The sequence below is a fragment of the Streptomyces sp. NPDC089799 genome (assembly GCF_040684755.1).
In the GTDB taxonomy this organism is placed as follows: Bacteria; Actinomycetota; Actinomycetes; order Streptomycetales; family Streptomycetaceae; genus Streptomyces.
In genome coordinates this window covers 1-53,490 of sequence record NZ_JBFBGR010000004.1, presented here as the reverse complement: position 1 = coordinate 53,490, position 53,490 = coordinate 1, and the positions used below count along the sequence as shown (strand labels likewise).

Annotated in this window: 66 protein-coding genes (1 of these 66 only partly in view); 9 read left to right on the top strand and 57 right to left on the bottom strand. The window is 70.4% G+C overall.

The features are described from left to right. The 3 genes from guaB to AB0O36_RS04880 all read right to left on the bottom strand — a co-directional run. Positions 1 to 426: the beginning of an IMP dehydrogenase gene (gene guaB / locus AB0O36_RS04890; RefSeq protein WP_365104110.1), read on the bottom strand. 1,086 nt of this gene lie to the left of the window's left edge; 426 of the gene's 1,512 nt are visible here — the first part of the coding sequence; the start codon lies at positions 424 to 426; its stop codon lies beyond the left edge, outside the window. A 126-nt stretch (positions 427 to 552) separates the two neighbouring features. After that, positions 553 to 1,182, bottom strand: coding sequence for a sigma-70 family RNA polymerase sigma factor (locus AB0O36_RS04885; RefSeq protein ID WP_365104107.1), 630 nt, complete (start codon positions 1,180 to 1,182; stop codon positions 553 to 555). A gap of 375 nt (positions 1,183 to 1,557) precedes the next feature. Beyond that, a complete protein-coding gene (locus AB0O36_RS04880; RefSeq protein ID WP_003948568.1) occupies positions 1,558 to 2,169 on the bottom strand; it encodes a response regulator transcription factor in 612 nt (203 codons plus the stop codon). Between the two features lie 379 nt (positions 2,170 to 2,548). On the opposite strand from AB0O36_RS04880, the gene AB0O36_RS04875 reads away from it, so the two are divergent. Then, positions 2,549 to 2,875, top strand: a complete 327-nt coding sequence (locus tag AB0O36_RS04875; protein WP_365104104.1) for a WhiB family transcriptional regulator — start codon at positions 2,549 to 2,551, stop codon at positions 2,873 to 2,875. 190 nt (positions 2,876 to 3,065) lie between these two features. On the opposite strand, the gene AB0O36_RS04870 is transcribed toward AB0O36_RS04875, so the two are convergent. Then, positions 3,066 to 3,965 (bottom strand): LysR family transcriptional regulator, encoded by a 900-nt coding sequence (locus AB0O36_RS04870; RefSeq protein WP_365104101.1) that lies wholly within the window; start codon positions 3,963 to 3,965, stop codon positions 3,066 to 3,068. An 89-nt stretch (positions 3,966 to 4,054) separates the two neighbouring features. Between AB0O36_RS04870 and AB0O36_RS04865 the strand changes: the two genes are divergently transcribed. The 3 genes from AB0O36_RS04865 (at position 4,055) to AB0O36_RS04855 (ending at position 6,350) form a co-directional block, all read left to right on the top strand. Beyond that, positions 4,055 to 4,741: an MOSC domain-containing protein gene (locus AB0O36_RS04865; protein ID WP_365104098.1), complete on the top strand. Its 687-nt coding sequence runs from the start codon at positions 4,055 to 4,057 to the stop codon at positions 4,739 to 4,741. Between the two features lie 25 nt (positions 4,742 to 4,766). Continuing rightward, positions 4,767 to 5,540, top strand: coding sequence for an SDR family oxidoreductase (locus AB0O36_RS04860; RefSeq protein WP_365104095.1), 774 nt, complete (start codon positions 4,767 to 4,769; stop codon positions 5,538 to 5,540). A gap of 99 nt (positions 5,541 to 5,639) precedes the next feature. Beyond that, positions 5,640 to 6,350 carry an ester cyclase gene (locus AB0O36_RS04855; RefSeq protein WP_365104092.1) on the top strand — a complete coding sequence of 237 codons (711 nt, stop codon included), beginning with the start codon at positions 5,640 to 5,642 and terminating at the stop codon, positions 6,348 to 6,350. A 143-nt stretch (positions 6,351 to 6,493) separates the two neighbouring features. Here the strand turns inward: AB0O36_RS04855 and groL are convergent, their stop codons facing one another. Both groL and groES read right to left on the bottom strand, forming a co-directional pair. Further along, positions 6,494 to 8,125, bottom strand: coding sequence for a chaperonin GroEL (gene groL, locus AB0O36_RS04850; protein WP_365104089.1), 1,632 nt, complete (start codon positions 8,123 to 8,125; stop codon positions 6,494 to 6,496). A gap of 116 nt (positions 8,126 to 8,241) precedes the next feature. Next, complete coding sequence (gene groES, locus AB0O36_RS04845) at positions 8,242 to 8,550, bottom strand: co-chaperone GroES (RefSeq protein WP_007265952.1); 309 nt, start codon at positions 8,548 to 8,550, stop codon at positions 8,242 to 8,244. Between the two features lie 371 nt (positions 8,551 to 8,921). On the opposite strand from groES, the gene AB0O36_RS04840 reads away from it, so the two are divergent. After that, complete coding sequence (locus tag AB0O36_RS04840; RefSeq protein WP_365104086.1) at positions 8,922 to 10,319, top strand: FtsW/RodA/SpoVE family cell cycle protein; 1,398 nt, start codon at positions 8,922 to 8,924, stop codon at positions 10,317 to 10,319. Here AB0O36_RS04840 and AB0O36_RS04835 read toward each other — a convergent pair. Together AB0O36_RS04835 and AB0O36_RS04830 are read right to left on the bottom strand one after the other, a co-directional pair. Beyond that, positions 10,316 to 11,179, bottom strand: coding sequence for a polysaccharide deacetylase family protein (locus AB0O36_RS04835; RefSeq protein ID WP_365104653.1), 864 nt, complete (start codon positions 11,177 to 11,179; stop codon positions 10,316 to 10,318). The genes AB0O36_RS04840 and AB0O36_RS04835 overlap by 4 nt on opposite strands. Before the next feature lie 192 nt (positions 11,180 to 11,371). After that, positions 11,372 to 12,310 carry a polysaccharide deacetylase family protein gene (locus tag AB0O36_RS04830; RefSeq protein WP_365104083.1) on the bottom strand — a complete coding sequence of 313 codons (939 nt, stop codon included), beginning with the start codon at positions 12,308 to 12,310 and terminating at the stop codon, positions 11,372 to 11,374. Positions 12,311 to 12,401: 91 nt separating this feature from the next. Here AB0O36_RS04830 and AB0O36_RS04825 point away from each other — a divergent pair, with 91 nt between their 5' ends. Then, positions 12,402 to 13,721 (top strand): class I SAM-dependent methyltransferase, encoded by a 1,320-nt coding sequence (locus AB0O36_RS04825; RefSeq protein WP_365104081.1) that lies wholly within the window; start codon positions 12,402 to 12,404, stop codon positions 13,719 to 13,721. Positions 13,722 to 14,444: 723 nt separating this feature from the next. Here the strand turns inward: AB0O36_RS04825 and AB0O36_RS04820 are convergent. Genes AB0O36_RS04820 through tsaB form a run of 4 tightly spaced genes read right to left on the bottom strand, consistent with a single transcriptional unit; the run spans position 14,445 to position 17,051 of the window. Continuing rightward, complete coding sequence (locus AB0O36_RS04820; RefSeq protein ID WP_365104651.1) at positions 14,445 to 14,684, bottom strand: hypothetical protein; 240 nt, start codon at positions 14,682 to 14,684, stop codon at positions 14,445 to 14,447. A 17-nt stretch (positions 14,685 to 14,701) separates the two neighbouring features. After that, on the bottom strand, positions 14,702 to 15,847 hold the full coding sequence (gene tsaD, locus AB0O36_RS04815; RefSeq protein ID WP_365104078.1) for a tRNA (adenosine(37)-N6)-threonylcarbamoyltransferase complex transferase subunit TsaD: 1,146 nt from the start codon (positions 15,845 to 15,847) through the stop codon (positions 14,702 to 14,704). A gap of 5 nt (positions 15,848 to 15,852) precedes the next feature. Next, on the bottom strand, positions 15,853 to 16,356 hold the full coding sequence (gene rimI, locus AB0O36_RS04810) for a ribosomal protein S18-alanine N-acetyltransferase (protein ID WP_365104075.1): 504 nt from the start codon (positions 16,354 to 16,356) through the stop codon (positions 15,853 to 15,855). A 23-nt stretch (positions 16,357 to 16,379) separates the two neighbouring features. Then, on the bottom strand, positions 16,380 to 17,051 hold the full coding sequence (gene tsaB / locus AB0O36_RS04805; protein WP_365104073.1) for a tRNA (adenosine(37)-N6)-threonylcarbamoyltransferase complex dimerization subunit type 1 TsaB: 672 nt from the start codon (positions 17,049 to 17,051) through the stop codon (positions 16,380 to 16,382). A gap of 217 nt (positions 17,052 to 17,268) precedes the next feature. On the opposite strand from tsaB, the gene AB0O36_RS04800 reads away from it, so the two are divergent. Further along, positions 17,269 to 17,853, top strand: coding sequence for a hypothetical protein (locus AB0O36_RS04800; protein ID WP_365104071.1), 585 nt, complete (start codon positions 17,269 to 17,271; stop codon positions 17,851 to 17,853). Between the two features lie 322 nt (positions 17,854 to 18,175). Here the strand turns inward: AB0O36_RS04800 and AB0O36_RS04795 are convergent, their stop codons facing one another. From AB0O36_RS04795 to AB0O36_RS04755, 9 genes are all read right to left on the bottom strand, one after another. Continuing rightward, a complete protein-coding gene (locus AB0O36_RS04795; RefSeq protein ID WP_365104068.1) occupies positions 18,176 to 18,385 on the bottom strand; it encodes a hypothetical protein in 210 nt (69 codons plus the stop codon). A gap of 259 nt (positions 18,386 to 18,644) precedes the next feature. Then, positions 18,645 to 19,169: a tRNA (adenosine(37)-N6)-threonylcarbamoyltransferase complex ATPase subunit type 1 TsaE gene (gene tsaE, locus AB0O36_RS04790; protein WP_365104065.1), complete on the bottom strand. Its 525-nt coding sequence runs from the start codon at positions 19,167 to 19,169 to the stop codon at positions 18,645 to 18,647. Continuing rightward, the gene (locus AB0O36_RS04785; RefSeq protein ID WP_365104650.1) at positions 19,141 to 20,250 is read right to left on the bottom strand and encodes an alpha/beta hydrolase; all 1,110 of its coding nucleotides are present in this window, start codon (positions 20,248 to 20,250) and stop codon (positions 19,141 to 19,143) included. The genes tsaE and AB0O36_RS04785 overlap by 29 nt, the downstream gene beginning before the upstream one ends. Before the next feature lie 118 nt (positions 20,251 to 20,368). Beyond that, positions 20,369 to 21,511, bottom strand: a complete 1,143-nt coding sequence (gene alr / locus AB0O36_RS04780; RefSeq protein WP_365104063.1) for an alanine racemase — start codon at positions 21,509 to 21,511, stop codon at positions 20,369 to 20,371. Between the two features lie 115 nt (positions 21,512 to 21,626). Further along, positions 21,627 to 23,078, bottom strand: coding sequence for an NAD(P)H-hydrate dehydratase (locus AB0O36_RS04775; RefSeq protein ID WP_365104060.1), 1,452 nt, complete (start codon positions 23,076 to 23,078; stop codon positions 21,627 to 21,629). Positions 23,079 to 23,082: 4 nt separating this feature from the next. Beyond that, positions 23,083 to 23,454 carry a holo-ACP synthase gene (locus tag AB0O36_RS04770; protein ID WP_365104647.1) on the bottom strand — a complete coding sequence of 124 codons (372 nt, stop codon included), beginning with the start codon at positions 23,452 to 23,454 and terminating at the stop codon, positions 23,083 to 23,085. A gap of 63 nt (positions 23,455 to 23,517) precedes the next feature. Beyond that, entirely contained in the window at positions 23,518 to 25,365 is a 1,848-nt protein-coding gene (gene glmS, locus AB0O36_RS04765; RefSeq protein WP_365104057.1) for a glutamine--fructose-6-phosphate transaminase (isomerizing), read from the bottom strand. A gap of 104 nt (positions 25,366 to 25,469) precedes the next feature. Continuing rightward, positions 25,470 to 25,613 carry a hypothetical protein gene (locus AB0O36_RS04760; RefSeq protein WP_365104055.1) on the bottom strand — a complete coding sequence of 48 codons (144 nt, stop codon included), beginning with the start codon at positions 25,611 to 25,613 and terminating at the stop codon, positions 25,470 to 25,472. Next, entirely contained in the window at positions 25,613 to 26,392 is a 780-nt protein-coding gene (locus AB0O36_RS04755) for a hypothetical protein (protein ID WP_365104052.1), read from the bottom strand. The genes AB0O36_RS04760 and AB0O36_RS04755 overlap by 1 nt, the downstream gene beginning before the upstream one ends. A 285-nt stretch (positions 26,393 to 26,677) precedes the next feature. On the opposite strand from AB0O36_RS04755, the gene coaA reads away from it, so the two are divergent. Further along, positions 26,678 to 27,685 (top strand): type I pantothenate kinase, encoded by a 1,008-nt coding sequence (gene coaA / locus AB0O36_RS04750; protein ID WP_365104050.1) that lies wholly within the window; start codon positions 26,678 to 26,680, stop codon positions 27,683 to 27,685. Positions 27,686 to 27,709: 24 nt separating this feature from the next. Next, positions 27,710 to 28,660 carry a DUF389 domain-containing protein gene (locus AB0O36_RS04745; protein WP_365104047.1) on the top strand — a complete coding sequence of 317 codons (951 nt, stop codon included), beginning with the start codon at positions 27,710 to 27,712 and terminating at the stop codon, positions 28,658 to 28,660. Positions 28,661 to 28,701: 41 nt separating this feature from the next. On the opposite strand, the gene glmM is transcribed toward AB0O36_RS04745, so the two are convergent. From glmM to rpsJ, 36 genes are all read right to left on the bottom strand, one after another. Then, positions 28,702 to 30,060, bottom strand: a complete 1,359-nt coding sequence (gene glmM / locus AB0O36_RS04740) for a phosphoglucosamine mutase (protein ID WP_365104044.1) — start codon at positions 30,058 to 30,060, stop codon at positions 28,702 to 28,704. Between the two features lie 141 nt (positions 30,061 to 30,201). Next, entirely contained in the window at positions 30,202 to 30,711 is a 510-nt protein-coding gene (gene rpsI, locus AB0O36_RS04735) for a 30S ribosomal protein S9 (RefSeq protein WP_365104041.1), read from the bottom strand. A gap of 42 nt (positions 30,712 to 30,753) precedes the next feature. Beyond that, entirely contained in the window at positions 30,754 to 31,197 is a 444-nt protein-coding gene (gene rplM, locus AB0O36_RS04730) for a 50S ribosomal protein L13 (RefSeq protein ID WP_365104038.1), read from the bottom strand. 204 nt (positions 31,198 to 31,401) lie between these two features. Next, positions 31,402 to 32,676, bottom strand: a complete 1,275-nt coding sequence (locus AB0O36_RS04725; protein WP_365104035.1) for a glycosyltransferase family 87 protein — start codon at positions 32,674 to 32,676, stop codon at positions 31,402 to 31,404. 23 nt (positions 32,677 to 32,699) lie between these two features. Continuing rightward, positions 32,700 to 34,319 (bottom strand): ATP-binding cassette domain-containing protein, encoded by a 1,620-nt coding sequence (locus tag AB0O36_RS04720; RefSeq protein WP_365104033.1) that lies wholly within the window; start codon positions 34,317 to 34,319, stop codon positions 32,700 to 32,702. A gap of 174 nt (positions 34,320 to 34,493) precedes the next feature. After that, positions 34,494 to 35,357: a tRNA pseudouridine(38-40) synthase TruA gene (truA, locus tag AB0O36_RS04715; protein ID WP_365104031.1), complete on the bottom strand. Its 864-nt coding sequence runs from the start codon at positions 35,355 to 35,357 to the stop codon at positions 34,494 to 34,496. 112 nt (positions 35,358 to 35,469) lie between these two features. Next, positions 35,470 to 35,949, bottom strand: coding sequence for a 50S ribosomal protein L17 (gene rplQ, locus AB0O36_RS04710; protein ID WP_365104028.1), 480 nt, complete (start codon positions 35,947 to 35,949; stop codon positions 35,470 to 35,472). Positions 35,950 to 36,059: 110 nt separating this feature from the next. Further along, positions 36,060 to 37,082, bottom strand: a complete 1,023-nt coding sequence (locus AB0O36_RS04705) for a DNA-directed RNA polymerase subunit alpha (protein WP_008739666.1) — start codon at positions 37,080 to 37,082, stop codon at positions 36,060 to 36,062. A 160-nt stretch (positions 37,083 to 37,242) separates the two neighbouring features. Further along, positions 37,243 to 37,647 (bottom strand): 30S ribosomal protein S11, encoded by a 405-nt coding sequence (gene rpsK / locus AB0O36_RS04700; RefSeq protein WP_003956432.1) that lies wholly within the window; start codon positions 37,645 to 37,647, stop codon positions 37,243 to 37,245. Between the two features lie 54 nt (positions 37,648 to 37,701). Then, positions 37,702 to 38,082 (bottom strand): 30S ribosomal protein S13, encoded by a 381-nt coding sequence (rpsM, locus tag AB0O36_RS04695; protein ID WP_079429308.1) that lies wholly within the window; start codon positions 38,080 to 38,082, stop codon positions 37,702 to 37,704. 188 nt (positions 38,083 to 38,270) lie between these two features. Then, positions 38,271 to 38,384, bottom strand: coding sequence for a 50S ribosomal protein L36 (rpmJ, locus tag AB0O36_RS04690; protein ID WP_003956441.1), 114 nt, complete (start codon positions 38,382 to 38,384; stop codon positions 38,271 to 38,273). Between the two features lie 64 nt (positions 38,385 to 38,448). Then, positions 38,449 to 38,670, bottom strand: a complete 222-nt coding sequence (gene infA / locus AB0O36_RS04685) for a translation initiation factor IF-1 (protein ID WP_003956442.1) — start codon at positions 38,668 to 38,670, stop codon at positions 38,449 to 38,451. Between the two features lie 200 nt (positions 38,671 to 38,870). After that, positions 38,871 to 39,722, bottom strand: a complete 852-nt coding sequence (gene map, locus AB0O36_RS04680) for a type I methionyl aminopeptidase (RefSeq protein WP_365104025.1) — start codon at positions 39,720 to 39,722, stop codon at positions 38,871 to 38,873. A gap of 94 nt (positions 39,723 to 39,816) precedes the next feature. Continuing rightward, the gene (locus tag AB0O36_RS04675) at positions 39,817 to 40,464 is read right to left on the bottom strand and encodes an adenylate kinase (protein WP_365104022.1); all 648 of its coding nucleotides are present in this window, start codon (positions 40,462 to 40,464) and stop codon (positions 39,817 to 39,819) included. Further along, the gene (secY, locus tag AB0O36_RS04670; RefSeq protein WP_365104019.1) at positions 40,464 to 41,783 is read right to left on the bottom strand and encodes a preprotein translocase subunit SecY; all 1,320 of its coding nucleotides are present in this window, start codon (positions 41,781 to 41,783) and stop codon (positions 40,464 to 40,466) included. The genes AB0O36_RS04675 and secY overlap by 1 nt, the downstream gene beginning before the upstream one ends. Positions 41,784 to 41,973: 190 nt before the next feature. Beyond that, positions 41,974 to 42,429, bottom strand: coding sequence for a 50S ribosomal protein L15 (gene rplO, locus AB0O36_RS04665; protein ID WP_365104016.1), 456 nt, complete (start codon positions 42,427 to 42,429; stop codon positions 41,974 to 41,976). Between the two features lie 2 nt (positions 42,430 to 42,431). Continuing rightward, positions 42,432 to 42,614 (bottom strand): 50S ribosomal protein L30, encoded by a 183-nt coding sequence (gene rpmD / locus AB0O36_RS04660; protein ID WP_005313525.1) that lies wholly within the window; start codon positions 42,612 to 42,614, stop codon positions 42,432 to 42,434. Beyond that, positions 42,614 to 43,219 carry a 30S ribosomal protein S5 gene (rpsE, locus tag AB0O36_RS04655; protein WP_030201551.1) on the bottom strand — a complete coding sequence of 202 codons (606 nt, stop codon included), beginning with the start codon at positions 43,217 to 43,219 and terminating at the stop codon, positions 42,614 to 42,616. The genes rpmD and rpsE overlap by 1 nt, the downstream gene beginning before the upstream one ends. 45 nt (positions 43,220 to 43,264) lie before the next feature. Then, a complete protein-coding gene (gene rplR, locus AB0O36_RS04650) occupies positions 43,265 to 43,648 on the bottom strand; it encodes a 50S ribosomal protein L18 (RefSeq protein WP_352193890.1) in 384 nt (127 codons plus the stop codon). A gap of 4 nt (positions 43,649 to 43,652) precedes the next feature. Continuing rightward, positions 43,653 to 44,192 carry a 50S ribosomal protein L6 gene (rplF, locus tag AB0O36_RS04645; RefSeq protein ID WP_365104012.1) on the bottom strand — a complete coding sequence of 180 codons (540 nt, stop codon included), beginning with the start codon at positions 44,190 to 44,192 and terminating at the stop codon, positions 43,653 to 43,655. A 20-nt stretch (positions 44,193 to 44,212) separates the two neighbouring features. After that, positions 44,213 to 44,611 carry a 30S ribosomal protein S8 gene (gene rpsH / locus AB0O36_RS04640; protein WP_365104010.1) on the bottom strand — a complete coding sequence of 133 codons (399 nt, stop codon included), beginning with the start codon at positions 44,609 to 44,611 and terminating at the stop codon, positions 44,213 to 44,215. 220 nt (positions 44,612 to 44,831) lie between these two features. Next, entirely contained in the window at positions 44,832 to 45,017 is a 186-nt protein-coding gene (locus tag AB0O36_RS04635) for a type Z 30S ribosomal protein S14 (protein WP_003956452.1), read from the bottom strand. A 5-nt stretch (positions 45,018 to 45,022) separates the two neighbouring features. Beyond that, on the bottom strand, positions 45,023 to 45,574 hold the full coding sequence (gene rplE, locus AB0O36_RS04630) for a 50S ribosomal protein L5 (RefSeq protein ID WP_351878340.1): 552 nt from the start codon (positions 45,572 to 45,574) through the stop codon (positions 45,023 to 45,025). After that, positions 45,574 to 45,885: a 50S ribosomal protein L24 gene (rplX, locus tag AB0O36_RS04625; RefSeq protein ID WP_365104007.1), complete on the bottom strand. Its 312-nt coding sequence runs from the start codon at positions 45,883 to 45,885 to the stop codon at positions 45,574 to 45,576. Before rplX ends, rplE begins: the two co-directional genes overlap by 1 nt. Before the next feature lie 2 nt (positions 45,886 to 45,887). Next, positions 45,888 to 46,256 (bottom strand): 50S ribosomal protein L14, encoded by a 369-nt coding sequence (gene rplN / locus AB0O36_RS04620; RefSeq protein ID WP_003956455.1) that lies wholly within the window; start codon positions 46,254 to 46,256, stop codon positions 45,888 to 45,890. Positions 46,257 to 46,352: 96 nt separating this feature from the next. Next, a complete protein-coding gene (rpsQ, locus tag AB0O36_RS04615) occupies positions 46,353 to 46,634 on the bottom strand; it encodes a 30S ribosomal protein S17 (protein ID WP_365104004.1) in 282 nt (93 codons plus the stop codon). Further along, positions 46,634 to 46,858 (bottom strand): 50S ribosomal protein L29, encoded by a 225-nt coding sequence (gene rpmC, locus AB0O36_RS04610; protein WP_030201568.1) that lies wholly within the window; start codon positions 46,856 to 46,858, stop codon positions 46,634 to 46,636. Before rpmC ends, rpsQ begins: the two co-directional genes overlap by 1 nt. Next, the gene (gene rplP, locus AB0O36_RS04605; RefSeq protein ID WP_352193895.1) at positions 46,858 to 47,277 is read right to left on the bottom strand and encodes a 50S ribosomal protein L16; all 420 of its coding nucleotides are present in this window, start codon (positions 47,275 to 47,277) and stop codon (positions 46,858 to 46,860) included. Before rplP ends, rpmC begins: the two co-directional genes overlap by 1 nt. Before the next feature lie 5 nt (positions 47,278 to 47,282). Beyond that, entirely contained in the window at positions 47,283 to 48,116 is an 834-nt protein-coding gene (gene rpsC, locus AB0O36_RS04600; protein ID WP_352193896.1) for a 30S ribosomal protein S3, read from the bottom strand. Next, on the bottom strand, positions 48,116 to 48,463 hold the full coding sequence (gene rplV, locus AB0O36_RS04595; RefSeq protein WP_030201575.1) for a 50S ribosomal protein L22: 348 nt from the start codon (positions 48,461 to 48,463) through the stop codon (positions 48,116 to 48,118). Before rplV ends, rpsC begins: the two co-directional genes overlap by 1 nt. Positions 48,464 to 48,506: 43 nt before the next feature. Next, positions 48,507 to 48,788: a 30S ribosomal protein S19 gene (gene rpsS, locus AB0O36_RS04590; protein ID WP_179173310.1), complete on the bottom strand. Its 282-nt coding sequence runs from the start codon at positions 48,786 to 48,788 to the stop codon at positions 48,507 to 48,509. A gap of 12 nt (positions 48,789 to 48,800) precedes the next feature. Continuing rightward, complete coding sequence (gene rplB, locus AB0O36_RS04585; protein WP_365103998.1) at positions 48,801 to 49,637, bottom strand: 50S ribosomal protein L2; 837 nt, start codon at positions 49,635 to 49,637, stop codon at positions 48,801 to 48,803. Positions 49,638 to 49,676: 39 nt separating this feature from the next. Further along, positions 49,677 to 49,997 (bottom strand): 50S ribosomal protein L23, encoded by a 321-nt coding sequence (gene rplW, locus AB0O36_RS04580; protein WP_365103995.1) that lies wholly within the window; start codon positions 49,995 to 49,997, stop codon positions 49,677 to 49,679. Beyond that, positions 49,997 to 50,647, bottom strand: coding sequence for a 50S ribosomal protein L4 (rplD, locus tag AB0O36_RS04575; RefSeq protein WP_365103993.1), 651 nt, complete (start codon positions 50,645 to 50,647; stop codon positions 49,997 to 49,999). The genes rplW and rplD overlap by 1 nt, the downstream gene beginning before the upstream one ends. Before the next feature lie 5 nt (positions 50,648 to 50,652). Next, a complete protein-coding gene (gene rplC / locus AB0O36_RS04570) occupies positions 50,653 to 51,297 on the bottom strand; it encodes a 50S ribosomal protein L3 (RefSeq protein WP_365103990.1) in 645 nt (214 codons plus the stop codon). 14 nt (positions 51,298 to 51,311) lie between these two features. Continuing rightward, positions 51,312 to 51,620, bottom strand: a complete 309-nt coding sequence (gene rpsJ, locus AB0O36_RS04565; protein WP_003948644.1) for a 30S ribosomal protein S10 — start codon at positions 51,618 to 51,620, stop codon at positions 51,312 to 51,314. Positions 51,621 to 53,490: the final 1,870 nt, after the last annotated feature.

Here is a 53,490-nt window from a genome sequence, read left to right as displayed (position 1 = left end):
GCCGAGCAGCTTGCCGCCCTGGTCGGTGACCGGGACGCCGGAGATGCGGAACTTCGCGCACAGCTCGTCGGCCTCGCGCAGCGTGGCGTCGGGGTGGACCGTGATCGGGTCGCTGACCATGCCGGACTCGGACCGCTTGACCAGGTCGACCTGGTTGGCCTGGTCGGCGATGGAGAGGTTGCGGTGCAGGACGCCGACGCCGCCCTGGCGGGCCATGGCGATGGCCATCCGCGCCTCGGTGACCTTGTCCATCGCGGCGGAGAGCAGGGGGATGTTCACCCGGACGTTGCGGGAGATCAGGGAGGAAGTGTCGATCTCGTCCGGCGCCATGTCCGACGCGCCGGGGAGAAGGAGCACGTCGTCGTACGTCAGCCCCAGCGTCGCGAATTTTGCGGGCACTCCATCGACGTCGCCGTTGACAGTCATGACACCTTCCCAGATGGTCTTGCTCTGCGCGGATGTCCATGCTAACGGGATCGCAAGGCGTCTCATTCCACGATGAAGATCCATCGCAGTTTTCGTCACTTCATACGAGAATACGGAGGCGCGCGCTCACTGCTCGGCGAGGGCCCGCAGCCGGCTGAGCGCCCGGTGCTGGGCCACCCGAACCGCCCCCGGGGACATGCCGAGCATCTGCCCGGTCTCCTCCGCGGTCAGGCCGACCGCCACCCTCAGCACCAGCAGCTCGCGCTGGTTCTCGGGCAGATTGGCCAGCAGCTTCTTCGCCCATTCGGCGTCGCTGCTCAGCAGCGCCCGCTCCTCGGGGCCCAGCGAGTCGTCCGGCCGCTCGGGCATCTCGTCGGACGGCACGGCCGTACTGCCCGGGTGCCGCATGGCGGCCCGCTGCAGGTCGGCGACCTTGTGCGCGGCGATGGCGAAGACGAACGCCTCGAAGGGGCGGCCGGTGTCGCGGTACCGGGGAAGGGCCATCAGGACGGCCACGCAGACTTCCTGCGCGAGGTCCTCGACGAAGTGGCGGGCGTCGCCGGGCAGCCGGGAGAGCCGGGTGCGGCAGTAGCGCAGGGCCAGCGGGTGCACATGGGCGAGGAGGTCGTGGGTGGCCTGCTCGTCACCTTCGACCGCGCGCCGTACGAGCGCACCCACGGCACCGACGCCGCCGCCCTTGGCGGTGCCGGTGGGGCCCGTGGCCGCAGGGGACCCCGGGGCTTCGTCTTCGCGCATCAATCCATGGTGCCTCGGCGCCGGGGCATTCGCGGCACCGCGGCCCGTTTCGTGCATCGAAGCGTTATGAGCGGGAGCGCCTGAACTCATCGCTTGCGCACTCCCCTCCCGCTCGGCCGAACAGTCCCCGGGGACCCGAGGACTCCACATCTCCAAGAATGCGGCACACCTCAAGCATGCGGTATCGCGTCCGAAGCGACACGTCCCCCGGATTGTGCCTCGCCAATCCCCTGCCGCGCACCGAATACGAACGAATGCTCGTTCTCCGTACGTGCGGTCGCGCCCCGCGGGGGCGGAGCGGAGCCGCGGCGGGCCGGGCCGCCGCCGCCCCGTCCGCGGGCGGCGGACGGGGACCGGCGGCTCAGCGGTCCGAGGTCAGCGGACCAGGCCCCAGCGGAACCCGAGCGCGACGGCGTGCGCCCGGTCCGACGCGCCCAGCTTCTTGAACAGCCGGCGGGCGTGGGTCTTGACGGTGTCCTCGGAGAGGAACAGCTCGCGCCCGATCTCCGCGTTGGAGCGGCCGTGGCTCATGCCCTCCAGCACCTGGATCTCGCGGGCGGTGAGGGTGGGCGCGGCGCCCATCTCGGCGGACCGCAGGCGGCGCGGGGCCAGCCGCCAGGTCGGGTCGGCGAGCGCCTGGGTGACCGTGGCCCGCAGTTCGGCGCGCGAGGCGTCCTTGTGCAGGTAGCCGCGGGCGCCGGCGGCGACGGCGAGGGCGACCCCGTCGAGGTCCTCGGCGACCGTCAGCATGATGATCCGGGCACCGGGGTCGGCCGAAAGGAGCCGGCGTACGGTCTCGACCCCGCCGAGCCCGGGCATCCGGACGTCCATCAGGATCAGGTCGGAGCGGTCGGCCCCCCAGCGGCGGAGGACTTCCTCGCCGTTGGCAGCCGTCGTCACACGCTCGACGCCGGGCACGGTGGCCACCGCGCGACGGAGCGCCTCTCGGGCAAGCGGGGAGTCGTCACAGACGAGGACGGATGTCATGACCGCCCTCCGCAGCTGCTGATGCGCGTCACCTTGAGCCTCCAGGCTGGTACGTATCGTCACCTGTGCGGTCGATGCCCTCGGACACCCGTCCGGGAACTTCTTCGTTCAACCGCCTTCGCACTCTCAACGATGGTCACTCGAAAGAGTTACGGGTCGGACGGACACCTTCGGCACTCTACGTGAGGAACCGATCACGGCACAGGCGCCACAAGCCATCTGTCCTCCATCTGGAGCTATGCCCTATTTGGCGGCTTTCCTTCCGTTTGGCACGTACCTGAGGCTAGATTCCCAATGAGTCATATTTACATCTACTACGACAGTAGGTGTGGAGACTTGGACCGTATCCGTCTCAGTACCGGCACCAAGAGGACTAGCAATGGCAGATTTCTCCCGCCTCCCCGGACCGAACGCCGACCTCTGGGACTGGCAGCTGCTGGCAGCCTGCCGTGGAGTCGACAGCTCTCTCTTCTTCCACCCCGAGGGAGAGCGGGGTGCCGCCCGGAGCGCGCGTGAGGCCTCGGCCAAAGAGGTCTGCATGCGATGCCCGGTGCGCTCGGAATGCGCCGCGCACGCGCTCGCCGTCCGTGAGCCCTACGGAGTGTGGGGCGGGCTCACCGAGGACGAGCGCGAGGAACTGATGGGACGCGCCCGGCACCGGCTCATCCCCGCCAGCAGCGCGACCGGCCCGGCCGCACCGCACTGAGAGCCACCGCCCACGGACCGGAAACGTCTGAAGGAACGTTTCCTCTGAGGAATCTCCGCAGGGATCCGCGCAGGGATCCACGCAGGAATCCGCTCAGGAATCCACGCGAGATCCGAGATCACCGCCCGGATCCATGCAGGACCCCACCGCGAACGGCCGCCGACCCGCCGCCGGACACCCCCGGCGGGTGTCAGCGGGCGGCGGCCCGTTCCAGTTCCGCCAGAGTCGCCGAAACGGCCGGCACGCGCGCGAGGTCCGGCAGCGTCAGCGCCACCACCTCGCGCTCCACCGCCGGGTCCACGGCCACCGTGGACACGCCCTTGGCCCGTACGGACTCCACGGCGAGCTCGGGCAGCACCGCCACGCCCAGGCCCGCGCCGACCAGGCCGACCACCGCCGGGTAGTCGTCGGTCGCGAAGTCGATGCCCGGGGTGAACCCGGCGCTCTCGCACACGTCCACCAGGTGGCGGCGGCAGCGCGGGCAGCCCGCGATCCACGGTTCCCCGGCCAGCTCGGCCATCCCCACGCGCTCCGCGCCGGCCAGCCGGTGCCCCTCCGGCAGCAGCCCGACCAGCCGGTCCGTCAGCAGCGGCCGGACCACCAGGTCCTCCCACTCCGACTCCCCGGCGGCCGCCCCCGCGTAGCGGAACGCCAGCGCCACGTCACAGTCGCCCTCGCGCAGCATCTCCACCGAGCGCGGCGGTTCGGCCTCGACCAGCGAGACCCGGGTGCCGGGGTGCTTCGCGCGCAGCGCGGCCAGCGCGGTGGGCACCAGCGCGGAGCTGCCGCTCGGGAAGGACACGAGCCGGACCCGGCCGGCGCGCAGCCCGGCGATGGCAGCGACCTCCTCCTCGGCCGCGGTCAGCCCGCCGAGGATGCCCGCGGCGTGCCGCACGAGGACCTCGCCCGCCTCGGTGAGCCGGGTCTCCCGGCCGGCCCGGACCAGCAGCGGGGTGCCCACGGACTGCTCCAGGGCCTTCATCTGCTGGGAGACGGCGGGCTGGGTGCAGCCCAGTTCGCGGGCGGCGGCGGAGAAGGATCCGGTGGCGGCCACGGCGCGCAGGACCCGGAGATGACGTGCCTCGATCACCCTTCGAGCATAAGACCCGCTTTGACGGACGCGCCAGTATCACCTTTATCCCTTTGGGGATCGGTGCGGGCCCGGGTTAGCGTGCTCGCATGCGCGTCCTCTCCGTGAATCTGGGCAAGGCCACCGCCGTGGCGTACACCGACTCGGAGGACGGCATGACCGGCATCGCCAAACGGCCCGTCCCGGGACCGGTCCGGGTCTTCGCCCCCGGCCCCAAGGGCGTCGGGGGCTCCGGCGTGGAGGGCGACGACATCTGCTCCAGGCGCCACCACGGCGGCGACCACCAGGCCGTCTACGCCTACGCCCGCGAGGACCTGGACTGGTGGGAGGCCGAGCTCGGCCGGGAGCTGTCCGGCGGGCTCTTCGGCGAGAACCTCACCACCTCCGGCCTCGACGTGAACGGCGCCCTGATCGGAGAGCGCTGGCGGATCGGCCGGGAGGTGGTGCTGGAGGTGGCCTCCGCCCGGATCCCGTGCCGGACCTTCCAGGGCCACCTGGACGAGCCGGGCTGGGTGAAGCGGTTCACCCAGGTCGGGCGGCCCGGCGCGTACCTGCGGGTGATCCAGGAGGGGCACGTCTCCCCCGGCGACCCGGTCGAGGTCCTGCACCGGCCCGGCCACGAGGTGAGCGTCGGTTTCCTGTTCCGGGCGTACACCACGGAACGGCACCTGCTGCCGCGGATCCTGGCGGCCGGCGAGGCGCTGGAGCCGGAAGCCCGCGACAAGGCCCTGGCCTACGCCGAGAAGCACGGGAGTGGCACAGCCGCGCGGAACTGACCCGCCGGGCGGCTAGGTTGCCCCCATGACGACTGCGCTGATCACTGGATCCACGGCGGGCATCGGCGCCGCCTTCGCCCGCAGGCTCGCCGCCCAGGGGCACAACCTGGTGCTGGTCGCCCGCGACACCAAGCGGCTGCGCGAGCAGGCCACCGAGCTGCACGACCGGCACGGCATCGAGGCGGAGGTGCTCTCCGCCGACCTGTCCACCGAGGAGGGCATCGGCGCGGTCGAGGCCCGGCTCGCCGACCGCACCCACCCGGTGGACCTGCTGGTCAACAACGCCGGGTTCGGGAACAAGGGCCGTTACCTGGAAGTTTCCATGGCCGACGAGCTGACCATGCTCAAGGTGCACGTCGAGGCGGTGCTGCGGCTGACGTCGGCGGCGACCGCGGCGATGCGCTCGCGCGGACGCGGCGGCGTGATCAACGTGGCCTCGGTGGCCGCGTTCGTACCGCGCGGGACGTACGGGGCGAGCAAGGCGTGGGTGGTGCAGTTCACCCAGGGCGCGGCCCGGGACCTGGCCGATTCGGGGGTGCGGCTGATGGCCCTGTGCCCGGGGTTCGTCCGCACCGAGTTCCACCAGCGGGCGGGCATGGGCACCGACAACATCCCCGGCTGGATGTGGCTGGACGCGGACAAGCTGGTGGCGGAGGCGCTGTCGGACCTGGCGCGCGGGAAGACGGTGTCGATCCCGGACCCGCGGTACAAGGCGCTGATGGGCCTGGTGAAGCTGACGCCGCGCGGGCTGCTGGGCGGGGTGTCCTCGCGGACCGGCCGGAAGTACGGACCGCAGTAGGCCGACGCGCAGCCGATGCGCGGCAGGCCGACGCACGGCAGGGCCAAACGGGCGTACCGGAATAAAATGGATGTGCCCCTTCCAGCCCGGGAGACCGCCATGACATTCGTACAGATAATCGATTACAAGACGCGCCGCTACGGGGACCTCTCCGACCTCATGGACCGGTACGTCGCCCAGAGCCAGGGCAGGCGGACGGTCACGCACAGCATGATCGGCCAGGACCGCGAGGACATGGAGCACTACGTCGACGTGGTCGAGTTCCCCTCGTACGAAGACGCCATGAAGAACTCTCAGCTCCCGGAGACGGACAAGATGTTCCAGGAGATGATGGCGCTCTGCGACGGCATGCCGACCTTCACCAACCTGGACGTGGTCCGCGACGAGCAGCTCAACAAGCACCTGGTGAACCGGGTGTTCACGGACGCCGCGATGCACGGCAACATGGCCGTCTTCGAGGAGTGCTTCGACGCGAACTACATCGACCACGACTCGGGCAAGACCGAGTCCACCGTCATCGGACGGAACGCGATGCGCGCGGACATGGAGAAGTGGCGTGCCGCCTTCGACATGACCTTCGAGCCGATGGCCCAGCTCGCCGAGGGCGAGTTCGTCACCACCGTGTGGAAGTGGCACGGAACCCACAAGGGCGAGTTCATGGGCGTCGCCCCGACGGGGAAGACGTACGAGATGACGGGGACCACCACCTTCCGCTGCACCAACGGCATGCTCACCGAGGGCTGGTGGAGCTACAACGTCGGTGAACTGCAGCGTCAGATGGACACGATGGGCACTCCGTACGAGTCCTGAGACACGGGTCCTGAGCGACAGGCCATGAGGCACGGGACCTGAAGACACGGGACCGGAGACACGGGACCGGAGACACGGGAAGGCCCCGCTCCGAGCGCGGAGCGGGGCCTTCCTGTTGCCGTGCGGCGATCGCGGGGACGCGATCAGTGGCTGTGGCCGTGACCGTGGCCGTGACCGTGGCCGTTGGCCTCCTCCTCGGCCGGCTTCTCGACGACCAGGGTCTCGGTCGTGAGCAGCAGGGAGGCGATGGAGGCGGCGTTCTCCAGGGCGGAGCGGGTGACCTTGACCGGGTCGATGACGCCGGCCTTCACCAGGTCGCCGTACTCGCCGGTGGCGGCGTTGAAGCCCTGGCCCTTGTCGAGCTCGGCCACCTTGGAGGTGATGACGTAGCCCTCGAGGCCGGCGTTCTCGGCGATCCAGCGCAGCGGCTCGACGGCGGCCTTGCGGACGACCGCGACACCGGTGGCCTCGTCGCCGTCCTTGCCCAGGTTGTCGGCGAGGATCTTGGAGGCGTGGACCAGAGCGGAGCCACCACCGGAGACGATGCCCTCCTCGACCGCGGCGCGGGTCGCGGAGATGGCGTCCTCCAGACGGTGCTTCTTCTCCTTCAGCTCCACCTCGGTGGCGGCGCCGACCTTGATCACGCACACGCCGCCGGCCAGCTTCGCGAGGCGCTCCTGGAGCTTCTCGCGGTCCCAGTCGGAGTCCGTGGCCTCGATCTCGGCCTTGATCTGGTTGACGCGGCCGAGGACGTCCTCGGAGTTGCCGGCGCCGTCGACGATCGTGGTGTCGTCCTTGGAGATGGTCACGCGGCGGGCGGAGCCCAGCACGTCCAGACCGGCCTGGTCGAGCTTGAGGCCGACCTCCTCGGCGATGACGGTGGCACCGGTGAGGGTGGCCATGTCCTGCAGCATCGCCTTGCGGCGGTCACCGAAGCCCGGGGCCTTGACGGCGACGGCGTTGAAGGTGCCGCGGATCTTGTTGACGACGAGGGTGGAGAGCGCCTCGCCCTCGACGTCCTCGGCGATGATCAGCAGCGGCTTGGAGCCACCGGCCTGGATGACCTTCTCCAGCAGCGGCAGGAGGTCCTGGATGGAGGAGATCTTGCCCTGGTTGATCAGGATGTAGGGGTCCTCGAGGACGGCCTCCATGCGCTCCTGGTCCGTCACGAAGTACGGGGACAGGTAGCCCTTGTCGAAGGCCATGCCCTCGGTGAACTCGAGCTCGAGACCGAAGGTGTTGGACTCCTCGACGGTGATGACACCGTCCTTGCCGACCTTGTCCATCGCCTCGGCGATGAGCTCGCCGACCTGCTGGTCCTGCGCGGAGAGCGCGGCCACGGCGGCGATGTCGGTCTTGTCCTCGATCGGGCGGGCGGTGGCGAGGAGGTCCTCGGAGACCGCCTTGACCGCGGCGTCGATGCCCTTCTTCAGGGAGGCCGGGGAAGCACCGGCGGCGACGTTGCGGAGACCCTCGCGGACCAGCGCCTGGGCCAGCACGGTCGCGGTGGTGGTGCCGTCACCCGCGATGTCGTTGGTCTTGGTCGCCACCTCCTTGACGAGCTGCGCGCCGAGGTTCTCGTACGGGTCGTCGAGCTCGACCTCGCGGGCGATCGTGACACCGTCGTTGGTGATGGTGGGGGCGCCGAACTTCTTGTCGATGACGACGTTGCGGCCCTTGGGGCCGATCGTCACCTTGACCGTGTCGGCAAGCTTGTTGACGCCGCGCTCGAGGGCGCGACGGGCGTCCTCGTCGAACTTCAGGATCTTCGCCATGGGAGCGGTTCAGCCCTCTCGAAAAATCTGGGGTTTAACGAACCGCGCCCCTCGCCGCCCGTCACAACAGCGGGGACCAGGGGCGCAGCTCAGAAGCATCTTCTGCTTCGGGTGAATTACTTCTCGACGATCGCGAGCACGTCGCGAGCCGAGAGGACGAGGTACTCCTCGCCGCTGTACTTCACCTCGGTGCCGCCGTACTTGCTGTACAGCACGATGTCGCCGACGTTCACGTCGAGCGGCAGACGCTGGCCGTCCTCGAAGCGACCCGGGCCCACGGCGAGGACGACGCCCTCCTGGGGCTTCTCCTTCGCGGTGTCCGGGATGACCAGGCCGGAGGCCGTGGTCTGCTCGGCGTCGAGCGGCTGGACCACGATGCGGTCCTCGAGCGGCTTGATGGCAACCTTGGAGCTGGCGGTCGTCACGATCCGACCTCCCCCTTCGGAGATCTCACGGGGTTAACTGTCTGAGGTGGCGACCAGGTGGATCCGTCGTCGCGGGTGCCGGACCTGCCCGTCGCTGTGTTGGCACTCACCGGTGGCGAGTGCCAGGCCCGAGACTATTCCGGCGATTAGCACTCGGTCAAGCGGAGTGCCAATTCGCGCCGCGCGGCGTTGCGGAACACCGGGTTTCGGCCGCGCTACGGCGATTCCGCGCCGCGCGCACCGGCGACGGCAGGCAACCATGAGGAGCACATCGTCGTCCTAGACGATATGAAGACAATCCGCCCCATTGCCTCGCGGACCACGCGGACCACGCGGTTCTCGCGGACCCCGCGGACCGCACCGGGCTCCCCGTGCGCGGACTGAGACCCTCGGCGCCGGCGGGCGCCCGCCGCCGCACCGAGGCCCTGCTGCTCGCCCTGGTCGTCGGCGTGACCGTCCTCGGATACGTCAACGCCGGTCTGGGGATGAACGGCGAGCCGCCCGCCGGCGTCGCCCGGTTCGCGGTCAGCATGGCCCTGCTGTCCCTGGTGGCACACCTGGGCGTACGGCGGTTCGCGGCCTGCGCCGATCCCCTGATCCTGCCGCTGGCCATGCTGCTCACGGGGCTCGGACTGGTGCTGCTGCACCGGCTCGACCAGGCGTACATCGACCGGTACGGCGGCGAGGCGAACGCCCCCGGGCAACTGCTGTGGACGGTGATCGGCGTGGCGGCCTGCGTGGCGGCGGTCGCCCTCCTGCGCGACCACCGCTACCTCCAGCGGTTCATCTACCTCACCATGACGGTCGCCCTGGTGCTGCTGATCGCCCCGGCGTTCTTCGGCGCCGACACCTACGGCGCCAAGCGGTGGATCTTCATCGGGCCGTTCTCGGTCCAGCCGGGCGAGTTCGTGAAGATCATGATCGCGGTCTTCTTCGCCGGCTACCTGGTCGTCCACCGGGACACCCTCGCCCTGGCCGGCCGCCGCTTCCTCGGCATGCAGCTGCCCCCCATGCGCCAGCTCGGACCGATCGTCACCGTGTGGGTGCTGGCCATGCTGGTGCTGGTCTTCGAACGGGACCTGGGCACCTCGCTGATCTTCTTCGGCGTCTTCGTGGTGATGCTCTACGTCGCCACCGAGCGCACCAGCTGGATCGTCTTCGGCGCACTGATGGCGGCGGTGGGCGCGTTCGTCGTCGGCTCCACGGAGCCGCACGTGAAGAACCGGGTCCAGGCGTGGCTCAACCCGATGGCCATCTTCCTCCCGCCGGACCAGCGGCCCCCCGGCCTGACCTCGGACCAGTCCGCACAGGCCCTGTTCAGCTTCGGCACCGGCGGCATCACCGGCACGGGGCTCGGCCAGGGCCACCCCGAACTGATCAAGTTCGCCGGCCGGTCGGACTTCATCCTCACCACGGTCGGCGAGGAACTCGGCCTGGCCGGGGTGATGGCGGTGCTGGTCATCTACGCCCTGCTGGTCCAGCGGGGGCTGCGGATGGCCCTGGGCTCCCGGGACCCGTTCGGGAAGCTGCTCGCCGTCGGCCTGTCCGCGGCGCTCGCCCTCCAGGTCTTCGTGGTGGCGGGCGGCGTCACCGGCCTGATCCCGCTGACCGGGAAGGCCCTCCCGTTCCTGGCGAAGGGCGGATCGTCCCTGCTCGCCAACTGGATCATGATCGCCCTGCTGCTCCGGATCAGCGACAGCGCCGAACGCCAGCGCGAGGCGGACGCGCGGAGCGTGCCGGAACCGGCGGGGGTCCTTGCCGGGACCTAGAGGTAGTCCTCCAGGCGGCCTATCGTGAAGCCCTGTTCCTGGATCTTCCGGAGCATCCGGGTGGTCATCTCCGTCTCCGTGGTGCCCTTGAGCTCGGCGGGGCCACGGAAGTGGGCCAGGATGATGTCGCCCGGCTTGAGGGCGGAGCCCTCCGCGTACTGGAGGTTCCTGATCTGCATCGACGCCCGCCACAGGACCACCGCCTCCGCACCGCAGTCCTTCGCCGCGCGGAGGGTGTTGTCGTTGTAGTTGCCGTACGGCGGGCGGAACAGGCGGGGACGGGTGCCGAAACGGGCCGCGAGGCGGTCCTGCTGGCCGCAGATCTGGGCCTTCTGCGCCTCGTAGGAGAGGGTCCGCATGTTGGGGTGGCCGAGCGTGTGGTTCTGTATCCCGCTGCCGTTGCCCTGGTCGCGCAGCTGCGCGAAGTGGTCGTATCCCGGCGAGGCCACGCTGTCCGTCAGGAACATGGTGATCGGGAACTTCAGGTCCGCCGCCATCCGCAGGAAGCGCGGGTCCCGTTCGGCTCCGTCGTCGAAGGTCAGGAAGACGGTCTTCTGCCCGGCGGGCAGGGGTATTCGGTCGACCACCGGGACCCGCCCCGGTGCCGCCTTCGGCAGCACCGGCTTCCGCTCCGGCTTCGGGGCGAATTCCAGCGGGCGGGAGAGTCCCCAGTGCCGGTACGCATCGGAGGACGCGGACGGCTTCGCGGACGGGGCCGGGGAGGTGGGGCCGCCGGACGGGCCGCCGCTGTGGGCCTCGCCCGTCGCCTTGCGGCCCAGCCGTTCGATGGGGTCCACGCTCTCCCCGCACCCGGAGAGGGTCAGCGCCAGCGCACCCACCGCCAGCAGTCCGGCCGTCAGGCGGCGCGCCGTACGGGCCGAAACGATTCCGCGGAGCGGCGGGGCCGCGCCGTCGCGGCGGGGGGTGCTCGACATCTGGGATGACCCTCTGCTTCCCGATGGGATCGGTGGGATCGGTGGGGTTCCGAACGGTCCGGAGCCGTTCGCTTCGGACCGGGTCCGGCCCGTGAACCCGGGCCTCCGGGGCGGCGGTTAGAGGTAGTCCTCCAGGCGGCCCACCGCGTAGCCCTTGTCCGTCACGGTCTTCATGACCTGACGAATCATGTCAGGCATGGTGCCCTTCCAGTCCTCCCGCCCCCGGAAGTGCGTGAGGATGATGTCGCCGGGGTGGACGTCCCGGTCCCACTCGCGGTAGTCCATCCGGTCGGGGAACACCTCCTCGTTCCACAGCGGAACGTGCTTGATGCCGCAGGACGCGGCCGCGCGCAGGGTGTCGTCGTTGTAGTTGCCGTACGGCGGGCGGAACACCGTCGGGCGCTTGCCGAAGCGCTTCTGGATGTTGTCCTGCTGGCCGCAGATCTCCTGCCGCTGCTTCTCGTAGGAGAGGGCCGGCATGTAGCGGTGGTTCAGCGTGTGGTTGTTCAGGGTGACGCCCGCCGCCTGCATCTCCTTGAAGTACGGGTAGTTGTCCCGCACCAGGTAGTCGCTGAGGAACGCGGTGTAGGGGATGTCGAGTTCCTTCATCATGCGGAGGAACTCGGGGTCCTTCTCGGCGCCGTCGTCGATGGTGAGGAAGACGACCTTCTCCTCGGTGGGGATGGTGGTGAACACCGGAGGCAGGCCCTCGTGGTCGTCGACCTCGAAGCCCTCGCGGGTCTCGATCTCCGGCTTGTGCTTCGGGGCGGCCGGGGCGATCAGCGGCGGCTTGGCGAGCCCCCACCTCTTCACCGCGGCGAGCCGGGCCATCTCCTTCTGCTTGGCCAGGGCCGCCTGGTTGCCGGGCGCGCCGGCGGCGCCGGCCTCGCTGCCCGCCTTCGGCTTCCCCGGCTTGGTCGGGGTCTTGTCCGCCTCGGACGAGCCGCAGGCGGTGCCCAGGGCGGCAACCAGCAGCGCGGCCAGCGCCACCCCGAACCGACCGCGCGAACCCACGCCACGACGGGCATTTTGTTCCTTTTTTCCTACTAGCTGCATAGCTTGGCATATTGTCAGCAGCCGGTACGACGCCCCGGCCGACACCACGGCCCGACCCCGCACCTTCCATCGACTGGCGCACAATGAGCCGGTGAACCAGCACGATTTCGCCGCCCTGCTCACCCCCGGGGGCCGCGCCCTCCTCGACTCGCTGCGCGACTACGACCCCGCCCGGGAGCTCGCCGTCGCCACCCGGCTGCGCCGCGAGCACCCGGCCGAGCTGGTGTCCGCGGCACTCGGGCAGGCCCGGCTGCGGCAGCGCGCGGTGGCGAAGTTCGGCGCCGAGGACGCGTACCGCATGTACTTCACGCCCGGCGGGGTCGAGATGGCCACCCGGGCGAGCGTGGCGGCGTACCGCGCGGAGCGGTTCGCCGCGCTCGGCGTCCGCCGCCTCGCCGACCTGTGCTGCGGCATCGGCGGGGACGCGATCGCCCTGGCCCGGGCCGGCATCGAGGTCCTGGCCGTGGACCGCGACCCGCTGACCGCCGCGGTCGCCCGCGCCAACGCCGCGGCGCTCGGGCTGGAGGGGCTGATCGAGGTCCGGGAGGCGGACGTGACGGAGGTCGACCTCACCGGCTTCGACGCCGTCTTCCTCGACCCGGCCCGGCGCGGCGGCAGGGGCCGCACCTTCGACCCCGAGGCGTACTCACCACCGCTGTCCTGGGCCGTGCGGGCCGCCCGTACGACGCGCTGCGCGGCGATCAAGACGGCTCCCGGAATCCCGCACGAGGCCGTCCCCGCCGAGGCGGAGGCCGAGTGGATCTCCGACCAGGGGGACGTGAAGGAGGCTGTGCTGTGGTTCGGCACCACCCCCGGCGCGTTCCGGTCCACCCTGCTGCCCGGCCCGCACTCGCTGTGCCCCCCGCGGACGCTGCCCGACCCCGAGCCCGGTCCGGTCGGGCGCTGGCTCTACGAGCCCGACGGCGCGGTGATCCGCGCCCACCTGGTCTCCGAGGTCGCGGCCGGCCTCGACGGCGGGCGGCTGATCGACCCGACCATCGCCTACGTCACCGCCGACGAGCTGCGTCCCACCCCGTACGCGACGGCGTACGAGATCTCCGACGTGCTCCCGTTCAACCTGAAGAAGCTCAAGGCGCTGCTGCGCGAGCGCGAGGTCGGGGTGCTGACCGTGAAGAAGCGGGGCTCGGCGATCGAGCCGGAGGAGCTCCGCCGGAAGGTGAAGCCGCAGGGGCGGAACGCGGCGACCGTGTTCCTGACCCGGGTGGCCGGCGCACCGGCCATGCTCATCGGCTCGCCTGCTCCGGCGACTGCTCCTGCGCCCGGTCCGGCTCCGGCTCCGGCTCCGGCTCCGGACTCTGAGGCCGGGTCTGACTCCGGGTCTGACTCCGGGACTGGGACCGGGACCGGGACTGCGCCCGGCTCCGATCCGGCTTCCGGGACGGCCCGCTGAAGGCGCGCCGAGCCCACCGGTAGTGGGTGACCGCCTTGCCGGCACCCAGCAGGCCCGTGATCCACAGGATCACGCCGACGCCCATCGCGTACGCGATCTCGCCGTACGTCGCCCCGCCCGGGCCGAACCCGGCCGCCGCGCCGAAGGTCACCCACAGGCCCATCGCGCCCATCGCGCAGGAGCTCACCAGCCAGCCCAGGCTCCGGCCCGGGGCGCGCAGCCGGGCCTCGGTGGCGGGGTCCGGCACGGCGGCCTCCGCTCCCGCCCACGCGCGCAGCCGGAGCCGCACCTCGCGGTCCCGCCGCACGCCCCACAGGCACCAGAACCCGGCCGGCACCAGCACACCGAGCCCGAGCACGGCGAAGACCCCGCCGATCAGCGCCTCCAGGGCGCCGCCCTGCTCCTCGAAGGCCATCAGGGCCATCCCGAGGAAGGACCAGCCCAGGGCGAAGACCGCGGCGACGGTCCACAGGAGCAGCAGCCGTCCGAGCCCGAGGCTCTGCCGCGCCAGCTCCACCGGGTGGCCGACCCGCTGCTCCCGCAGCGCGTCCTCGTTCGGCCGGGCGCGCAGCTGCGCGGGCGGCGACGGAGGAGGAAGATCACGGCGGGGCATGCGCATGACGATATCGGTCCCGGCGGGGTGGAACGGCGGCCTCCCCCGGGACGGCCGCGGATCGGCGGCCCGGGGCGCCGCGGGGGCCCCGGGGCCGGGGGACGGGGTGTTCAGGACACCGACTCGAAGCGCCAGCGGTGCACCGGACGGGTGATCAGGTCGGCTGCGGGTTCGGGCAGTTCGGGAAGGTCGGCGGCCAGGTCGGCGGCCTCCCACCAGGTGATGACCAGGACCCGGTCCTGCGGGGCGCGCAGCAGCTCGCGGCGCAGCGGCTCCTGCGCCAGGGTCTGCGCACGGGCCCATTCCAGCAGTTCGCCGCCCCGCCCGGTGACCGCCCGGGCCTCCCACATCAACGCGACGGTGATGCTCACGAGTACAGGTTGTCCTTGCTGAGTTCGTGCAGGTGGTCGTGATCGTGGGCATGGCCGTGACCGTGGCCGTGGCCGTGATCGTGGCCGTGCGCGTGCGAGGTGCCCGGCACGTGCGGGTCGGTGACGGGCAGCGAGGAGTCCGCGGACAGGTCCCAGTCCGAGGCCGCCCGGTTCCGCGCCACCATCTCCGCGCCCAGCGCGGCCACCATCGCGCCGTTGTCCGTGCACAGCTTGGGCCGCGGCACCCGCAGCGTGATCCCCGCCGCGTCGCAGCGCTCCTGCGCCAGTGCCCGGAGCCGGGAGTTCGCGGCCACGCCGCCGCCGATCATCAGGTGGTCGACGCCCTCGTCCTTGCAGGCGCGGACGGCCTTGCGGGTCAGCACGTCCACCACGGCCTCCTGGAAGGAGGCGGCCACGTCGCGCACCGGCACCTCCTCGCCCGCGTTGCGCTTGGCCTCGATCCAGCGCGCCACGGCCGTCTTCAGCCCGGAGAAGGAGAAGTCGTACGCCGCGTCACGCGGCCCGGTCAGCCCGCGCGGGAAGTGGATCGCCGCCGGGTCGCCCTCCTTCGCGAGCCGGTCGATGACCGGACCGCCGGGGAAGCCCAGGTTCAGCACGCGCGCGATCTTGTCGAAGGCCTCGCCCGCGGCGTCGTCGATGGTCGCGCCGAGCGGCCGTACGTCGCTGGTGATGTCCGGCGCCAGCAGCAGGGAGGAGTGCCCGCCGGACACCAGCAGGGCCATGGTGGGCTCCGGCAGCTTGCCGTGCTCCAGCTGGTCCACGCAGATGTGCGAGGCGAGGTGGTTCACCCCGTAGAGCGGCTTGCCCAGCGCGTAGGCGTACGCCTTGGCCGCCGAGGTGCCGACCAGCAGGGCGCCGGCCAGACCGGGCCCGGCCGTCACCGCGATGCCGTCCAGGTCCCGGGCGCTGACCCCGGCTTCCTTCAGTGCGCGTTCGATGGTCGGGACCATCGCCTCCAGGTGCGCGCGCGAGGCGACCTCGGGCACCACGCCGCCGAACCGGGCGTGCTCGTCGACGCTCGACGCGATCGCGTCCGCGAGCAGGGTGGTGCCGCGGACGATGCCGACGCCGGTCTCGTCGCAGGAGGTTTCGATGCCGAGGACGAGGGGTTCGTCAGCCATGGTTCTCACTTCGCACAGGAAACGGAGTTTGCAGGGTCACTGAGGCGCATCACCAGCGCGTCGACGTTGCCGGGCTGGTAGTAGCCGCGCCGGAAGCCGATGGGTTCAAAGCCGAAGCGCTCGTACAGCTTCTGGGCGCGGGTGTTGTCCACCCGCACCTCCAGCAGCACCTCGGCGCACTCGAACGCGGACGCGGCCCGCAGCAGGTCGGTGAGCAGCCGGGCGCCGAGCCCGGTGCCCCACTGGTCGCGGGCGGCCGCGATGGTCTGTACGTCGGCCAGGTCGCCGGCGACGGCCAGCCCGGCGTAGCCCACGAGGCGGCCGTCGGCCGGATCTTCGGCGACCACGTAGTGACGGGTGGCGTGCGGGCCGCGGGCGTGGGCCAGCTCGGACCAGAACATGCCGGCGGACCAGGCGTCCTCGGGGAAGAGGCCGTGTTCCAGTTCCAGCACCGGTTCGATGTCCCACCAGCGCATCTCGCGCAGGACGGCCGTCGACGCTGCCGGCATTCCCATCACTCCCGTCACTCCCGTCACTTCGGGGTGACCACCTTGTAGTTCTTCGGCACCTGCGCGTCGGGCCGGCGCAGGTACAGCGGGACTGGCGGCAGGAACCCGGTGGACTCCTCCCCGGCGGCCAGCCGTTCCGCGGCGAGGGAGGCCAGGGCGGCAGCGGACTGGTGCTCGGGGCCGCGCGCGTCCGGGAAGACCTCCGGGTAGAGCAGGGCGCCCGCGCCCACCGCCGGCAGGCCCGCCACCCGGTCGGCGATCTCGGCCGGCCGGTCCACCGCGGGCTCCCCGACGCGCGTGTGCGGGTCCTCGTAACGGGCCCAGTAGACCTCCTTGCGCCGGGCGTCGGTGGCGACCACGAAGGGGCCCTCGACGCCCTCGGCCCCGGCGGCGTACGCGAGGCCGTCGAGCGTGCACAGGCCGTACACCGGGACGCCGAGCACGGAGGCGAAGGTGGTCGCGGTGACCAGGCCGACCCGCAGGCCGGTGTAGGGGCCCGGGCCGGTGCCCACGACGATGCCGGTCACGGCGTCGAGCGAGACCCCCGCCTCGGCGAGCACCGCGTCGACGGAGGGCAGCAGCAGCTCCCCGTGGCGGCGGGCGTCCACCTGGTCGGCGGCGGCGAGGACGGACGTGCCGTCGTGGAGGGCGACGGTGACGGCGGGCGTGGCGGTATCTACTGCGAGCAAGAGCACGCGAACAGCCTACGGCCGAAGGGACGGGCGGCGGCGCCCGCCCGTTGCGGGCCGGATCCGCGGGGCCCCTGCTGTACCTTCGTCCCAGGTCGGGTGGATGCCCGAATGCAGGACCGAATGCAGGACCATCGTGCGACCCGAGGGGCACGGCCGGGCACCGGCCGGCCGCGGGGACGATGGCACGGGACACCGGGGTAGCCGGGGAAGGTGGAGCAAGGTGGCACGCAGCAGCTCGGGAATCGTGGCCGGGCTCACGGCGCTGGCTCTGGGCGCCGTCGGCTTCCTCGCCTACCAGGCGTCGGCGAGCGCTCCGGAGCGGAAGCCGGCCGCGGTCGGGCAGCCCGGCCCGCCCGCCCCCAAGGGGCCCGCCCCGGCGGCTGACCCCGCCAAGCCGCTGCCCGTGCCGGCCGATTCCGGCGCCGGCAAGCGGGTGGTCTACTCGGTGGGCCTGAAGCGGGTCTGGCTGGTGGAGGCCACGGAAGGGCCCGCCGCCACGGCCGCCCCGGGCGCCCAGCCGCGCACCTTCGCGGTGGTGCCGAGCACGGTGCACCCGAAGCCGGGCGGCTACGTGGTCACCTCGCGCTCGGGCGCGGTCACCGGCACGGACGGCGTGCCGGTGGAGCACGTCGTACGGTTCACCAGCGCGGAGGGCGTGGTGATCGGCTTCAGCGCCCGGGTGGACGGCTCGCTGCCGGCTCCGGACGCGAAGAAGAAGGCCGGCGGCATCCGCATGGGCCGGGCGGACGGCGACGCCGTGTGGGCGTTCGCGACGATCAGCACGAAGGTGGTCGTCGTCCCCTAGTCCGCCGGGGCACCGAGAGCGCCGGGAGCACCGACAGCCCCGAGGGCGTGACCCGTCCGGGCCCGCGGCCCGCCGGAGCTCCGGCCCCGACGGCCGACGGCCGACGGCCGGCGGCCGCGGCCGCGCCGATATCACCCGTACGGAGGACAGCGCGTCCGCCCGCAACACCCCCGGCCGGGGCGCCACGCGGCCCCGACGGGCCCCGCACGGCCGAACGGGACGCACGGCGGAGGGACTTCAGCGGGGGGACTCCGGCGCGGGGACCTTCACCTCTCACCCGGCCGGGCCCGGCGTGCGACCGGGAGGGGGGCGGAGGGAGCGGTCAGGCCGCCTCGGACTCCGGGCCGGTGTCGACGCCCGCGGCGCCTTCCTCCCCGGCTCCGGCGCGCTGTGCCGCCGGCGGCGGTGTGGACACCGCGCTCGCGGCGGCGCAGGAGGCGAGCAGCGCCTGCATGGTCAGGCCGAAGGGGACGAGGGCGGGGCCGGACGTGCGCGGGGTGCCGCCGTGATCCGCTGCGGACGTGGCCGACATGGCTGCCTCCTGACACCCGGGTACGCCGAAGTTAGGTAGCCCTAACCGACTCTCGGTACCATGTCACCACGCAGCGCGTCGCGTGCGCAACACCTTGCCGACGAGTTGTCGGTATCTCTACCCGTCCACCCGTTCGGCCAACCGATCGGCCAACCGACCGGTTGCCCGGGCGCACCCCCGGCACGGGCCGGCCCCGTCGGGCGGCCGCCCGAGCCGGACCGGCCGCCCGCTCCGGGCCGCCCGGCACGGGCCATCCGCCTCAGGCCGTCCCGGTCAGCGCCTTCAGCTGCTCCGCGTCCCAGCGGGCGCCCACGCCCCGCACCGAGACCTCTCGGACGTCGTCGAGCACCTCCTCGTGGCCCACCGCACGCGCGATCACCACGTGCAGCCGGTCTTCGGACAGGTCCTCGACCCGGCCGTCGCCCCACTCGACCACGACCACCGACTCGGGCAGCGAGACGTCGAGGTCCAGGTCCTCCATCTCGTCGAGCCCGCCGCCGAGCCGGTACGCGTCCACGTGCACCAGCGCCGGACCGCCCGACAGGGAGGGGTGGACCCGGGCGATCACGAAGGTCGGCGAGGTCACGGCCCCGCGCACCCCCAGCCCCTCGCCCAGACCCCGGGTCAGCGTGGTCTTCCCGGCACCGAGCTCGCCGGTGAGCAGGACGAGATCGCCGGGGCGCAGCAGCGCCGCGATGCGTCGGCCCAGGTCCTGCATGCGCTCGGGGGAATCGACGGTGACGGAGACGACGGCCTCACCGGCCTGGCTGTGCACTGCTTCCATGCGAACCAACGGTAGTGGCTGCGGGCAGCACCCCGGCGCGGGCCATGAGGTCGAGCAGCGCACCGGTCACGGTCTCCGGGCGCTCCAGCATGAGCAGGTGACCGGTGTTCTCCAGTACCAGCAGGTCCGCCCCGGGCAGTGCGGCCGCGATGGCCTCGCCGTGCGCCGGCGGGGTGATCATGTCCTTGTCCCCGGCGACCACGGTCACCGGGACCCGCTCGAAGTGCCGCAGCGCCGCGGTCTTGTCGTGGACCTGGAAGGCCGGGTAGAACTCCGCGACCACGTCGATGGGCGTGGCCTCGATGAGCCGCTCGGCGAACCGCGCCACGCCCGGGTCGACGTCCCGCGACCCGAAGGAGTACCGCTTGATCATCCCGGCGAAGAGGTCGGCGGTGGCCCGGCGGCCCCGCTCCACCAGCTCCACCTGGGACCCGAGTGCGCGCAGCACCCCCGGCAGCACCCGGCGCACCGCCGTGATCCCGGCGGCCGGCAGTCCGTACGTGACCTGGTCGAGCCCGCCGCTGGACGTGCCGGCCAGCAGCACGCCGAGCACCCGGTCCCGGACCAGCTCCGGGAACTGCTCCGCCAGCGCCATGATCGTCATACCGCCCATGGAGTGGCCGACGAGGACCAGCGGGCCCTCGGGCGCGGCGGCGTCCAGGACGGCCTTGAGGTCCCGGCCCAGCAGGTCGATGGTGACCGGCTCGCCGTCGGCCTGGCCCAGTCCCCGGTCGGAGCGGCCGTGGCTGCGCTGGTCCCAGTAGACGGCCCGGGCGACCCCGCGCAGCGCGGCGCGCTGGAAGTGCCAGGAGTCCTGGCCGAGGCAGTAGCCGTGGCAGAACACCACGGTGACACCCGTCGCGGCGGGCCGCCGCAGCGTGCGCCGGCGCTTGCCCTCCGCCGGGAGCTCGTCGACCTCGAAGTGGAGCGCGGTGCCGTCCTCGGCGCGGGTGGTGCCCTCCCGCCCGCGCAGGGAGCCGTAGGGGCCGGCGGCGTCGAGGGCCACCCGCGCCTGCCGGCGCACGCCCCGGCCCACGGTGAGCCGTTCGACCGCGACGCCCGCCGCCGCGCCCGCCGCCATCACGCCGAGCGCGGCTCCGGCCCAGCCGGCCCTGCGCCAGTTCTCGCTCACGCCCGCACCGCCCGTCCCGCCGTTCCGCTCACCGGTCGCGGTGCACCCGGCCGGGACCCACGGTGTCTCACCCGCCCAGGTACACCCGGGGCACCCGTGCCCCGATACGGGTGACGATCTCATACGCGATGGTGTCCGCGGCCTGCGCCCAGTCCTCGGCGGTGGGTTCGCCGTGCTCCCCGGAGCCGAACAGCACCGCCTCGTCGCCGACCCGTACGCCGTGCCCGGTGCTCTGCCCGAGGTCCACGACGAACTGGTCCATGGCCATCCGGCCCGCCACGGTCCGCACCGAGCCGCCGAGCAGGACCGGGCCGCGGCCGGAGGCGTGCCGCGGGAGGCCGTCGGCGTACCCGGCGGGGATGAGCGCGAGGGCGGTCTCGCCGGCGGTGGTGTGGTGGTGGCCGTAGCTGACGCCGTGCCCGGCGGGCACCGTCTTCACCAGTGCCACGCTCGCCTTGAGGCTCATCGCAGGCCGCAGGCCGAGCCGCTCGGGGGTGCCGACTTCGGGCGCCGGGGACACGCCGTAGACGGCGATGCCGGGCCGGACGAGGTCGAAGTGGGTCTCGGGGAGGGTCAGCGTGGCCGGCGAGTTGGCCATGTGCCGGACCTCGGGGTCGGCCCCCTCCTTCTCGGCGTACGCCACCATCTCGCGGAACAGGTCGAGCTGCCGCTGGATGGAGGGGTGGCCGGGCTCGTCGGCACAGGCGAAGTGCGACCACAGCCCGCTGACCTGGACGGTGCCCTCGGCCTGGGCGGCGACGGCCGCGCCGACGAGCTCGGCCCAGTCGGCGGGCTGAGCGCCGTTCCGGCCGAGTCCGGTGTCGGCCTTGAGGTGGATCCGGGCAGCGCGGCCGGCTGTGCGGGCCGCCGCGATGACCTCCTCCAGAGCCCACATGCCGCTGACGGATACGTCGATGTCCTGCTCGATGGCCTGCTGCCAGGGCCCGCCGGGGGTCCACAGCCAGCACAGCATCCGGCCGTCGATGCCGGCCTCGCGCAGCTCGAACGCCTCGTCCGGCGTGGCCGTGCCGAGCCAGGTCGCGCCGGCCTCCCGTGCCGCCCGGGCGCAGGGCACGGCCCCGTGTCCGTAGCCGTCGGCTTTGACGACGGCCATCAGTTCGGCACGGGCCGCACGCGCGCGCAGGGCGCGCACGTTCTCCCGAACGGCGTCAAGATCGATCTCGGCGTACACGCGCGGTCTCGTATTCATCGCGGCCAGTCTCTCAGACACCGCCCGGCGGGCCTCGCCCGAACACCGGGGTGGCCGCTGCTTCCGTCATGTCGGGCGGGGACGGGACCGGCCGCCCGTGCCATCGGCCCCCGCGTCACCGGCCCCCCGTGACCGCGCGCCACGCCCCGGGGACGGCCAGGGCGATCTCGTGGGCGGTGACGGGGGCTCCGCGCGCGGCGAGACCGCCGGCGCGGCCGTGCAGGTGGGCCGCCACCGAGGCGGCGTCCAGGGCGGACAGGCCCGCCGCCAGCAGCGAGCCCGCCAGACCGGACAGGACGTCACCACTGCCCGCCGTCGCCAACCATGACGAACCGGTGGAATTCACCCGGACCGGGCTCACCTCCGCCTCAGGGCTCACCTCAGGGCTCACGGCCGGGCTCACGGCCGGGTCGGCGACCAGGGTCGTCGACCCCTTCAGCAGCACCGTCGCCCCGAACCGGTCCGCCAGTTCGCGGACCGACCGCAGGCGCGCCGCCTCCACCGCCGCGCGCGGGACCCCGAGCAGGGCCGCGGCCTCGCCCGCGTGCGGGGTCAGCAGGGTCGGCGCGGTACGGGCGCGGACCGCCTCCGGGGTGAGCCCGCGCAGGCCGTCGGCGTCCACCAGCAGGGGTACGTCGTCCGCCGGCAGCGGGGGACGCTCGGCGCCCACGCCCGGCCCCAGCACCCACGCCTGGACCCGGCCGGTGCCGATCAGCACCTCCGGGTAGCGGGCCAGCACCCCGGCCGCCGCCGGCCCGGCGTAGCGGACGGCGCCCGCACCGCCCCGCAGCGCCCCCGCGACGGTGAGCACCGCCGCACCCGGGTACTGCGCGGAGCCGGCGAGCAGGCCCACCACCCCGCGCCGGTACTTGTCGCTGTCCGCCGTCGGCACGGGCAGCAGCGCGCCCGCGTCCGCGCCGTCGAGGGACTCCACCGCAGGCCGACCGCGCAGCACCGGCCCCAGCCCGATGTCCACCAGGTGCACCTCGCCGGCCCGGGAGGCGCCCGGGTCGACCAGCAGGCCCGGCTTGTACGTGCCGAAGGTGACGGTGACGTCGGCGGTGACGGCGGCGCCCGCCACCTCGCCGGTGTCCGCGTCGACCCCGCTGGGCAGGTCCACGGCCACCACCGCGGCACCCCGGGGGATCCGCGCCACCAGGTCCGCCGCGGCCGGCCGCAGCCCGCCGCGGCCGCCGATGCCGACCAGGCCGTCCAGCACCAGGTCGGCCCGGCCCGGCACCGTGTCCACGACCCGGCCGCCGGCCCGCAGCAGGGCGGCCAGGCCGCCGCCGTGCACCCGGTCCGGGTCCATCGGCACGGCCCGTACCCCGGCGCCGCGCCGGGCCAGCCGGGCCCCGGCGTACAGGGCGTCGCCGCCGTTGTCCCCGGCCCCGACCAGCAGCACGACCCGGGCCCCGGACACCTTGCCGGCCACCCGGCCGAGCAGCCGGGCGCAGTGGGCCGCCAGCCCGGCCGCGGCCCGCTGCATCAGGGCACCCTCCGGCAGCGCGGCCATCAGCTCGCGCTCGGCGGCCCGTACGTCCTCCACGCGGTGAGCGGTGCGCACGGTCTCAGCCCTCCGCGATCACCACGGCGGACGCCACCCCGGCGTCATGACTGAGCGAGACGTGCCAGGAGGCGACCCCCAGCTCCTCGGCCCGGGCCGCGACCGTGCCCCGCACGCGCAGCCGGGGCCGCCCGGTGTCCTCGACGTAGACCTCCACGTCGGTCCACAGCAGTCCCGGCGGCGCGCCGAGCGCCTTGGCGAGCGCCTCCTTGGCGGCGAACCGCGCGGCGAGCGAGGCGGTACCGCGCCGCTCGCCGCTCGGCAGCATCAACTCCGCTTCGACGAAGAGGCGTCGGGCCATGCCGGGCGTGCGCGCCAGCGCCGCCCCGAACCGCTCGATCTCCGCAACGTCGATGCCCACCCCGATGATCACGATCCGCAGCCCCTCGTCCCGGTCGTCCCGGCCCCGCCGGCCGTCCCGCTCATTCCACCGTCACGCTCATTCCACCGTCACGGACTTGGCGAGGTTACGCGGCTGGTCCACCTCGTTGCCGCGGGCCGTGGCCAGTTCGCACGCGAACACCTGCAGCGGCACGGTCGCCACCAGCGGCTGGAGCAGCGTCGGCGTGGCCGGGATGCGGATCAGGTGGTCGGCGTACGGGGCCACCGCCTCGTCGCCCTCCTCCGCGATCACGATCGTCCGGGCACCCCGCGCCCGGATCTCCTGGATGTTCGAGACGATCTTGTCGTGCAGGACGGAGCGCCCGCGCGGCGAGGGCACCACGACCACCACCGGCAGGTCGTCCTCGATCAGCGCGATCGGCCCGTGCTTCAGCTCGCCCGCCGCGAAGCCCTCGGCGTGCATGTACGCCAGCTCCTTGAGCTTGAGCGCGCCCTCCAGGGCCACCGGGTAGCCCACGTGCCGGCCGAGGAACAGCACGGTGTTCTTGTGCGAGAGGGACCGGGCCAGGGCCCGCACCGGCTCCATCGTCTCCAGCACGATGTCCACCGCGGCGGCGATGTCCGACAGTTCGCGGATCACCGCCCGGATCTCGTCGCCCCACGTGGTGCCGCGCACCTGGCCCAGGTACAGCGCGACCAGGTAGCAGGCCACCAGCTGGGTCAGGAACGCCTTGGTGGACGCGACCGCGACCTCCGGGCCGGCGTGCGTGTACAGCACGGCGTCCGACTCCCGGGGGATGGTCGAGCCGTTGGTGTTGCAGATGGCGAGGACCCTGGCGCCCTGCTCGCGGGCGTGCCGGAGCGCCATCAGGGTGTCCATGGTCTCCCCGGACTGGGAGATGGCGATCACCAGGGTGCGCCGGTCCAGGATCGGGTCGCGGTAACGGAACTCGCTGGCCAGCTCGGTCTCGCAGGGGATGCGGGTCCAGTGCTCGATGGCCAGCTTGGCGATCATGCCCGCGTGGTACGCCGTACCGCAGGCCACGATCACGACCTTGTCGACCTCCCGCAGCACCGAGTCGGGGATGCGCACCTCGTCGAGCGTCAGCGAACCGCTCACGTCGATCCGGCCAAGCAGGGTGTCGGCGACGGCCTTGGGCTGCTCGGCGATCTCCTTGAGCATGAAGTAGTCGTAACCGCCCTTCTCGGCGGCCGAGGCGTCCCAGTCCACGTGGTACGCGCGCACCACGGCGGGCGTGCCGTCGAAGTTGGTCACCGTGACCGCGTCCCGGCGGAGTTCGACGACCTGGTCCTGCCCCAGCTCGATCGCGGCCCGGGTGTGCGCGATGAAGGCGGCGACATCGGACGCGAGGAAGTTCTCGCCCTCGCCGACGCCCACCACCAGCGGGGAGTTGCGCCGTGCGCCGACCACCGCGTCGGGTTCGCCGGCGTGCACCGCGACCAGCGTGAACGCGCCCTCCAGCCGGCGGCATACCTGCCGCATGGACTCGGCGAGGTCCCCGGTGGAGGAGAAGGACTCCCCCAGCAGATGGGCGACGACCTCGGTGTCGGTCTCGGACTCCATGCGGTGGCCGCGCCCGGCGAGCTCCTCGCGCAGCGCCGCGAAGTTCTCGATGATGCCGTTGTGGACGACCGACACCCGGCCCGAGTTGTCGAGGTGGGGGTGGGCGTTGACGTCGGTCGGCCCGCCGTGGGTGGCCCACCGGGTGTGCCCGATGCCCGTCGACCCGGACGGCAGCGGATGCGAGACGAGCTCCTTCTCCAGGTTGACCAGCTTCCCGGCCTTCTTGGCGGTCGCCAGCCCGCCGTCGGCGACCACCGCGACCCCGGCAGAGTCGTAACCGCGGTACTCCAGGCGCCTGAGCCCCGCGATGACCACATCGAGCGCGGACTGCGCTCCTACGTATCCGACGATTCCACACATAGTCGGCAGCGTACGCCGCACCGGCCGCCCCGTCCGGTAGCCGAACAAGACGAAAAACCCCGCACCGGCGAAATGGCCGGAACGGGGTTGACGCACTTTCAGCCCTACTGCGGGCCGAGCTTCTTGACCCGGGCGCCGACGGGCACCTCGGGCGGCCGGCCCGTGGGACCGGCCGAGGTACGGACGCCGCCGGGCCGGACGGCGCCGCCGGGCCGGACGCGCTCGCGCCCGTCCCGGCGGCCGCTCATCAGCCGAGCTTCTTGACCTGGGCGTCGATGACGGCCGTCGGCTGGTCGGCCTTGCCGCCCAGGTTGAGGGCGGCGAAGGTGGCGAGGGTGTTGCCCTTGCGGACGACCACCAGCTGGGTGGTGATCGGGGTGCCGTCGCCGTCGAGGGTGATGGTGTAGGAGGCCGCCTCGTCACCGGCGGAGACCGCCGCGCCCGGCGCGACGGCGGTGACCTTGGTGGGCTCGCCGGCCTGGGTGGCGGTGTAGCCGCCGGCGCAGGCCGTGCCCGCCGCCTTGACCGAAGCGAACGCCTCCTCGGCGCCCTTGGCGTCGTACGAGGTGAGGGTGATGGCGGTCATGTTGGTGGAGCCGAGCGCCTCCAGTCCGGCCTTCAGCTTGTCCTCCGGCGACGCGCCCGGGTCCGTGCTCTTGCCGGCGCTGCCGCCCGCCGCCTTGGTGCGTGCGGAACCGGACGGCGTGCCCAGCACCCCGAACGACTGGGCCTGGACGAGCGGCTTGCACTCGGCCTTGTCGGACGTCGACGCGAGACCCGCGGCAGCCTCCGCCGGGGTGGCCGGCTTGACCGCGTGGTCCTTCACGTCGCCCTCGGCCAGCAGGAGCGGGGTCAGCTCGGCGTCCGTCTTGCCCTTGGCCGCGGCGGCGGCCGGGGCGGAGGACGACGCGGCGGACGGCTTGGCGTCCGCCGTCTTGTCCTCGGACTTTCCGCAGGCCGTGCCCAGCAGGGCCAGAGAGACGGCGGTGGAGGCGATGACGGAACGACGGACGAAGGTGCTGCGCACGGAGGATCCCCCAGAGAGTGGTGCGGTGACTGCCCGGCCGGGCGCGACCGCCGCCACACAGGGCACAGCGCGCTCACAGGAACCGGATGATCGCAATCTACGGCCCCGGCACCGGCCCGCCCAACGGAATTCCGTGATCGTGACGGGGGTGATACAGCCCCTGCCCCCAATCGAGATCATTTTCTGTACAACCCTCGGCGGAGTCGGCCGGAACCGGTGCCCACGTGACGGAACCCACCACCCGCGGCCGACCCACGGCCCCACCGGAACGCGGACAATGGCCTTGTGATCACTTCGCCGCCACGAAGCGCACCCGGCAGCCGGTCGTCCCGGTCCGCCGATGTCTCGCCCTACGTCGACCTCACCCGCGCCGAGTGGAGCGCCCTGCGCGAGCGGACCCCCCTGCCGCTCACCGCCGAGGAGGTCGAGCGACTGCGCGGCCTGGGCGACGTCATCGACCTCGACGAGGTCCGCGACATCTACCTGCCGCTGTCCCGGCTGCTCAACCTGTACGTGGGCGCCACCGCCCAGCTCCGCGCCACCCTGAACACCTTCCTCGGGGACCCCGACGGAGGGGGCCACGGCACCCAGCCCGGCACCCCCTTCGTCATAGGCGTCGCCGGATCGGTCGCGGTCGGCAAGTCCACCGTGGCCCGGCTGCTGCAGGCCCTGCTCGCCCGCTGGCCCGAGCACCCCCGGGTGGAGCGGATCACCACCGACGGCTTCCTCTACCCGATGGCCGAGCTCAAGGAGCGCGGGCTCACCTCCCGCAAGGGCTTCCCCGAGTCCTACGACCGGCGCGCGCTCACCCGTTTCGTCGCGGACATCAAGTCCGGCAAGGACGAGGTCACCGCCCCCGTCTACTCCCACCTGATCTACGACCGGGTGCCGGGTGAACAGCTCGTCGTACGCCGCCCGGACATCCTGATCGTCGAGGGGCTGAACGTGCTCCAGCCGGCCCTGCCCGGCAAGGACGGCCGGACCCGGGTCGGCCTCGCCGACTACTTCGACTTCAGCGTGTACGTGGACGCGCGCCCGGAGGACATCGAGCGCTGGTACCTCAACCGGTTCCGGAAGCTCCGCGCGACCGCCTTCCAGAACCCCCACTCCTACTTCCGGAAGTACACCCAGGTGTCCGAGGAGGAGGCCCTGGAGTACGCGCAGACGATGTGGCGCACCATCAACCGGCCCAACCTGCTGGAGAACGTCGCCCCGACCCGCGGCCGCGCCAACCTCATCGTCCGCAAGGGGCCGGACCACAAGGTGCAGAAGCTGAGCCTGCGCAAGCTCTAGCACCCGCGTGCGTATCGTGCGCACATGCTGCATCTGAGGCTGATCACCCCGCCCGACCGGACGGAAGCCGTGGTCGAGGCCATCGGGTCCACCGTGGGCACCACCCATCTGGTGGTGCTCCCGGGGGCCGCCCGGGAACCGCGGGGCGACCTGGTGCTGTGCGACGTGGCGCGGGAGGCCGGTGACCGGCTCCTGCACGAGCTCCGGCAGCTGGACATCGACAAGGACGGCTCGATCGCGGTCGAGAACATCGACCTGTCCCTGTCGAAGCGCGCCGATGAGGCCGAGGAGGAGGCCCCCGGCGAACCGGCGGACGCGGTGATCTGGGAGCAGCTCGCCGAGGCCACCCACGAGGAGTCCACCCTCACCATCACCTACGCCGCGTTCATGATCGTGGCCACGATGATCGCGGCCTGCGGCGTGGTGCTCGACAACGCGGTCCTGATCGTGGGCGCCATGGCCGTCGGCCCCGAGTTCGGGCCGGTCGCGGGGGTGTGCACCGCCGTGGTGGAGCGCCGCCCGAGGCTGGCCTCGCGGTCGCTGGCCGCGCTGCTGATCGGGTTCGGTGCCGCCATCGTGGCGACCACCCTGTTCAGCCTGGTCATGGACGGGCTCGGGCTGTTCCGGGAGGAGATGCTGGAGAACCCGCGCCCGAACACCAGCTTCATCTGGAACCCGGACCCGTTCTCCTTCGTGGTGGCCGTGCTCGCGGGGATCGCCGGAATGCTCTCCCTGACCTCGGCGAAGTCCGGGGCCCTGGTCGGCGTCGCCATCTCGGTGACCACCGTCCCGGCCGGCGCCAACGCGGCCGTCGCCCTCAGCTACGGCGACTTCTCCCAGATGTGGGGGTCGACGGTGCAGCTCCTGGTCAACCTGGGCGGGATCATGGTCGCCGGGGTGCTGACCCTGTACGGCTGGAAGGCCCTGTGGTCCACCCAGCGCGGCCGATGGAAGCGGCCCGTGCCCCGGCGCTGAGCCGGGGCACGGGCCGCTCCCCGTGTCCGTCGTGCCGGGGCCTAGCCCAGCGCGGACTTGACCGCGTCCGCGAGCCGGCCGGCCACCGCGCGGGCCTGCTCGATGTCCGCGGCCTCGACCATCACCCGTACGAGCGGCTCGGTGCCGGACGGACGGAGCAGCACCCGGCCGGTGGTGCCGAGCTCGCGCTCCGCGTCGGCCACGGCCGCGGCCAGCTCGGCCGAGGTGCCGACCCGGGACTTGTCCACGTCCGGGACGTTGATCAGGACCTGCGGCAGCCGCTCCATGACGCCCGCCAGCTCGGCCAGCGAACGGCCGGTCGCGGCGACCCGGGCGGCCAGCATCAGGCCGGTGAGGGTGCCGTCGCCGGTGGTGGCGTGGTCCAGGATGATCACGTGGCCGGACTGCTCGCCGCCGAGCGCGTAGCCGTGCTCCTTCATCGACTCCAGCACGTAGCGGTCGCCGACACCGGTCTGCACGACCTCGATGCCCTCGGCCTCCATCGCCAGCTTGAAGCCGAGGTTGGACATGACGGTGGCGACCACGGTGTTCCCGCGCAGCTGCCCGGACTCGCGCATGGCGAGGGCCAGCACGGCGAGGATCTGGTCGCCGTCGATCTCGTTCCCGGCGCCGTCCACGGCCAGGCAGCGGTCGGCGTCGCCGTCGTGCGCGATGCCGAAGGCGGCACCGTGCTCGACCACGGCCCGCTTGAGCAGGTCCAGGTGGGTGGAGCCGCAGCCGTCGTTGATGTTGAGGCCGTCCGGCTCGGCACCGATGGTGACGACCTCGGCCCCGGCCCGCGCGAAGGCTTCCGGGGAGACCCGGGCGGCCGCGCCGTGGGCCTCGTCGAGGACGATCTTCAGGCCGTCGAGACGGTTGGGGAGGACCGCGATGAGGTGCGCGATGTACTTGTCGAAGCCCTCGTCGTAGTCGCTGACCCGGCCGACTCCGGCGCCGGTCGGGCGCTCCCACGGGGCACCGGTGCGGTGCTCCGTGTACACGGACTCGATCGCGTCCTCCAGCTCGTCGGCGAGCTTGTGACCGCCGCGCGCGAAGAACTTGATGCCGTTGTCGGGCATGGCGTTGTGGCTGGCGGAGAGCATCACGCCGAGGTCGGCACCCAGCGCACCGGTGAGATACGCCACCGCCGGGGTGGGCAGCACACCGACGCGCAGGACGTCCACGCCCGCGCTGGCCAGGCCGGCGACGACCGCGGCTTCGAGGAATTCGCCCGAAGCGCGGGGATCGCGGCCGACCACGGCGGTCGGCCGGTGCCCCTCGAAGCTGCCCGCTTCCGCGAGCACGTGGGCGGCCGCCACGGAGAGGCCGAGCGCCAGCTCAGCCGTCAGATCCGCGTTGGCTACACCGCGTACACCGTCCGTTCCGAAGAGTCGTCCCACTTTTGTCCTCCGAGTTCGCGCTGGGTACTTCTTTGTACGTGACCGCGTGTGACAGGTATGTGCCGCGGGGGGCGGTAAACGAACCGCCCCGGCAGCACAGAGCGTGCCGCCGGGGCGGATTCGTGCAGAGCAGCAGGCAGATTAACGCTTGCTGTACTGCGGAGCCTTACGGGCCTTCTTGAGACCGGCCTTCTTGCGCTCGACCGCACGGTCGTCGCGGGAGAGGAAGCCGGCCTTCTTCAGCGCCGGGCGGTTGTTGTCCACGTCCGCCTCGTTCAGCGCACGGGCCACGCCGAGGCGCAGGGCGCCGGCCTGGCCGGACACGCCGCCACCCGCGATGCGGGCGATGACGTCGTAGCGGTTGTCGAGCTCGAGCACCTTGAAGGGCTCGTTGACTTCCTGCTGGTGCACCTTGTTCGGGAAGTAGTCCTCAAGGGTGCGACCGTTGATCTTCCACTTGCCGGTGCCCGGAACGATCCGGACGCGGGCGATGGCGTTCTTGCGGCGGCCCAGGCCGGCGGCCGGCTGCGGGTCACCGAAGCGCGAGGCGACGGACTCGGAGGTGTAGTCGCCCTCGACAACGGACTCGGTGGTGTACTCCTCGACGCCCTCGAACTCGTCGACGGGGGTCTCGGGGGTGGTCTCGGCCACGATGCTCCTCAGATTCTGTTTCGTCTTAGGGGGTGGCCGGAATTACTGCGCGACCTGGGTGATCTCGAACGGCACCGGCTGCTGGGCAGCGTGCGGGTGCTGGTCGCCCGAGTAGACCTTCAGCTTCGAGAGCATCTGACGGCCCAGGGTGTTCTTGGGGAGCATGCCCTTGACGGCCTTCTCCACGGCCTTCTCCGGGTTGTCCTGGAGGAGGTCGTTGTAGCGGACCGCACGGAGACCACCCGGGTAACCGGAGTGGCGGTACGCCATCTTCTGCTCGCGCTTGTTGCCGGACAGGTGAACCTTGTCGGCGTTGACGATGATGACGAAGTCGCCCATGTCCATGTGGGGGGCGTAGGTCGGCTTGTGCTTGCCCCGGAGGAGGGCAGCGGCCTGGGTCGCCAGACGGCCGAGGACGACGTCCTGGGCGTCAATGACGAGCCACTGGCGCGAGATGTCGCCGGGCTTGGGGCTGTACGTACGCACGGTTCGTAGCCTTCGCTTCTTCAGTGATGGGTCCTGACAGGTCACCACGGACGATCACGACAGCCCTGGTGCACTCCGGGGACGCAACCCGTGTGTACCGCTGGTCATCGGCCCGGTGGACCGGCGTAAGGGCCCTTTCACGTGAGAATGAGCAAGCCAATACGCATAACGAACCAGCAGAATACCCGTGCTGCCCCGGACGGGTCAAAACGCGGGGCGAGATCCCGCTTCCGGGAGCTCGCCCGCGGACCTCTGCGGAGGCGCGGATCCTGCCGTTCGTACGGTCCCCAGGGTACTCCGGGTCCGGTCCGCGCACGCGCGCATCAGTGCCACCGCGAGCACGCAGAGGGTGAAGCAGTCCTTGAACGCCCGCCGCTCCCGGTCGAAGTACCAGTTCCACGGCATGCCGGTCACCTGGGGCACCAGAGCCGCCCAGAACCAGGGCGAACGGGCCCCGGAACCGGGCCGGACCACGGAGGCCAGCAGCAGCGGGAGCACCACGAGCAGGTAGTGGTCGAAGGACGGCCGGGACACCAGAAATGCGGCGAGCATCACCATGCAGGCCGTCTCGGCCAGCCGCAGCGCCCCGTCGGCCCCGCCCGCGCCGGCGTCCCCGCCCGGCCCCTCCGGTCGCGTCCAGCGCCGCCACGCGGCCCACAGGCCGGCCGCCGCGAGCACCCCGGCGAGCCCCGCCGCGAGCGCCGTCGGCACCCCCAGCCGCGGCAGCACCGCCACCGGCGAGGCGTCCCAGACCAGCGCGTACGCGTCCTGGCCGCGCAGCAGGAACGGCAGGGTCTTGGTGAAGAACAGGCCGGGGGCGGGCATCAGCAGCGCCCCCGCCAGCGAGAGCGCCACCGGCACCAGCACGGCCGCGGCCAGCCCCCGCCACTGCCGGGCCAGCAGGAACAGCAGCCCCACCGGCACCAGCATCGGCTTGGCGGCGATCGCCAGACCGACCACGGCGCCCGCCGCGAGCCAGCGGTTCCGGTGGGCCAGCAGCAGGGCGGCGGGCAGCGCTGCCGCCGAGACCGCGGTCCAGTTCCCCAGCGTCACCAGGTTCTCGTACGGCTTGAAACCGATGGCCAGGGCCGCAAAGCCGACCAGGGCGAAGCGGGACCGCGCAGGCACCCCGAACAGCCGCAGGGCGCACCACCAGCCGAAGGCCAGCAGCGCGGTCACGGCCACCGGCAGCACCCAGCGCAGCACCCCGGTGGGCAGCAGCGCCTGCGGCACGGCCAGCAGCACCGCGCTCGGCAGGTACAGGAACCGCTTGTCCTCGTACGGGGAGCCGCCCGCGAGCAGCGTGTCGGCGGCCTTCACGACGAAGGCGTTGTCGGAGCCCCAGTTGGACTTCAGGCTCGCGTGCACGCAGACCCCGAGGACCACGGCCAGCGAAAGGGCCCGCCACCCCCGTGCGGCCGGCCGGAGCAGCCACTCCAGCAGGGCGTGCCCCTTCCCGGCCACGTCCGGCCCCACCACAGCCACTCCCCCGTCCGGCCGGCCTACCTGGCCCGCTCGACCCGCCGCTCGTCCCACACCGGCTCGGTGGTCTCCCGCACGATCCCGTCCGAGCCGAACACCAGGTACCGGTCGAAGCTGCGGGCGAACCAGCGGTCGTGGGTGACGCACAGCACGGTGCCGTCGTAGGACTCCAGGCCGTCCTGGAGCGCCTCCGCGGACTCCAGGTCCAGGTTGTCCGTGGGCTCGTCCAGCAGCAGCGCCGTGGTGCCGGCCAGCTCCAGCAGCAGGATCTGGAAGCGGGCCTGCTGGCCGCCGGAGAGCTTCTCGAAGGGCTGCTCGCCCTGGCGCTCCAGCTCGTAGCGGCGCAGGGCCCCCATCGCCTGTCCCAGGGGCTTGGCCGCCTCCGTCCACAGGATGTCGACGAGGGTCTTGCCGAACAGCTCCGGGTGCGCGTGGGTCTGCGCGAAGTGGCCCGGGACCACCCGTGCGCCCAGCTTCCAGTTCCCGGTGTGCGCCACGTCCTCACCTGCGAGCAGCCGCAGGAAGTGCGACTTGCCGGAGCCGTTCGAGCCGAGCACCGCGACCCGCTCCCCGTAGAAGACCTCCAGGGAGAACGGCTTCATCAGCCCCGTGAGCTCCAGGTTCTCCACGGTCAGCGCGCGCACGCCGGTCCGCCCGCCCTTGAGCCGCATCGTGATGTCCTGCTCGCGCGGCGGCTCCGGCGGCGGCCCGGCCTCCTCGAACTTCTGGAAGCGGGTCTGCATGGCCCGGTAGCGCGAGGCCATGTCGGGGCTGGAGGCGGCCTGGTTGCGCAGCCGCAGCACCAGGGCCTTCAGCCGGGCGTGCTCCTCGTCCCAGCGGCGCTTGAGCTCCTCGAAGCGCGCGAAGCGCTCCTTGCGCGCCTCGTGGTACGTCGCGAAACCGGCGCCGTGCACCCACACGTCGCTGCCCGTCGGGCTCGCCTCCAGGCTGATGATCTTCTCTGCGGCCTGGGTGAGCAGTTCCCGGTCGTGGCTGACGAAGAGGACCGTCTTGCGGGTGGCCTTCAGCTGCTCCTCCAGCCAGCGCTTGCCCGGGACGTCCAGGTAGTTGTCCGGCTCGTCGAGCAGCAGCACCTCGTCGGGGCCGCGCAGCAGCGCCTCCAGGACCAGCCGCTTCTGCTCACCGCCGGAGAGCGTGCGCACCTGGCGGAACTGCGCCTTGTCGTACGGGACCGCCAGCGCGGCCATGGTGCACACGTCCCACAGCGTCTCCGCCTCGTAGCCCTGGACGTCGGCCCAGTCGCTGAGCGCCTGCGCGTAGGCCATCTGCGCGGCCTCGTCGTCCACCGTCATGATCAGGTGCTCGGCGCGGTCCACGGCCTTGGCCGCCTCCCGGATGCGCGGGTGCGCCACCGAGACCAGCAAGTCGCGGATGGTGGTCTCGTCCCGGACCGAACCGATGAACTGGGACATCACGCCGAGGCCGCCGCTGACGGTGACGCCGCCGCCGTGCGGCTGCAGCTCGCCGGACAGCAGCTTCAGCAGGGTGGTCTTGCCGGCGCCGTTGGCCCCCACCAGGGCGACGACGGCCCCTTCGCCCACCCGGAAGGAGACGTCGGGGAGCAGCACCCGCCCGTCCGGAAGGTAGTACTCCAGATGGCCGGCTTCGAGATGTCCCATGCCGGGCATTGTGAGGGCCGGACCCGTCCCCGCCCAAACCGATTTCGATCCGGGCGGCAGCCGGTGACGGTCCCGCTGCCGCCGGTGACGGTCCCGGCCGCCCCCGGTGCCGGTTTCCGGCCGCCACCGGTCACGGTGCCGGTGGCCGCCGGTGCCGTGGCCGCCGGTGCCGGTTCAGCAGCAGCCGGGCGAGGGCTCGCGCCCCGGCAGGGTGCGGAGGTTGCGCGCCTGCCGGCTCCGCTCGGCCAGCAGCTCGTCGGCCGGGTAGCCGACCTCCTCCAGGGTCAGCCCGTGCGGCCGTACGACGTGCACCGAGGAGTCCCGGACGCCCGCGGCCAGCACCTTCCCGGGCCAGTCCACCGGCCGGTGCCCGTCGCCGACGTGCAGCAGGGCGCCCACCAGCGAGCGGACCATGTTGTGGCAGAAGGCGTCGGCCCGGACCGTCGCCGTGACGATGCCGTCCCCGTCCCGCTCCCAGCTCAGCTGCTGGAGGGTGCGGATGGTGGTGGCCCCCTCGCGCTTCTTGCAGTACGCCGCGAAGTCGTGCTCGCCGAGCAGCGCCCGGGACGCCTCGTTCATGGCGGCCACGTCCAGCGGCCAGTCGTGCCACAGCACGTGGCCCCGGAGCAGCGGGTCGACCCCGCCCTTGTGGTCGCCGACCCGATAGGCGTAGCGGCGCCAGATCGCCGAGAAGCGCGCGTTGAAGCCGGACGGGGCCTCGGCCACCCGCCACACCCGCACGTCGTGCGGGAGCCGGCCGGCGAGGCGGCGCATCAGCACCTCCCGGTGCTCGTCCCAGACGGCCTGCGCCAGATCCACGTGGGCCACCTGGCCGCGGGCGTGCACGCCCGCGTCGGTCCGCCCGGCTACCGTCAGCTCCACCGGGTACGGCAGCCGCATCACGGTCTGCAGGGCCGACTCCAGCTCGCCCTGTACGGTCCGCCGCGCGGTCTGCTTCGCCCAGCCGGAGAAGTCCTTGCCGTCGTACGACAGGTCCAGCCGCACCCGGACGTACCCGGGCTCCACCTCGTCACTCACCCGTTCATCCTCTCAAGTCGCGGACGGCATGCAGAACGGGCCCGCCCCCGCGAGGGGACGGACCCGTTCCATGCCTTACGGCTGCCGAGCCTTACGGCCGACCAGGGGGCGCTCAGGCCTCCTTGGTCTCCTCGGCCGGCGCCTCGGCGTCGGTGGCCTCGGCCTTGGCCTCGGCCTCCTTCACCGCACGCTTGGTGGCGGCCTCGGCCTCACCGGTGGCCTGCTGGGCCACGGTCAGCGCCTCGACCAGCTCGATGACGGCCATCGGAGCGTTGTCGCCACGACGGTTGCCGATCTTGGTGATGCGGGTGTAACCACCGGGGCGGTTCTCGTACCGCGGGGCGATCTCGGTGAAGAGCGTGTGGACGATGCCCTTGTCCGTGATCGTCTGCAGGACGAGGCGACGGTTGTGGATGTCGCCCTTCTTCGCCTTGGTGATCAGACGCTCGGCAACCGGGCGCAGGCGGCGGGCCTTGGCCTCGGTCGTGGTGATGCGGCCGTGCTCGAAGAGCGACTTCGCCAGGTTGGCGAGCAGCAGCTTCTCGTGGGCGGCGGAACCGCCGAGGCGGGCGCCCTTCGCGGGACGCGGCATGGTGATTCTCCTCGTGTCTGCACCGGCCGTGTCAGGTACCGGTGTCAGTCCCTACCGACGGTTGCCGGAGGGTGTGCGGGGCGCACCGGAGCGCGCCCCGCAAGTCTTGACTAGTACTGCTCGGTCTCGACGAAGCCGGCGTCGGCGTCGTCGTCCGCGCCGAACGCGTCGGCGGCGGCGGTCGGGTCGAACCCGGGCGGGCTGTCCTTCAGGGCCAGGCCCATGCCGGCCAGCTTCGCCTTGACCTCGTCGATCGACTTCGCACCGAAGTTGCGGATGTCGAGCAGGTCGGCCTCGGAGCGGGCGACGAGCTCACCCACGGAGTGGATGCCCTCGCGCTTGAGGCAGTTGTAGGAGCGGACCGTGAGCTCCAGCTCCTCGATCGGCAGCGCCAGGTCGGCGGCCAGGGCGGCGTCCGTCGGGGACGGGCCCATGTCGATGCCCTCGGCGTCGATGTTGAGCTCGCGGGCCAGACCGAACAGCTCGACCAGGGTCTTGCCGGCGGACGCCATGGCGTCGCGCGGGCGCATGGCCTGCTTGGTCTCGACGTCGACGATCAGCTTGTCGAAGTCGGTGCGCTGCTCGACTCGGGTCGCCTCGACCTTGTAGGTGACCTTGAGGACCGGGCTGTAGATGGAGTCGATCGGGATGCGGCCGATCTCCTGGCCCAGCTGCTTGTTCTGGACGGCGGAGACGTAGCCGCGACCGCGCTCGACGGTCAGCTCCATCTCCAGCTTGCCCTTGCCGTTGAGCGTGGCGAGGACCAGGTCCGGGTTGTGCACCTCGACACCGGCCGGGGGCGCGATGTCGGCAGCGGTGACCAGGCCGGGACCCTGCTTGCGCAGGTACATCACGACCGGCTCGTCGTGCTCCGAGGAGACGACCAGCTGCTTGATGTTGAGGATGATGTCGGTGACGTCTTCCTTGACACCGGGCACGGTGGTGAACTCGTGCAGGACGCCGTCCACGCGGATGCTGGTGACAGCGGCACCCGGGATCGAGGACAGGAGCGTACGGCGCAGGGAGTTGCCGAGGGTGTAGCCGAAGCCCGGCTCAAGCGGCTCGATCACGAACCGCGAGCGGTATTCGTCGACGACCTCTTCGGTCAGCGAAGGACGCTGAGCGATAAGCATGTCTTTTTCCTTCAGTCGTGGACGCCCACTATTTGACGCCCGACGGTGCCGCGCCGCAGCGCGGCGGTACCAGCAAGGGTACGGGCGGCACGCCCCGAAGGGGACGTACCGCCCGGAACCTCAGCTCAGTGCGTCGAAACGCGCTGCTCCGACCCGAGGGTCAGACGCGGCGGCGCTTCGGCGGACGGCAGCCGTTGTGCGGGGTGGGGGTGACGTCCTGGATGGAGCCGACCTCGAGGCCGGTGGCCTGCAGGGAGCGGATCGCGGTCTCGCGGCCGGAGCCCGGACCCTTGACGAAGACGTCAACCTTGCGCATGCCGTGCTCCTGCGCGCGGCGGGCGGCCGACTCGGCGGCCATCTGCGCGGCGAAGGGGGTGGACTTGCGCGAGCCCTTGAAGCCGACGTGGCCGGCGGAGGCCCAGGAGATCACGTTGCCGGACGGGTCCGTGATCGAGACGATGGTGTTGTTGAACGTGCTCTTGATGTGCGCGTGGCCGTGAGCGACGTTCTTCTTTTCCTTGCGGCGCACCTTCTTGGCAGCGCCCTGACGACCCTTGGGGGGCATCTAAATCTCCTACGGGAGGTGGTCGGTCCTACAGCGCAAGACCGCTGAACAGGACTACTTCTTGCCCGGCTTCTTCTTGCCGGCGATCGCGCGACGCGGGCCCTTGCGGGTACGCGCGTTGGTGCTGGTGCGCTGACCGTGCACCGGGAGGCCGCGACGGTGGCGGATGCCCTGGTAGCACTGGATCTCGATCTTGCGGCGGATGTCGCCCTGGATCTCGCGGCGGAGGTCACCCTCGGTACGGAGGTTGGCGTCCACGTACTCGCGGATCTTGACGAGGTCCTCTTCGGCCAGGTCACGAACGCGGGTGTTCGGGTTCACGCCGGTGGCGGCGAGGATCTCCTTGGACCGGGTGCGCCCGATACCGAAGACGTAGGTGAGTGCGATCTCCACGCGCTTTTCGCGCGGGATGTCAACACCGGAAACGCGTGCCATTCAATGGCTCCTGTGTGTTCGGGGGTCTTCCGCAAAGCCGCTCCCGACAGGCCGTATGAGGTACCAACCGGGTCCCCGGCCCCCGCCGGAGGTGCCGCCGACCCCGAAGGGGCTGGGCGGGCTCTGCGTATGTACGTATTGCTTGCGTCGCGCGAAGAACTGCGAAATTGCAGGTCGGTCGGCGTGCGTCAGCCCTGGCGCTGCTTGTGGCGCAGGTTGTCGCAGATGACCATGACCCGGCCGTGACGGCGGATCACCTTGCACTTGTCGCAGATCTTCTTGACGCTCGGCTTGACCTTCATGTGTCTGGTCTTCTCCGGGTCAGTGCCACCACCCGCGCCGGAGCACGGAGTGCGGGGGCAAGATCTACTTGTATCGGTAGACGATCCGGCCACGCGTCAGGTCGTAGGGAGAGAGCTCCACGACGACCCGGTCATCCGGGAGGATACGGATGTAGTGCATCCGCATCTTTCCGCTGATGTGCGCGAGGACCTTGTGACCGTTCTGGAGCTCCACCTTGAACATGGCGTTCGGGAGGGACTCGATCACGGTGCCCTCGATCTCGATGGCACCTTGCTTCTTGGCCACGCTTCGCCTTTCGGGGATCGGCTACCTTGATCAGCTCAGCCTCTCCACGCCTGTGGGCATGAAGATGCACGTGAGCCGACGCATCAGTCTACGTCAGGGCACCCAGAAAGACGAATCCGGAAAGTTTGCCCATCACTCTAGATCATTACGCAGACTTGTTCAGGGGTCGGGCCCGGTCGGCCCGGCGGGCCGCGGCCCGCTCAGCCCAGCGGGTCCGGCGCGGTCGTCACGCCGTACTCGGCGAGCTTCGCCTTGCCGCAGTCCGGACTGGTCAGGACGACGGGACCGGCTTCGGTCAGGGCGACCGAGTGCTCCCAGTGCGAGGACCAGGTGCCGTCGGTGGTGATGACCGTCCAGTCGTCCGCGAGCACCTCGGTCCGGGCCGTGCCCAGCGACACCATGGGCTCGATCGCCAGGCAGAGGCCGGGGACCAGCTTGATGCCCTTGCCGCGCTTGCGGGAGACGTAGTTCAGCAGGTGCGGGTCCATGTGCATCTCGGAACCGATGCCGTGGCCGCCGTACTCCTCGATGATCCCGAACTTGCCGAGGCTGTGGTCACCGGCGGCCGGCCGCGGCTGGCGCTTGATGTACATCTCGATCGAGCGCGAGATGTCCACCAGCCGGTTGCCGAGCTTCATCGCCGCGATGCCCGCCCACATCGACTCCTCGGTCACCCGGGAGAGCTCGATGAGCTCCGGAGCGTGACCGGTGCCCACGAACGCGGTGTACGCCGCGTCCCCGTGCCAGCCGTCCACGATCGCGCCGGCGTCGATGGAGATGATGTCGCCGTCCTTGAGGACGGTCTTGTCGTCCGGGATGCCGTGGACGACGACCTCGTTCACCGAGGTGCAGATGGTCGCGGGGAAGCCGCCGTAGCCGAGGAAGTTCGACTTCGCACCGTGGTCCGCGATGACCTTGCGGGCGACCATGTCCAGGTCCCGGGTGGTCGCCCCCGGAACGGCGGCCTCACGGGTGGCCGCGTGGATCGCGGCGACCACCAGGCCGGCCTCCCGCATCTTCGCGATCTGCTCGGGAGTCTTCAGCTGGACCATCTCGTCTGTATGCCTTCCACGGTGGATCGGGACGTATCAACAGTACGGCCGCGGAGTCCACCGGACACCGCGGCCGTACGAGTGCGACGCTCTGCTACTTCTTCAGCGCGTCCATCGCGCGCTGGGTGACCTCGTCCACCTTGCCGAGGGCGGAGATCGTCACCAGCAGGCCCTGGGCCTTGTAGTAGTCGATGATCGGCTCGGTCTGCGTGTGGTAGACCTCCAGCCGCGTCCGGACGGTGCCCTCGGAGTCGTCGCTGCGCTGGTACAGCTCGCCGCCGCAGGTGTCGCAGACACCCTCGGCCTTCGGCGCGGCGTACGTCACGTGGAAGACGTGCCCGGAGTCGTTGCGGCAGATCCGGCGGCCGGCGATGCGCTTGACCACCTCGTCCTCCTCGACCTCCAGGTCGAGGACGGCGTCCAGCTTCATGTTCTCGGCCTGGAGCATCTCGTCCAGCGCCTCGGCCTGCGAGACGTTGCGCGGGAACCCGTCGAGCAGGAACCCGTTCGCCGCGTCCGCCTGCTCCATGCGGTCCTTGGCCATGCCGATGGTGATCTCGTCGGGAACGAGGTCACCGGCGTCCATGAACGCCTTGGCCCGGACACCCAGCTCCGTGTTCTGGCTGATGTTGGCCCGGAAGAGGTCGCCCGTGGAGATGTGCGGGATCGACAGGTTCTTGGCGAGGTACGCGGCCTGCGTGCCCTTGCCCGCACCGGGAGGACCGACGAGGACGATTCGCATCAGCGGAGGAACCCTTCGTAATTGCGCTGCTGGAGCTGGCTCTCGATCTGCTTCACGGTTTCCAGACCCACACCCACGATGATCAGGATGCTCGTCCCGCCGAACGGGAAGTTCTGGTTCGCGCCGAAGCCGGCCAACGCCATCGTCGGCACGAGAGCAATGAGACCCAGGTACAGCGACCCCGGCCAGGTGATCCGGTTGAGCACGTAGCTCAGGTACTCGGCAGTAGGTCGACCGGCCCGGATGCCCGGGATGAAGCCACCATACTTCTTCATGTTGTCCGCGACTTCCTCCGGGTTGAACGAAATCGCCACGTAGAAGAAGGCGAAGAAGACGATCAGGAGGAAGTACAGGCCGATGTGGAACGGCGCGTTGGTGTCCGCGAGGTTGCGCTGGACCCATGCGGCCCACGGAGCGGTGGACCCGCTGAACTGGACGACGAGCGCCGGGATGTACAGCAGCGACGAGGCGAAGATGACGGGAATCACACCCGCCTGGTTCACCTTCAGCGGGATGTACGTGGACGTGCCGCCGTAGGAACGGCGGCCGATCATGCGCTTCGCGTACTGGACCGGGATCCGGCGCTGCGCCTGCTCGACGAAGACCACCAGGGCCACCATCGCGAGGCCGACCAGGATCACCACGCCGAACTCGACCCAGCCGTCGGCGATCTTGCCCTGGAGCTTGATCTGCCACAGCGCGCTGATGAAGCCGGCCGCGATCGAGATGAACATGAGGATGGACATGCCGTTGCCGATACCGCGGTCGGTGATCAGCTCACCGAGCCACATGACGACGGCGGTACCCGCGGTCATGGTGATCACCATGACGACGGTGGTGAAGATCGACCGGTTCGGCACGATCTCACCGGCGACCTGGCAGCCCTGGAAGAGCGCACCGCTGCGCGCGGTGGCGACCAGACCGGTTCCCTGGAGGATCGCGAGGGCGATGGTCAGGTAACGCGTGTACTGCGTGATCTTCGCGGTACCGGCCTGACCCTCCTTCTTGAGGTTCTCCAGCTTCGGGATGACCACGGTCAGCAGCTGCAGGATGATGCTCGCCGTGATGTACGGCATGATGCCGAGCGCAAAGATCGTGATCTGCAGCAGCGCACCGCCGCTGAACAGATTGACCAGACCGAACAGACCCCCACTGGAGTTGGCCTGGGCCTGGTCGACACAGAACTGCACGTTCTTGTAGCTCACGCCGGGTACCGGAATGTGGGACCCGAGCCGGTACAGCACGATGATGCCGAGCGTGAAGAGCAGCTTCTTGCGCAGGTCGGGCGTCTTGAACGCCCGGGCGAACGCGGTGAGCACGGTGCCTCCTGCGACCCCCGCGCTACTGCGTCAGAGGTGACGGTCTCAAGGATTTTTGGGTATACGACAAAGCTAAAGGTGCAGGCCAGCTTAGCGGCGTCTGCGCCCCCCGTGGAACGACCAACCGGGGATGCCCCAAATGTGAGGCATCCCCGGTCGGTTTCACTCGCTATGAGCCACTGATCTCGTCTCAGACGAGCTCGGTGACCGTGCCGCCCGCGGCGGCAATCTTCTCCTTGGCGGAGGCGGAAACGGCGTCAACCGAAACCTGCAGCGCCACGGAGATCTCGCCCTGGCCCAGGACCTTGACGAGCTGGTTCTTGCGCACGGCACCCTTGGCGACCAGGTCGGCCACGGTGACCTCGCCACCCTGCGGGTACAGGGCCGCGAGCTTGTCCAGGTTCACGACCTGGAACTCGGTGCGGAACGGGTTCTTGAAGCCCTTCAGCTTCGGGAGGCGCATGTGGAGGGGCATCTGGCCACCCTCGAAGCGCTCCGGAACCTGGTAGCGGGCCTTCGTGCCCTTGGTACCACGACCGGCCGTCTTACCCTTGGACGCCTCACCACGACCCACACGGGTCTTGGCGGTCTTGGCGCCCGGGGCGGGACGGAGGTTGTGAATCTTGAGCGGGTTGCTCTCCGCCATGATCAGTCGACCTCCTCAACCGTCACGAGGTGGCGGACGGTGTGCACCATGCCGCGGAACTCGGGGCGGTCCTCCTTGACGACCACGTCGTTCAGGCGCTTGAGCCCGAGCGAACGCAGGGTGTCGCGGTGGTTCTGCTTGCTGCCGATGTACGACTTCGTCTGCGTGATCTTGAGGCGAGCCATTACGCACCCGCTCCCGCACGCGCACGAAGCAGAGCCGCGGGGGCGACGTCCTCGAGCGGCAGACCACGGCGAGCCGCGATCTCCTCGGGACGCTGCAGGCCCTTCAGGGCCTCCACGGTCGCGTGCACGATGTTGATCGCGTTGTCGGAGCCGAGCGACTTCGACAGGATGTCGTGAACGCCGGCGCACTCCAGGACGGCGCGCACCGGGCCACCGGCGATAACACCGGTACCGGGGGAAGCAGGCTTCAGCAGGACGACGCCCGCCGCCTTCTCACCCTGGATCGGGTGCGGGATGGTGCCCTGGATACGGGGAACCTTGAAGAAGTGCTTCTTGGCCTCCTCCACACCCTTGGCGATGGCGGCCGGCACCTCCTTGGCCTTGCCGTAACCGACACCCACGGTGCCGTCACCGTCACCCACCACGACCAGCGCGGTGAAGGAGAAACGACGACCACCCTTGACAACCTTGGCGACGCGGTTGATCGCGACTACGCGCTCAACGTACGCGGTCTTCTCGGCGGCAGCAGCGCCACCGTCGCGACCCTTCCGGTCCCGCCGCTCGCCGCCACCGGCACCGCTACCGCGGCGCTGGGGTCCAGCCATTGGATTACCTCTCTCTGTTACGTCCGTTAGTCCCGGAACCGGGGCTTAGAACTTCAGCCCGGCTTCGCGGGCGGCGTCAGCCAGAGCGGCAATGCGCCCGGCGTACCTGTTGCCACCACGGTCGAACACGACGGCCTCGACGCCGGCGGCCTTGGCGCGCTCAGCGACCAGGGCACCGACCTGCTTGGCCTGCGCGGACTTGTCACCCTCGCCACCACGGATCGACGCGTCCAGGTGGGACGCCGACGCCAGGGTGTGACCCTTGATGTCGTCGATCACCTGGGCGGTGATGCCGCGGTTGCTCCGGTTGACGACCAGGCGCGGACGCTCGGCCGTACCGGAGATGCTCTTGCGGATGCGGATGTGGCGGCGGGCCTTGGCAGCCCGCTTGTAAGCGTCGCCCTTGGCGATCTTCACACCGTATGCCATGGCTTTACTTACCAGCCTTTCCGACCTTGCGGCGGATGACCTCGCCGGCGTACTTGACGCCCTTGGCCTTGTACGGGTCGGGCTTCCGCAGCTTGCGGATGTTCGCCGCGACCTCGCCGACCTTCTGCTTGTCGATGCCCTCGACCGAGAACTTGGTCGGGGACTCGACCTTGAAGGAGATGCCCTCGGGCGCCTCCACCAGGATCGGGTGGCTGTAGCCGAGCTGGAACTCCAGGTTGGAGCCCTTCGCGGCGACGCGGTAACCGACACCGCTGATCTCGAGCGCCTTGGTGTATCCCGTGGTCACACCGGTGATCATGTTGGCCACCAGCGTGCGGGACAGGCCGTGGAGGGCCTTGTTCTGACGCTCGTCGTTCGGACGGGTGACGTTGAGAACGCCGTCCTCGCCCTTAACGATCTCGATGGGGGCGGCAACGGTGTGCGTCAGGGAGCCCTTGGAGCCCTTGACGGTGACCGTGCGGCCATCGATGGTGACGTCCACGCCGGCGGGAACCGGGATGGGGAGCTTGCCGATACGAGACATAGCTATTCCTCCGTTCCCGACTACCAGACGTAGGCGAGGACTTCCCCACCCACGCCCTTCTTCTGCGCCTGCTGGCCGGTCAGGAGACCGTGGGACGTGGAGATGATCGCCACGCCCAGGCCGCCGAGAACCTTCGGCAGGTTGGTGGACTTCGCGTACACACGCAGACCCGGCTTCGAGATGCGCTTGATGCCGGCGATCGAGCGCTCGCGGTTCGGACCGAACTTCAGCTCGAGGATGAGGTTCTTGCCGACCTCGGCGTCCTCGACCTTCCAGCCGGTGATGAAACCCTCCTGCTTGAGGATTTCCGCGATGTGCGACTTGATCTTGCTGTGCGGCATCACGACGGTGTCGTGGTACGCCGAGTTAGCGTTACGCAGACGCGTGAGCATGTCTGCGATGGGGTCAGTCATGGTCATGAAGTGGCCTTCGGCCTCTCTCGCCGGGGTTTCCTGTCTGCGCCATCCCTCTCCCCGTACAGAGACGGGACGGGTGCGGTGCGGGGACCTACGGCGTAGTAAGTCGTACGGGCGGCGGACGCCCAACCCCACTAGCCTACGGCATGGGGGAGGGGCCTCCGCCGACCCAGATGCTTACCGAGAGTTACCGGCAGACCCAACGTCCAAAGGACAGAAGGGTTTACCAGGAGCTCTTGGTCACGCCCGGCAGCTCGCCACGGTGAGCCATCTCACGGAGGCACACGCGGCAGAGGCCGAACTTGCGGTACACGGAGTGCGGGCGGCCGCAGCGCTGGCAGCGGGTGTACGCACGCACACCGAACTTGGGCTTACGAGCAGCCTTGGCAATAAGAGCCTTCTTCGCCATCTCGCTTACGCCTCCTTGAAGGGGAAGCCGAGGTGACGAAGGAGCGCACGGCCCTCAGCGTCGTTGGTCGCCGTGGTCACCACGGTGATGTCCATACCCCGGACGCGGTCGATCTTGTCCTGGTCGATCTCGTGGAACATGACCTGCTCCGTGAGACCGAAGGTGTAGTTGCCACGGCCGTCGAACTGCTTCGGGGACAGGCCGCGGAAGTCGCGGATGCGCGGCAGCGCGAGCGACAGGGTGCGGTCCAGGAACTCCCACATGCGGTCGCCACGGAGGGTGACGTGCGCACCGATCGGCTGGCCTTCGCGCAGCTTGAACTGCGCGATGGACTTGCGGGCCTTGGTGACGGCCGGCTTCTGACCCGTGATGGTGGTCAGGTCGCGGATGGCACCGTCGATCAGCTTCGAGTCACGGGCGGCGTCGCCGACACCCATGTTCACGACGATCTTCACGAGGCCGGGGATCTGCATGACGTTCTCGTACTTGAACTCGTCACGCAGCTTGCCCGCGATCTCCTCGCGGTACTTCGTCTTCAGACGCGGAGTGGTAGCCATCAGATGTCCTCACCCGTGCGCTTGGCAACGCGGATCTTGTTGCCTTCGTCGTCGAAGCGGTAACCGACGCGGGTGACGACCTTCTTGCCGTCCTTCTCCACGACCAGCTGAACGTTGGACACGTGGACGGGGGCCTCGGTGATCACGATGCCGCCGGCCTGGTTCGGCCCAGCCTTGGTGTGCTTCTTGACCCGGTTGACACCCTCGACGAGGACGCGGTTGTCAGCGGGGAAGGCCTGGACGACCTTGCCCTGCTTGCCCTTGTCCTTACCGGTGATGACCTGGACCAGGTCGCCCTTCTTGATCTTCATGCTTACAGCACCTCCGGCGCGAGCGAGATGATCTTCATGAACTTCTTCTCGCGCAGCTCACGGCCCACCGGGCCGAAGATACGGGTGCCGCGAGGGTCGCCGTCGTTCTTCAGAATGACAGCGGCGTTCTCGTCGAAGCGGATGTACGAGCCGTCCTGGCGGCGGCGCTCCTTGACGGTGCGAACGATGACCGCCTTGACGACGTCACCCTTCTTCACGTTGCCACCGGGGATCGCATCCTTGACGGTGGCGACGATGACGTCACCGATGCCCGCGTAGCGGCGACCCGAACCACCGAGAACACGGATGCAAAGGATCTCCTTGGCACCAGTGTTGTCGGCGACGCGAAGTCGCGACTCCTGCTGGATCACGTCTATCTCCTGTTTGTCTGCCGGTTCCCGGCCGGGGCTTCAGAGAAGCCCCGGCCGAGCCTGGCGGAACGAACCCGAGGGAAACCCCTCAGGTGATTACTTGGCCTTCTCGAGGATCTCGACGACGCGCCACCGCTTGGTGGCGGACAGCGGCCGGGTCTCCATCAGGAGGACGCGGTCGCCGACGCCGGCGGCGTTCTGCTCGTCGTGTGCCTTGAGCTTGTTCGTACGGCGGATGACCTTGCCGTACAGCGCGTGCTTGACGCGGTCCTCGACGGCGACGACGACGGTCTTGTCCATCTTGTCGCTGACGACCAGACCCTCACGGGTCTTGCGGAAACCGCGCTCGGTCTTCTCAGTCACGTTGTTCTCGCTCATCAGGCGCTCTCCACCGTCTCGATACCGAGCTCACGCTCGTGCATCAGGGTGTAGATGCGAGCGATGTCCTTACGGACGGACTTGAGCCGGCCGTTGTTCTCCAGCTGACCCGTGGCCGCCTGGAAACGGAGCTTGAACAGCTCCTCCTTGGCCTCACGCAGCTTGGCAACGAGCTCCTCGTTGCCGAGCTCGCGCAGCTCCGACGCCTTGGTACCGGCCGCCATCACGACTCACCTGCCTCGCGCTTGACGATCCGGCACTTCATCGGCAGCTTGTGGGCCGCACGAGTCAGAGCCTCACGCGCAATCTTCTCGTTCGGGTAGGACAGCTCGAACATGACCCGGCCCGGGTGCACGTTCGCGATCCACCACTCCGGGGAACCCTTACCGGAACCCATGCGGGTCTCGGCAGGCTTCTTCGTGAGCGGGCGGTCCGGGTAGATGTTGATCCAGACCTTGCCGCCACGCTTGATGTGGCGGGTCATGGCGATACGAGCGGACTCGATCTGGCGGTTCGTCACGTACGCCGGGGTCAGCGCCTGGATGCCGTACTCGCCGAATGCCACCTCAGTGCCACCCTTGGCCATGCCGCGGCGCTTGGGGTGGTGCTGCTTGCGGTGCTTGACCCTACGAGGGATCAGCATGTCGGTCAGGCCTCCGTTCCGGTGCTCTCAGCCGGAGCGGCGGCAGCGGCCTCGGCCTTGGGGGCCTCGGCAGCAGCAGCCTGCTGCGGCTTGCGGCCGCCACGGCCGCCACGCTCGCCACCGCGGCCACCACGGCCGGCGGGGCGGTCAGCGCCACCACGGGCCGGGCGGTTACCCGCACGGGCCGCAGCGTTCTCGGCGCGGACCTCGGCGATGTTCTTGACGTCGCCCTTGTAGATCCAGACCTTCACGCCGATGCGGCCGAAGGTGGTCTTGGCCTCGAAGAAGCCGTACTCGACGTTCGCGCGCAGCGTGTGCAGCGGCACACGACCCTCGCGGTAGAACTCCGAGCGGGACATCTCGGCGCCGCCGAGACGGCCGCCACACTGGATCTTGATGCCCTTGGCGCCGGCCTTCATGGCGGACTGCATGCTCTTGCGCATGGCCCGACGGAAGGAGACGCGGGAGGACAGCTGCTCGGCAACGGCCTGGGCCACGAGCTGAGCGTCGACCTCGGGGTTCTTGACCTCGAGGATGTTCAGCTGGACCTGCTTGCCGGTGAGCTTCTCGAGGTCACCGCGGATGCGGTCGGCCTCGGCGCCACGGCGGCCGATGACGATGCCCGGACGGGCGGTGTGGATGTCCACGCGGACACGGTCACGGGTGCGCTCGATCTCAACCTTCGAGATGCCGGCGCGCTCCATGCCGGACGTCATCATCCGACGGATGGCGACGTCTTCCTTGACGTAGTCCTTGTACAGCTTGTCGGCGTACCAGCGCGACTTGAAGTCGGTGGTGATGCCGAGCCGGAACCCGTGCGGGTTTACCTTCTGGCCCATTACCGGGTTCCTTCCTTGCTGCTGACGACCACGGTGATGTGGGAGGTCCGCTTGCGGATCCGGTAGGCACGGCCCTGAGCACGCGGACGGAACCGCTTCAGGGTCGGGCCCTCGTCAACAAACGCCTCGCTGATGAAGAGCGAGGAGGCGTCCGTGTGGTTGTAGTTGTGCGCGGCGTTGGCAATGGCGCTGTCAAGCACCTTGCCGACCGGCACAGATGCGGCCTGCGGGGCGAAACGCAGGACCGCCTGGGCCTCCGTGGCATCCATGCCACGGATGAGGTCCACCACACGGCGGGCCTTCATGGGCGTGACGCGGATGTACCGCGCCTGGGCCCTGGCTTCCATGGTTGTCCCTTCGGTGTAAGTCATAGTCGTTCCCACCCCGCGATTAGCGGCGCTTCGACTTCCGGTCGTCCTTGACGTGGCCGCGGAAGGTGCGAGTCGGCGAGAACTCGCCGAGCTTGTGGCCGACCATCGACTCGGTGACGAACACCGGGACATGGGTCTTGCCGTTGTGCACCGCGATGGTGTGACCCAGCATGCTGGGGATGATCATCGAGCGACGGGACCAGGTCTTGATGACGTTCTTGGTACCGGCTTCGTTCTGAGCGTCCACCTTCTTTACGAGGTGGCCGTCAACGAAGGGTCCCTTCTTGAGACTGCGCGGCATCTAAACCCGCTCCTAGCGCTTCTTGTTCGTCTTGCGGCGGCGGACGATGTACTTGTTCGAAGCCTTCTTCGGCGAACGAGTACGACCCTCCTTCTGACCCCACGGGGAGACCGGGTGGCGACCACCGGAGGTCTTGCCCTCACCACCACCGTGCGGGTGGTCAACCGGGTTCATCGCGACACCGCGGACGGTCGGGCGGACGCCCTTCCAGCGCATGCGGCCGGCCTTGCCCCAGTTGATGTTCGACTGCTCGGCGTTGCCGACCTCGCCGATCGTGGCGCGGCAGCGCACGTCGACCAGGCGGATCTCACCGGACGGCATACGAAGGTGGGCGTGCGAGCCCTCCTTCGCCAGCAGCTGCACGGAGGCACCCGCGGAACGGGCGAACTTGGCACCGCCACCGGGACGGAGCTCGATCGCGTGGATCGTGGTACCGACCGGGATGTTACGGAGCGCCAGGTTGTTACCGGGCTTGATGTCGGCCGTCGGGCCGTTCTCGATCCGGTCGCCCTGGTTCAGGCCGCGCGGAGCGATGATGTAGCGCTTCTCGCCGTCCGCGTAGTGCAGGAGGGCGATGCGAGCGGTGCGGTTGGGGTCGTACTCGATGTGCGCGACCTTGGCCGGCACGCCGTCCTTGTCGTGACGACGGAAGTCGATCACACGGTAGGCGCGCTTGTGTCCGCCACCCTGGTGGCGAACGGTCACACGACCGGCGTTGTTACGGCCGCCCTTGCTGTGCAGGGGGCGGACCAGCGACTTCTCCGGCGTGGACCGCGTGATCTCGACAAAGTCGGCGACGCTGGAGCCACGACGGCCCGGAGTCGTCGGCTTGTACTTGCGGATACCCATTTCTCAGTCCTCGTCCGATATTCGGACCAGGGCGCTCCGTTAGGAGGCCTGGCCGAAGATGTCGATACGGTCGCCCTCAGCGAGGGTCACGATGGCGCGCTTGGTGTTGGCGCGCTTGCCGAAACCGGTGCGGGTGCGCTTGCGCTTGCCCTGGCGGTTGATCGTGTTCACCCCGGTGACCTTGACCGAGAAGACCGCCTCGACGGCCTGCTTGATCTGGGTCTTGTTGGCGGTGGGCGCGACGATGAACGTGTACTTGTTCTCGTCCAGCAGCGCGTAGCTCTTCTCGGAGACGACCGGCTTGATCAGCAGGTCGCGCGGGTCCGTGAAGGTCTTGCTGGTGATCGTTGCCTCAGACATCAGGCCTCGTTCCCTTCGGTCTCATCGGCCTTGGGGCCAGACACGAAGGACTCGAGAGCGGCCTGGGTGAAGACCACGTCGTCCGAGACGAGCACGTCGTACGTGTTCAGCTGGCCCGGCTCCAGGATGTGCACCTGGGGCAGGTTGCGGGCGGACAGCCACGCGGCCTCGTCGGCGCGCTCGACGACCAGGAGCAGGTTCTTGCGCTCCGAGATCTTGCCGAACAGCGTCTTGGCGGCCTTGGTGGAGGCGGCACCCTCGACCACGCCGGAGACGACGTGGATGCGGGAGTGACGGGCCCGGTCGGTGAGGGCGCCACGCAGAGCGGCGGCCTTCATCTTCTTCGGGGTCCGCTGCGAGTAGTCACGCGGCACGGGGCCGTGCACGACGCCACCGCCGGCGAACTGCGGCGCACGGGTCGAACCCTGACGGGCGCGGCCGGTGCCCTTCTGGCGGTAGGGCTTCTTGCCACCACCACGGACCTCGCCACGCGTCTTGACCTTGTGCGTGCCCTGACGGGCGGCGGCCAGCTGCGCGACGACGACCTGGTGGATCAGCGGAACGCTGACCTTGGCGTCGAAGATCTCGGCCGGGAGCTCAACGGTCCCGGTCTTGTCGCCGGCAGGCGACAGAATGTCAATGGTGCTCATAGTCCTCAGGCCCCCTTGGCCGCAGTGCGGACCAGGACGAGGCCGCCGTTCGGACCAGGAACCGCGCCCTTGATGAGCAGCAGGCCCTTCTCCGCGTCAACGGCGTGAACGGTCAGGTTCTGGGTGGTGACCCGGTCGTTACCCATGCGGCCGGCCATCTTCATACCCTTGAAGACACGGCCCGGGGTGGCGCAACCACCGATGGAGCCCGGCTTGCGGTGCACGCGGTGGGCACCGTGGGACGCCTTGCCACCACGGAAGTTGTGGCGCTTCATGGCACCGGCGAAGCCCTTGCCCTTGCTCGTGCCCGTGACGTCAACCTTGACGCCCGACTCGAACACAGCGGCGGTGATCTCCTGGCCGAGCGTGTACTCGCTGGCGTCGGAGGTACGGAGCTCCACCAGGTGGCGGCGCGGGGTCACGTCGGCCTTGGCGAAGTGGCCCTTGAGGGGCTTGTTCACCTTGCGCGGGTCGATCTCGCCGAAGGCGATCTGGACCGACTCGTAGCCGTCGATGTCGTTGGTACGGACCTGGGTCACGACGCAGGGCCCGGCCTTGACGACGGTCACCGGGACGACACGGTTGTTCTCGTCCCAGACCTGGGTCATGCCGAGCTTCTCGCCCAGGACGCCCTTGATCAGCTTAGCCATCTTCTCCGCGCCTCTCAGAGCTTGATCTCGATGTCAACGCCGGCCGGAAGGTCCAGGCGCATCAGCGAGTCAACGGTCTTGGGCGTCGGGTCGAGGATGTCGATCAGGCGCTTGTGCGTGCGCATCTCGAAGTGCTCGCGCGAGTCCTTGTACTTGTGCGGCGACTTGATGACGCAGTACACGTTCTTCTCAGTGGGCAGCGGCACCGGGCCCGCGACCGACGCACCAGTGCGGGTCACCGTCTCGACGATCTTCTTCGCCGAGGAGTCGATGACCTCGTGGTCGTAGGCCTTGAGCCGGATGCGGATCTTCTGTCCCGCCATGGCTACTCAGTAGTCCTTTGTCTAGTAACAACGCTCTGGTACTCGGCCGGCTGTGCTTCCGCACGGCTTCTCTCCGACCCACGCGGTCGGGCGTGTCGCGCTCCCTCTTCGAAAATTCCCATACGGAAATTCCCTGCTCAGAGGGGTTGCGATCCTTTCCCGGACCACGCTTCGGGGGAAAAACACCCACCGAGTGCCTGGTGAGCACCCCGCCCACGCTTCCCGGAAGATTCCCGTACGTCCGCCCCATTGCTGCCCCGAGGGGCAGATAAAGGCGACGAGTACTGTGGGACTCGCTTCCGGTCCTCCCGGCGGGAGGCGCGCAGCATCGGCACTCAACCGAGCAACCCCGACAGTCTGCCATACGAGACACGTAGTGCGCCAATCGGGGCCGAAGAGAATACCCGGCCCCGCGATCACGTCAAACTCGCCGCACCCACCCGGCCGGGCCCGGCGGGCCCGGCCCCGCCCGCCCACGCGCGCCTCGGCTCCGCGAGGTGATCCCGCAGTCGCGGTCCTTCCCGATCTCCCGCCTTCGGTCGTACGGATCCATGGGTGCTGGGGGGCGGGTCGGGGGGTGGGTGGAGGGGGTGGGCCGAGGGGGGCCGAAGGGGTGTTGCGGGGTCGGGGGTGTGGCGGGGCTTTGCCGGGACGGAATCGGGGAGGTGCCCGGGGGCTGCCCGTCAGTCCTCACTGTCCTTCCGTGCCGGCCGTCGGCGTCAAGGGCGCTCCTTCGTCGCGTCGCCCGTTGGGCGATGGCCCGTTGGGCCACCCTTGACCCCGACGTCCGTCACGGAACGACAAGGACTGTCGGGCGGCCCCCGGGGGAACGGCATGGGGGACCGAGGACCCCTGAGCTCTGGCGTTGGCGGGCACGAGCAGCGGCTGCGCTCGGCCAGCCGCCCTCCGGGCGGATGCAGGATTCCCGTTCAGGGGATGACTGCACGAAACGACGCCCAGGACGCGTCAGATCGCTACGTGCTCCTGTTTCCCGGCGGATCCGGCCCGGCAGGGGCCGGACACAAGCCGCCATCGATCGCTACGTGCACATTCGGAGCATGGCGGCCGTCAGGCCGTCCGTGGGGACGGTCAGATGGGCGGAGGTGACCCGCCATCGATCGCTACGCGCTTCCGCCGGACGGCGAACGCCGGCCGCCTGATCCACCGGCCACCCGACACCGGCCAGCCGCCGCCGGAGGCAGACTGCATGAAACGACGGCCTGTTCGTCACCACGAGCGGTCAAGTGGCTGCCCGGTCTCACGCACTGCGTGCGCGCCTCCCACGTCGGGCCTCAGAGGGCCCCGCCTCGGGTCGGCTTGTCTGCCGCCATCCCGACATCAGCACACAGCGATCACCTGCGTCATCTCCCCAGCCACCGGAGCGCCGCATCCGCCGACAAACCGAAGCGAGTAGCGGTCACCTGCGCCGCCGTCTGCCGTCTGCATGCACCGCCCACGACGGCCTGCCGACCGCCGAGACCGGCCCGAACCACGTAGCGATCGTGGGCGCCTGCCGCCATCCACATGCACCAGACCCACCAGCCCGTCGGCCGCCATTCCCCGAATGCGCACGTAGCGATCGATGGCGGCCTATGTACGGCCACCGGCGGGCCGGATCCGCTGAGAAACAGGAGCACGTAGCGATCTGACGCGCCCTGGGCGTCGTTTCGTGCAGTCAACCCGTCGACTGCGATTTGGCGTCCCGCCCGGAGGGCGGCTGGCCGAGCGGAGCTGCTGCTCGTGCCCGCCAACGCCAGAGCAGGATGGCCTTGGGTTCCCCCATGCCGTTCCCCCGGGGGCCGCCCGACAGTCCTTGTCGTTCCGTGACGGACGTCGGGGTCAAGGGTGGCCCAACGGGCCATCGCCCAAC

Excerpts from the sequence above, each read along its gene's own strand:
- AB0O36_RS04885 (WP_365104107.1), bottom strand. The coding sequence starts at position 1,182 with ATGCGCGAAGACGAAGCCCCGGGGTCCCCTGCGGCCACGGGCCCCACC.
- AB0O36_RS04880 (WP_003948568.1), bottom strand. The coding sequence starts at position 2,169 with ATGACATCCGTCCTCGTCTGTGACGACTCCCCGCTTGCCCGAGAGGCG.
- AB0O36_RS04875 (WP_365104104.1), top strand. The coding sequence starts at position 2,549 with ATGGCAGATTTCTCCCGCCTCCCCGGACCGAACGCCGACCTCTGGGAC.
- AB0O36_RS04865 (WP_365104098.1), top strand. The coding sequence starts at position 4,055 with ATGCGCGTCCTCTCCGTGAATCTGGGCAAGGCCACCGCCGTGGCGTAC.
- AB0O36_RS04860 (WP_365104095.1), top strand. The coding sequence starts at position 4,767 with ATGACGACTGCGCTGATCACTGGATCCACGGCGGGCATCGGCGCCGCC.
- AB0O36_RS04855 (WP_365104092.1), top strand. The coding sequence starts at position 5,640 with ATGACATTCGTACAGATAATCGATTACAAGACGCGCCGCTACGGGGAC.
- groL (WP_365104089.1), bottom strand. The coding sequence starts at position 8,125 with ATGGCGAAGATCCTGAAGTTCGACGAGGACGCCCGTCGCGCCCTCGAG.
- AB0O36_RS04830 (WP_365104083.1), bottom strand. The coding sequence starts at position 12,310 with ATGCAGCTAGTAGGAAAAAAGGAACAAAATGCCCGTCGTGGCGTGGGT.
- AB0O36_RS04820 (WP_365104651.1), bottom strand. The coding sequence starts at position 14,684 with ATGTGGGAGGCCCGGGCGGTCACCGGGCGGGGCGGCGAACTGCTGGAA.
- tsaD (WP_365104078.1), bottom strand. The coding sequence starts at position 15,847 with ATGGCTGACGAACCCCTCGTCCTCGGCATCGAAACCTCCTGCGACGAG.
- rimI (WP_365104075.1), bottom strand. The coding sequence starts at position 16,356 with ATGCCGGCAGCGTCGACGGCCGTCCTGCGCGAGATGCGCTGGTGGGAC.
- AB0O36_RS04795 (WP_365104068.1), bottom strand. The coding sequence starts at position 18,385 with ATGTCGGCCACGTCCGCAGCGGATCACGGCGGCACCCCGCGCACGTCC.
- tsaE (WP_365104065.1), bottom strand. The coding sequence starts at position 19,169 with ATGGAAGCAGTGCACAGCCAGGCCGGTGAGGCCGTCGTCTCCGTCACC.
- AB0O36_RS04785 (WP_365104650.1), bottom strand. The coding sequence starts at position 20,250 with ATGGCGGCGGGCGCGGCGGCGGGCGTCGCGGTCGAACGGCTCACCGTG.
- alr (WP_365104063.1), bottom strand. The coding sequence starts at position 21,511 with ATGAATACGAGACCGCGCGTGTACGCCGAGATCGATCTTGACGCCGTT.
- glmS (WP_365104057.1), bottom strand. The coding sequence starts at position 25,365 with ATGTGTGGAATCGTCGGATACGTAGGAGCGCAGTCCGCGCTCGATGTG.
- AB0O36_RS04760 (WP_365104055.1), bottom strand. The coding sequence starts at position 25,613 with ATGAGCGGCCGCCGGGACGGGCGCGAGCGCGTCCGGCCCGGCGGCGCC.
- AB0O36_RS04745 (WP_365104047.1), top strand. The coding sequence starts at position 27,710 with ATGCTGCATCTGAGGCTGATCACCCCGCCCGACCGGACGGAAGCCGTG.
- AB0O36_RS04720 (WP_365104033.1), bottom strand. The coding sequence starts at position 34,319 with ATGGGACATCTCGAAGCCGGCCATCTGGAGTACTACCTTCCGGACGGG.
- rplQ (WP_365104028.1), bottom strand. The coding sequence starts at position 35,949 with ATGCCGCGTCCCGCGAAGGGCGCCCGCCTCGGCGGTTCCGCCGCCCAC.
- AB0O36_RS04705 (WP_008739666.1), bottom strand. The coding sequence starts at position 37,082 with ATGCTTATCGCTCAGCGTCCTTCGCTGACCGAAGAGGTCGTCGACGAA.
- rpsK (WP_003956432.1), bottom strand. The coding sequence starts at position 37,647 with ATGCCCCCCAAGGGTCGTCAGGGCGCTGCCAAGAAGGTGCGCCGCAAG.
- rpsM (WP_079429308.1), bottom strand. The coding sequence starts at position 38,082 with ATGGCACGCGTTTCCGGTGTTGACATCCCGCGCGAAAAGCGCGTGGAG.
- rpmJ (WP_003956441.1), bottom strand. The coding sequence starts at position 38,384 with ATGAAGGTCAAGCCGAGCGTCAAGAAGATCTGCGACAAGTGCAAGGTG.
- map (WP_365104025.1), bottom strand. The coding sequence starts at position 39,722 with ATGGTCCAGCTGAAGACTCCCGAGCAGATCGCGAAGATGCGGGAGGCC.
- AB0O36_RS04675 (WP_365104022.1), bottom strand. The coding sequence starts at position 40,464 with ATGCGAATCGTCCTCGTCGGTCCTCCCGGTGCGGGCAAGGGCACGCAG.
- rplO (WP_365104016.1), bottom strand. The coding sequence starts at position 42,429 with ATGGCGGAGAGCAACCCGCTCAAGATTCACAACCTCCGTCCCGCCCCG.
- rpmD (WP_005313525.1), bottom strand. The coding sequence starts at position 42,614 with ATGGCTCGCCTCAAGATCACGCAGACGAAGTCGTACATCGGCAGCAAG.
- rpsE (WP_030201551.1), bottom strand. The coding sequence starts at position 43,219 with ATGGCTGGACCCCAGCGCCGCGGTAGCGGTGCCGGTGGCGGCGAGCGG.
- rplR (WP_352193890.1), bottom strand. The coding sequence starts at position 43,648 with ATGGCATACGGTGTGAAGATCGCCAAGGGCGACGCTTACAAGCGGGCT.
- rplF (WP_365104012.1), bottom strand. The coding sequence starts at position 44,192 with ATGTCTCGTATCGGCAAGCTCCCCATCCCGGTTCCCGCCGGCGTGGAC.
- rpsH (WP_365104010.1), bottom strand. The coding sequence starts at position 44,611 with ATGACCATGACTGACCCCATCGCAGACATGCTCACGCGTCTGCGTAAC.
- AB0O36_RS04635 (WP_003956452.1), bottom strand. The coding sequence starts at position 45,017 with ATGGCGAAGAAGGCTCTTATTGCCAAGGCTGCTCGTAAGCCCAAGTTC.
- rplE (WP_351878340.1), bottom strand. The coding sequence starts at position 45,574 with ATGGCTACCACTCCGCGTCTGAAGACGAAGTACCGCGAGGAGATCGCG.
- rplX (WP_365104007.1), bottom strand. The coding sequence starts at position 45,885 with ATGAAGATCAAGAAGGGCGACCTGGTCCAGGTCATCACCGGTAAGGAC.
- rpsQ (WP_365104004.1), bottom strand. The coding sequence starts at position 46,634 with ATGAGCGAGAACAACGTGACTGAGAAGACCGAGCGCGGTTTCCGCAAG.
- rpmC (WP_030201568.1), bottom strand. The coding sequence starts at position 46,858 with ATGGCGGCCGGTACCAAGGCGTCGGAGCTGCGCGAGCTCGGCAACGAG.
- rplP (WP_352193895.1), bottom strand. The coding sequence starts at position 47,277 with ATGCTGATCCCTCGTAGGGTCAAGCACCGCAAGCAGCACCACCCCAAG.
- rpsC (WP_352193896.1), bottom strand. The coding sequence starts at position 48,116 with ATGGGCCAGAAGGTAAACCCGCACGGGTTCCGGCTCGGCATCACCACC.
- rplV (WP_030201575.1), bottom strand. The coding sequence starts at position 48,463 with ATGGAAGCCAGGGCCCAGGCGCGGTACATCCGCGTCACGCCCATGAAG.
- rpsS (WP_179173310.1), bottom strand. The coding sequence starts at position 48,788 with ATGCCGCGCAGTCTCAAGAAGGGACCCTTCGTTGACGGCCACCTCGTA.
- rplB (WP_365103998.1), bottom strand. The coding sequence starts at position 49,637 with ATGGGTATCCGCAAGTACAAGCCGACGACTCCGGGCCGTCGTGGCTCC.
- rplW (WP_365103995.1), bottom strand. The coding sequence starts at position 49,997 with ATGTCTGAGGCAACGATCACCAGCAAGACCTTCACGGACCCGCGCGAC.
- rplD (WP_365103993.1), bottom strand. The coding sequence starts at position 50,647 with ATGAGCACCATTGACATTCTGTCGCCTGCCGGCGACAAGACCGGGACC.
- rplC (WP_365103990.1), bottom strand. The coding sequence starts at position 51,297 with ATGGCTAAGCTGATCAAGGGCGTCCTGGGCGAGAAGCTCGGCATGACC.
- rpsJ (WP_003948644.1), bottom strand. The coding sequence starts at position 51,620 with ATGGCGGGACAGAAGATCCGCATCCGGCTCAAGGCCTACGACCACGAG.